The organism is Mariprofundus sp. NF (genome assembly GCF_013387455.1).
Taxonomy (GTDB): domain Bacteria; phylum Pseudomonadota; class Zetaproteobacteria; order Mariprofundales; family Mariprofundaceae; genus Mariprofundus.
The window spans coordinates 57,435-113,931 of sequence record NZ_VWNC01000004.1; the positions used below are offsets into that span (position 1 = coordinate 57,435).

Here is a 56,497-nt window from a genome sequence, read left to right on the forward strand (position 1 = left end):
GCCTCTTTCACTGTTGCTGCCACAGCTGTCACACCCAGCACACGGCCGCCGGCATTAACAATCGCACCATCTTTTTCTGCCGTGCCGGCATGGAACACCGCAGCACCGGCTGCCTCAACAGCATCCAATCCGCCGATCACCTGCCCCTTTTCAAAGCTTGCCGGGTAACCGTCAGAGGTGACTACTACGCAGAGGGCCGTGCCCGCTTCCCATTCAAGTGTTACACCATCAAGCTTCTTGTTGGCAGCCGCCAGCAGCACATCGCCAAGATCGGATTTCAGACGGCTCATCAGTGGCTGGCACTCCGGATCACCAAAGCGGACATTAAACTCCAGCGTTTTTGCGCCCTCATCAGTGAGCATCACACCTGCATAGAGGATGCCGATAAACTCTGCACCGCGCTTTTTCAGTGCCGCCACAATCGGGCGGGCAATCGTTTCAAGGACTGTCTCTTCAACCTCTGCCGTCACACATGGCGCCGGAGAATATGCTCCCATGCCGCCGGTGTTCGGTCCTTTGTCGCCATCAAGCAGTGCCTTATGATCCTGGGAAGAGGCCAGTGGAAGAATGGTGTCACCGGAAACAATGAACAGACAACTCGCCTCTTCACCAACCAGACACTCCTCAATCACCACCTGTGAACCAGCATCACCGAAGCTGTTACCCGCCAACATATCGCGTACCGCATCGATCGCCTCTTTCTCACTCTGGGCGACAATCACACCCTTTCCTGCGGCAAGACCCGAGGCCTTAACCACAATCGGGGCACCCCATGAACGGATCGTATCGACCGCCTCTTCCACATCAACATGCACTTCAAAACGTGCCGTTGGCACACCTGCTTCATACATCAAACGTTTGGAGAACGATTTGCTGCCCTCAAGATTGGCTGCCGCTTTATCAGGACCGAAAACCGGGAACCCCTCTTCACGCAGCTGGTTGCCCAGCCCCAAAACCAGAGGCACTTCAGGACCGATCACCACCAGATCCGGCTTCTCCTGCTGAGCAAGCTTCATCAACCCCTCAATATCCTCAGCACCCACATTCACACAGCGGGCTTCACGGCTAATGCCCGGATTTCCCGGTGCACAGACCACCTCAGTTACACTGGGGGAGCGTTTCAACTTCCAGCAAAGCGCATGTTCGCGACCGCCACCACCGACAACCAGTACTTTCATGATTTCAATCCTCTTGTTTGACGCAGATTAACGCAGATCAACACGGAAAACAGATTTTCTTCTCTCTGCTTTCATCTGTGTGCATCTGTGTCAGTTATTATTTAATGGCGGAAATGGCGGATGCCGGTGAATATCATCGCCAGACCATGCTCATTGGCCGCAGCAATCACCTCTTCATCACGCATCGAACCACCCGGCTGAATCACAGCTTTGGCACCTGCATCAGCCAGCGCATCAACACCATCACGGAACGGGAAGAAGGCATCGGATGCCACAGCCGAACCCTTAATCGCCTCACCACCATGGAAGGCGGCAATGCGGGTTGAATTCACACGATTCATCTGCCCTGCACCGACACCGAGTGTGGTGCCGTTCTTGGCAAACACAATGGCGTTGGATTTCACATGTTTGGCGACCGACCAGGCAAAGAGCATATCATTCCACTCAGTCTCAGTCGGAGCGCGCTCAGTCACAACTTTGCACGCATCACGATTAAGAATATGGGCATCACGCTCCTGCACCAGCAGGCCACCATTGACACGTTTGAACTCCCAGCCACCGGCTACCGCATCCACCGATGGTGCCAGTAGCAGGCGCAGATTCTTCTTGGCAGCCAGTGCCTCACGCGCCGCATCGGAGAAGCCCGGTGCAATCACCACTTCCATAAATGTTTCAGCAATCAATTGTGCCGTCTCACCATCAAGCGGGCGGTTAAAGGCAGCAATACCACCGAATGCAGAGGTGGCATCAGCTGCGCGGGCGCGCTCATAAACCTCAGCCTGTGAACCACCTACGGCCACACCGCACGGGTTGGCATGTTTGACAATCACCGCAGCATTGTCTGTGAAATCGCGCACACAGGAGAAGGCAGCATCAGCATCGGCAATATTGTTATAAGAGAGTGCTTTACCCTGCAGTACTTCGCAATCAGCCAGCGAGAGCCCCTCATCTTCGATATCCGCATAAAATGCGCCATCCTGATGCGGATTCTCGCCATAACGCAGCTCATCGGCAGTTTTGATGAACTGACGGGTAAAGATATCAGGGAATTTACGTTTGGAGCCGTCACCATTGAGTGCTGAGAAGTGGTTGGCAATGGCGCCATCATAGGCGGCGGTGTGGGCATACGCCTTGGTAGCCAGCCCGCGACGCACATCTTCACTCAGCAGGTCGCTATCGATGGCAGCAATAATCATTTCGTAATCGGACGGATCAACAACAATGGTAACAAACTTATGATTCTTGGCCGAGGCGCGCACCATGCACGGGCCGCCGATATCGATGTTTTCAATTGCATCATCAATCGTGCACCCCTCTTTGGCGACCGCTTCGCGGAACGGATAGAGGTTTACACAGACCAGATCAATCTGCTCGATACCGTGCTCGGCCATCGATGCCAGATCACCCTCGTTATCACGACGGGCAAGGATGCCGCCATGAACTTTGGGGTTGAGGGTTTTCACACGACCATCCATCATCTCAGGGAAGCCGGTGTAATCCGATACATCACGGCACTCAATGCCGACTTCACGCAGCAGTTTGGCAGTGCCGCCGGTGGAGAGGATTTTAACGCCGCGATCAGCCAGCGCTCTGGCAAAAACCTCCACGCCTGTTTTGTCTGAGACACTGATCAGCGCCTGTTTGATAGAAGCCATGTGAGCCACTCCGGAAATGGGGAATAAGAAGGACCCGGAAATCTACCTGTTGGCACTCCAATCGCAACCATCGTCATGCAACAGGTATGTAACAGCACATTCAGCATCGATCTTTGCTGCCTGACCTTGCTGCTCAAATCCATCAGTTGCTTGCGCCAAGACTACGGTCAAGCGCTCAATCAGAGGGCCTCTCTGCACAAGCCATCCCCTGCAGATCTGTTGTGATCATAGGCACCGCCATAACACCTTTGCAGCATTAGTAACGCTGCAGTAAGGTTTGAAATCTCATTTTCTGCTTCGCATTATTAGATAAGCGAAGCGACAACCCAAAGGATGGATATATGAGCAGTTTTCATTATGAAGCGGAGTGTGCCGCCACGCCCATTTTCGGTGCCCGCTGGCAGGATGACCCGTATACAGCAGTCATCAACTTTCAGAATGAAAAAGCGATCTCTCGTTATGGCGATCAACGCGGACGTAAACTGCTCGATCTGTTCAGTGAAATCCTTGAACACAGCTCGAACAAACACAACACCGGCAAACAGCTATTAAAACAGCTGTTTGATGAAGGTGTGCTGAAATCGATTGCCGGCTCCCTCGCCTCTATGCGCGTCGAGCTGTTTGCATCGATTCAACAGGAGCGAGAGAACTCCATTCAAATGAGCCTGTTTGATGTAACTGACCGTTTCCTGGATCACCTGAGCCAGATCCCGGGTCGGGAGCTCTTTTTTGATCTGCTCGATATGGAGCTACATCGCGCCACACGTGATAAAACCGAGCTGCATGTCTGCTTCCTCGATCTCGACGGTTTTAAACAGACCAACGATCTCTACGGCCATAAAGCCGGTGATGATGTCATTGTTGAGGTGGCCCGTCGCCTGAAAGGCTGCCTGCGCAAACATGAGACAGTTGCCCGCTTCGGCGGTGATGAGTTTGTTATGCTCTTATCTGGCAAAACGATTGATTCAGTACATCTGGCAGAGAAGAAGATTATCCCGCTGATCAATGAGCCCTACCACTCTGATGGCCATGTCATCGATTTTATCGGCGCCAGTATCGGCGTCTCCTATGCCCCTGCCCATACCAGCAATGCCGATGAATTGATCAACCACGCCGATGATGCGATGTATGTCGCCAAAGATCGCGGCAAAAACCAGATTGTTGTCTTTGAGCCGGGTATGGAGGGGATGAAAAAGCACTAACTCCAGCCCTGACCCTCTACCGCTCTATAATCACAACTGTTTTAGCCAATTTATCATGCCACCCCTGTTTGCGCGGATCATAGGCCACCCAGAGCAGCCCTCCGCCAAGCGGGATCGATGAGACAAAATAACCGAGATAACGGATCACCAGCTGTCGCATATTTGCAGGCCCAAGTGTTTCAGCATCTACAATGCGCAGCCTGAAGATCATTTTACCCGGTGAGGCACCTTTGAAATACCAGAAGATAATGACCGCCACGGCTGGTAGCAGCCATGAAATCAGCACATCCCAGAAACCGGCAGCAATCTGGTTGGGATTAAAATATTGATCACCGTAAATGCTGTAGAGCAGCGGCGTGGTGAGCAACACAATCAGCAGTGAATCAATCAGCGTAGCACCAACACGCAGCCAGAAACCACCGTATTGCACGGCATGCTCCGCCGCATCTTCCCGAACCATCTCCGTCTCACTCATCAATCAATCCTGACATAATCGCCAGTGTAACGATTTCGCCACCGATGCAAACATCGCGATTTGCGCAGACCCCCGCTTTGAATCATGATCGCCACCCTGACAAAACCCTCTCTGGAGAGCCCATGACCAAGTTACTACTGACATTTTTTCTACTCATAAGTTTGATGCCTGCTGTGCACGCCGCAGAACTTAAAGAGAGCATTTACAAAAACGGTGTCAAACTGATCGTTGAAGAGGATCACTCCGCCCCCGTTGCCATGGTACAGATCTGGCTGCGCGTCGGTGGCCGTGATGAGCTGCCGGGCAAAACCGGCCTGGCACATGTATTTGAGCACATGATGTTCAAAGGCTCCGACAAGCTTGAACCGGGTGAATACAGCAAACGCATCTCTGCCATGGGCGGCAATGACAACGCTTTTACATCAACCGATTTCACCGCCTATTTCGAGACGGTTCCGGCCAAACGGGTTAATGAGGTTCTGGCGATGGAGGCCGAACGCTTTGCCAACCTGAAACTGCGCGATGAGGATTTTCAGAAAGAGATAAAAGTGATCATGGAGGAGCGCCGCATGCGCACCGAGGATGATCCCAACAGCCGTATGTTTGAGGAGCTCTCCGCCGCCTCCCTGCGCCTGCACCCCTACCGTAACCCGGTGATCGGCTGGATGCAGGATCTCGAACAACTGACCATCGCGGATGTGAAAGCCTTTTATAAGAAACACTATGTGGCAGGTAATGTGGTTGTGGTTGTGGTCGGCGATGTCGATTTTGATCAGATGAAGAAGGCCGTAGCCAAAACCTTTGGTCGCCTTAAAACAGGCCCTGTTCCGGCCCGTTTTAATCCGGTTGAGCCCAAATCCTTCGGCCCTAAACGTATTGAAGTCAGTCTGCCTGCCCAGCTGCCGATGCTGGCGATTACCGTGCCTGTACCTGTCTGGAAACCGGGCGAAAATGACCGTGAGGCTGCGGCACTATCACTGGCAACCCAGATTCTGGCTGGCGGCAGAGCGGCACGTATGCAGCGTGAACTGGTAGATGAGCAGCGCGCAGCCTTTGCTGCCAGTGCAGGCTACGATGCCCACGGCATGGGGCTGGATCTCTGGTACGCCTACGGCATGCTCGGCCCCGGTCAGAGCCCTGAGGCATTCGAAAAGAGCCTCTGGCAACTGCTGGGTGATATGGCAGTTAATAAGGTCGATGAAAACCGGCTCAATGCAGCCAAACGCAACATTATTGCCGCCAATGTCTTTGCTCAGGATTCGCTCTACCTGCGTGCCAAGGAGATCGGCCGCATGGAGGTTGTCGGTCTGGGAGCTGCCAACCGTGACCGCTGGATTGAAGCGATCAAAAGTGTCACGGCAGAGGATATTAAAACGGTCATGGGACGCTGGCTGAAACAGGAGCGCTCCACCACGGGCACGCTGCTACCGGAGGTGAAATCATGAGATATCGCCTGATTACAGCTCTTCTGCTACTACTCTCTTTCTCATCCACAGCCTCTGCCGTACCGCCTATTCAGCAGGCTCAACTCAACAATGGCCTGCGAATACTGCTGATGGAGGCACACAATGTGCCCATGGTCTCGATGAATCTTGCCATGGTGGCTGGCTCCCGTTTCGACACTGCCGATAAAGGCGGTACTGCCAGCATCCTTGCATCGATGCTCTCTGATCATACTGCCAAACATGGACATGAGGTTTGGGCTGATCTGCTTGATGGTGATGCCATCCAGTTGGGAGGCGGCGTTGGCCGTGATGAGATGAATCTATCTCTGACCGTGCTTAAGGATGTGCTGGAGCCGGGGCTGGATGCCTTTGCCGAAGCGCTGCTACAGCCGGGCTGGAACAAAAAGCGCTTTGCCATCATGAAACAGAATGCATTGGCATCGGCACAGAAAGAGCAGGAGGAGCCGGGCGTACAGGCAGGTGAGGCAGCAGCCACACTTCTCTTTGCAGGCCACCCTTACGGTCACCGCTCCGGCGGTTCACTGGCTTCGCTGAAAAAGATCGAAATTGCTGATCTCAAACAGCTCTATAAAACCCAGATCAAACCGCAGGGGGCAGTGCTTGCCGTCAGTGGTGACATCACCATGGCAGAACTTAAACCGCTGTTGGAGAAGAAGCTGGCCACATGGATCGGCTCTCCGGCAAACGGGCTGGCCGATATCACGGCCCCACAGGGTGTGCGTGGCAAAAATGTGGATGTGTCACTGCCAACCAGCCAGACACAGCTGCAGCTGCTGCGCCTTGGCCCAACACGCGGTGATGCGGACTTCTTCCCGGTCTTTGTTCTCAATCATATTCTCGGGGGTGGCGGCTTCGGCTCACGTCTGATGGAAGAGGTGCGCGAAAAGCGTGGGCTGACTTACGGGGTTTACTCCTACTTCTCACCGCTGGCGACCAACGGCCCGTTCGTGATCAGTCTGCGCACGCGCGCTGATCAGGCCACTGAGGCTGAAGCCGTAGTGCGCAACGTTCTTGCCGAAATGGCTGCTGGCAAGATCACAAAAAAACAGCTTACCGAAAGCAAAGAGAATCTGACCGGTAGTTTCGCCCAGCGCATGGACTCCAACCGTGAACGCGTCTCCCTCATCTCCATGATCGGGCTGTATAACCTGCCTCTGGATTATCTAACCGTCTGGAGTGATCGCATTGATGCCGTGACCCTGCAACAGCTGCGTGATCAGGCTGCTGTTTACCTGAATCCCGACCACTGGAACCGTGTCCGGGTCGGATCAAACCTGAAGTGAGGATCACTGCCGGAAGCTTGCGCGGGCGGGTGCTCAATGTGCCGGATGAGCCGGGCCTGCGCCCGACACCTGCCAAGGTGCGGCAGGCACTGTTTAATATCCTCGGCCCAATCGATGATATGCGACTTCTCGATCTCTTTTCAGGTTCAGGTGTAATGGCGCTGGAAGCGATCTCAAGAGGAGCTTCGGCACTCTCTATCGAGCAAAACCGCAGATTAACCCGTGACATGGAGCAGATTCGCCAGCAGTGGGATTTGGCTGCGGGCTGGCAGATCAAAACAAGTCTGGTGGAGAAAGGGCTGCCTGCTTTGGCGGGCCAGAGCTTTGATCTTATTTTTGCCGATCCACCCTACCATAAGGGTTTTGCTGAAAAGCTGCCGCAGTGGCTGGACAGAGATGATATCGGTTGTGGCTTGTTGGTCATTGAGGAGTCGACTCGAGTCAATCCGACCTGGCCTGAGGGGTGGCAATGTGAGCAGAGTCGCCGCTATGGTGACTCCACCCTCCACTTCCTCTCCAGAGATTGCTAATCCCACCGGAATAAATCCGCGATTCCCTAACAAAGGCTTCAACGCTACGGTTCGCCTCCTGATCTGGAGGTTATTGTGACTCACATCCGTATTGCAACGCGTCGTTCCCCGCTGGCCCTGTGGCAGGCTGAATATGTATCGGCTGAACTCAAAAGGCTTGATCCATCGGTGACCACCGAGCTGGTCAAGATTGTCACCAAGGGCGACAAAATTCTCGATGTGCCACTGGCACAGGTGGGTGGTAAAGGGCTATTCACCAAAGAGATTGATGAAGCACTGCTTGATGGCCGAGCCGATATCGCTGTGCACTCGATGAAGGATGTACCGACTCAGCTGCCTGAGGGGACCAGTATTCGCGCCCATCCCAAGCGCGAAGATCCGCGTGATGCTATCGCAACAATTACTGGCGGCGGTCTGGATTCGCTGCCTGAAGGCTCAACAATCGGAACCTCAAGCCTGCGTCGAATCGCCCAGCTTCAGTCTAAATACCCTTCATTCATCTTCACCTCGATTCGCGGCAACATCCAGACTCGCCTCTCCAAGCTTGGCACAGAGGTCGATGCAGTGATTCTGGCCGCAGCAGGCGTATGCCGCATGGGCATGGAAGCAGAGATGCACGAATTTATCGGTACCGATGTGATGCTACCTGCCGTTGCACAGGGCACACTCGGCATTCAGACCCGTGATGCTGATGATGGCATCAATACACTGGTCGATCAGATGAATGATCCGGAAACAGTTGTTCGCACCAAAGCTGAACGTGCTTTTCTGGCTACCCTTGAGGGTGGCTGTCAGGTGCCGATTGCGGCCTATGCCACACTCGATGGTGATTCACTGCATCTGAAAGGGCTGGTGGGTTCAGTTGATGGTAAAATCGTCATCGCACGCGAAGCAACAGGCGCCCAGAGCGATGCCGAAGCTATCGGCACTGCACTGGCCAATGAAGTACTGGATGCCGGTGCCCGTCCGATCCTCGAGGCGCTCTACGCCGAATCAAACAAGTAATTAACCAGCACAGCCTATCTTGTTCGTGTTAATTCGTGTGCATTCGTGGCTAGCGGTTCTATTCTTTACGGGTTTTGACTTCGATCCAGCGGGACATGAACTCTGTGCTGCGCTGATGATGATGACGCAGCATGGCACCTGTAAAATTGTTCAGTCGATGCTGCTCTAAATTGCCCTGCAGCGCTTTGATGCGCGCAATCAATGCGTGGCCGTTCGTCTCAGCACTGAACAGTGCTCGCACAATATCAAAGCCGCGCTTCCTTGCAGCACTCCAGGCTTGCTCATCACGGTAAAGGGCCACGGCAGCCTGGGCAAAACTCTCTGCATCATCTGCAATGCTGCCGCTCCACGGCAGATCACCAAACATGCCCTCTGCTCCTATAGTGGTGGTAACATTCGGTGTGCCACTGAGCATCGCATCGGCCAGCTTGGTCTTGATACCCGCCCCGAAACGCAGTGGCGCCAGACAGACTCGGGCCTGCGACATAACAGCATGTAGATCCTCGGCCCGTCCCAGCACACGGAAACCCTCTCTCTTGTTATCCAGAGCAGTTGCTTTGGGCGGTGTATAAGCGCCGTAGATATGCATTTCGGCTTCAGGCAGTTCAGCTCTTATCTTCGGCCAGATCTCCTCTTTCAACCACAATACGGCATCCCAGTTGGGTGCATGGCGGAAATTGCCGATGGCCACAAAATGAGAGCGCTGTTCGAATTCGGGCCCATCGGTACAAATCTGTGTCTCATTGAACATAAATGGGCAGTAGTGCAGCAGCGAAGCATCAAGGTTGAACTGCTCGATAAGCAATTCCATCTCATTATTGGATACCATAATCGAGAGATCTGAACGCAGTATCGCAGCGACCTCACGCTTGGCCACCTCACTGATCAGCTCATTTTTTGCAAGCTGACCAACAACCTGCCGCTGCTGTTTAAACTGCTTATGGCGTGCTTCGCGCAGCAGATGCAGGTCTACCGTTTCAATGATGCGCATCGCATCAGGGCAGGTCTTTTCCACCCGCCAGCCGAACTGCTCCTCCATTGCAAAACGATCAAAAAGAACGATATCCGGCCTTAAATCGGCCAAAAACAGATCAAAACTGCTCTCATTAACCATAATATCAGCTGTCTCTATACCAAGCTGCCTGAGATCCGCCGAATGTTCATTTGCCGCAGCCGTAGAGCCATAGGTCACCCGCCACCCCTGCTGCACAAACAGCCGGCTTAACTCCAGCATGCGCAGACCGGCACCGGATGAGGCCGGCTCAGGCCAGAGGCCTCCAACCATCAATACATTCATCTCTTTCTCTGCTGACATAAGCGCCATCTCAACAGCGCCGGGTCCACGGGTCAATAGACCTACTCGCTATACGTTGAAATTGAGCGATTCAGGATCAGAATGGCGATATATTCTACCTACGGAGCTCTCATGCCGATCATCACCTATCAGGGTAACAGTTACGAATGCAGTTCTGATCAAACGCTGCTGGATGGTGTTAACAGCCAGGGTGCGAATCTACCTTATGGGTGTCGTAGTGGTCTCTGTCAGGGCTGTCTGGTCAAAGCGGTGAAAGGCACGCCTCCTGCATCTGCACAGATGGGCATCAAACCAACCTTGAAAGAGAAGGGCTACTTTCTCTCCTGCCTCTGCAAACCTGAATCCGATTTTGAAATCAGCCGTCCTGATCGCAGAGATGAATTTTCTTCGGCGACCGTCACTGAACTTGAATATCTCAATCAGACAGTCATCAAAGTGGTGACAAGTTGTCCTGACACATTCAGCTACAAACCCGGCCAATTTGTAAATATTATCCGATTAGCCGATGGTTTGGCTCGCAGTTACTCTCTGGCCTGCATTCCAAGCGATGGCCATCTTGAGTTTCATATCCGACTGCTAGCCGACGGTAAAATGAGCAGCTGGATTGCCGATGATCTGAAGTGTGGTGATGAGGTGTTGTTAAGTGAGGCGATGGGCGACTGCTGTTATCGCGATGCCTATGCTGACCGGCCACTACTGCTGGCAGGCACCGGCACCGGCTTAGCCCCTCTCTACGGCATCCTTCGTGACGCATTGTCATCAGGGCACAGGCGTCAAATTCGCCTCTTACATGGTGGCCTGAGCAGTGATGACCTCTATTTCGATCCGGTTTTGTCTCAACTGGCTGCTGAACACGATAACCTGAGCTACATCCCCTGTGTATTGCACGGCGAAACACCAGAGGGCGGCTTAAGTGGTTCGATTGATACTCTGATTGCCGCTCAACTTGAATCTGAGCGCGACTGGGCAGCTTTCCTATGTGGTGATTCAGCCATCGTCAGTGCGATGCGCAGGAGCTGTTTTAGCCAGGGTGTGGACGAGAACTCGATCCACAGCGACGCTTTCGGCTAAGGCTATTTATGAAACAGAAGCGGCCACCCCATAGGGTAGCCGCCATTGAATCTCATAATCTTCAGGTATTACTGCTTATCGTGACCTGAACCCTCTTCCTGACTCTTTTTGAGGTCCGACAGCCTGAGCTCCCAGAAGGTAACCAGCTCTTCGCGGGTAATGATATGATCCAGATTGCGATCAATCCTCATAAATTCATTGCGTACAGACTCCAGCTTCTCATCCCTGCTGATCTGCTTGTCCTTATTGCTGTCCCAGCGTTTCATGATGCTGTTGATCATCTGCGCTTTAACTTTCGGTGATTTAATATTCAACTCTGAGCGGCCAGCATAACGCTTGGCAAACATCTCATCAGCGCTGATGACACCATCACTATTGGTATCGATTTTATTGAACTGGTGGTCAGCTACCTGTTCAAATTCCGCAGCTTCAATCTTACCATCATGGTTGTAATCCTTCACAGCCATCACCTTGTCCGCTGTCTCCTGCGGATCATAGGAGGGCAGAAAAGATGCCTGAGCAGGCGCGGCCAACATCATAAATCCCGCAAACAGTAGTAACTTTTTCATCACTTATTCCCCTTTCTACAGCAGATGCCGGATAAACTCCGAACATTGCAAATCATAACGCATGCACCGGCGTTCACCAACTGTGGTCACCCGGCAACAAACTTTGCGGCAGCCTATAGCTGCACGCTTATTAGTAAATTAACATGTAATTAAAGAGCTCCTAATGTTGGCGCTGCCATCAACAGGTTTGGCTACTGCGTAAACTGTTGTGGAAGTGGGGCGATCCATAGGCCATAGCCGACTGCAGCATACAAAAGCATATAGGAGCGCCAGCTCTGACTGCTGAACAGAGTAAGTGCTGTCCCGAAAGAGGTTTTGATCGAAGCACCGATAAAATTAACGCTATAGAGCTCATCAAGCAGCAGGTGCAACAGATACCCACCGGTTACAAACGCTGCCGCCAGCCATGCAAAAGAGACCTGCCAACCGAGCAGGTAGTGGCCGGCAAAGAGCGAGCCTATCCCGAACAGCAGTGCCATCGGCACAGAATGGAATAGCCCCCTGTGCTCAGTAGTCGCAGCAAATAGCGGCAGCAGCACCAGGCGAACAAAGAGGGCGGCCAGTAGAGATGAAACAAGCAGAGGCAGCAGGTTTAACGATGTATAATAGTGAAAGATCACCGCAATGGCTGTGGCAAAACTGAGTATCGTAAAAAGTATTCGGGCCGGAATAGAGTGATCAGAATCGACATCAGGCAGTAGCCCGGCATGCAGAGCCAGTAGAAAAAGAAGCAACGCCTGCATCTGGCTGATTGGCACTGTTTGCATAACCAGTGCCGTAGCACTCAAAGCTCCAGCTGCGGCAACCGTCAAATGGGTTCTGAAATTAGCCATATCATCCCCCCTGTTCGGTCATAAGGAGAAGCTGACGTTATAGTTTGTCTCTCGCCGTGAGCCTGCTCACCGTGATTTAGGGAACCCTAAAAAACTACGTCCATGTAGATTTTTAGCACGTAAAGACAAAAGCGTGGTTTTGCCTTTACTCACAAAATCAAGCACTTACCGTGCATTATTTTGGCAGTCCATCCATGGACTGCACGGAAGCCTCGTTAAAATTCCATCCGCTCCGGCTCTTCCTCGACAAGAAAGGGTTGCAACAGATTTTCAAACCAGCGCTCCAGCTTCTCAACGCCCTCACGCACATCATCGAAATCTTTATCAGAGATCACGCCATCGCTGTTTCTATCCATCGAATCGAATGTTGGCCTGGCGGCCTTCTCCAATCGCTGCATCACCTCGGCAAAGGTGATCTGGCCATCGCCATTGGCATCAAATGCTCCCACACTCTTTTCACCCGCCAGTGCAGGAGTGGCCGATAGCATCAAAGTTATTAGCAGTGCCACTGCAGTTGTTTGTAATGATCTCATCCGGACACCTCCTGATTTAGACAACCCTGACTCTGCGGCCAGGTTGCTATAGATGCAGTCGCTATAACAGCACTGCAAATCGCATAAATTCCCCGCATCACTGTTTCAGTGCCAGTGTCATACCATCAGCTACCGGCAGCATGACAAGTTCAATGCGCTGATCCTCCTTCAGTTTGCGATTGAATGCGCGGATCGCCTCTGTTGCACTGTCATGCTTCGCATCATCAATCACACTGCCGCCCCACAGCACATTATCGATCACAATCACTCCGCCCGCTCTGATAAGCTGCAGGCAGCGCTCATAGTAGAGCTCATAATTCTCCTTATCCGCATCAATAAAAGCGAAATCAAAGGAGGCCGCTTCATCGAACTCAAGCAGCTCATCAAGTGTCTGCAGGGCCGGACGAAGATACAGTGAGACCTTATCCTGAACACCGGCCTGCTCCCAGAAGCGGCGGGCAACAAAACTCCAGCGCTCAGAGATATCACAGGTGATAATCTGTCCATCTTCAGGCAGCGCCAGAGCCATCCAGAGCGTGGCATAACCGGTGTAGGTGCCAACCTCGATCACCCGTCTGGCGCCAGTGAGGCGAATCAGCATTGCCATAAACTGCCCCTGTTCAGGCGCTGAACGCATCACCGAGAGCTCTTCAGCCTCGGTCGCCTCTCTCAAGCGAGCCAGCACCTCCGGTTCACGAAGCCCCATATCCAGTAGATAGCTGTATAGCTTTTCATCCATATTGATCGTTCGATTTGCCATATTAGTAACCTACAAAAAAGTGGAGAAGAAGAGTGAATAGACGAGGCTCGCAACAATCAGACTGAAAAACATGGTTGGGATGCCCACCTTCATCCACGCCATTGGTGTAATTGCAGCGCCTCTGATACCGCAACGCTCCGACTCTGCAATAGCGATCAGATTGGCCGTAGCCCCGATATGGGTGCCGTTACCACCCAGGCCAACGCCGATGGCCAGCGCCCACCACAGAGGCGTGATATTGATACCCATCGACTCCAGCCCCAGCACAATCGGTATAATCGTTACCGTAAAGGGGATGTTATCAACGATGGCGCTGAGCAGTGCTGCGCACCACATCACCGCAAGGCCGGTTATCAACAACCCTTCAGGGTTGCGGGCGATATCGACAAGCTGCAGACCCACCCAGTGCAGCAATCCGGACTTCTCTACGCCTCCGACGATAATGAACAGCCCGACAAAGAAGGCGAGTACCGACCAGTTCACCTGGCCAAACAGCGCCCCCGGTTCAGGATGCTCAAGCAGCAGTACGATGCAGAGCCCGACAAACGCCGCATAAGCCGGATAGATACCCAGAATGTGATGCACAAAAAAGAGCCCGATAATCACAGCCAGCGCAAAGAGTGAACGCTTTAATCCGGCGCTGTCATGAATTGCTTTACTCTCATCCAGGTCAACAGGCCGATCCACTTTGGGAAGATGCTTACGAAACAGAAACAGAATAAGCAGCACTGTGCAGAACCAGACCAGCAGGATTGTCGGCCCCATATGGACAATAAAACGGGTGAAATCGATGCCGCCCGCTGTACCGATCATGATATTGGGTGGATCACCAACCAGCGTGGCAGCGCCACCGATATTCGAGAGCATCGCTTCGGCCATCAGAAAAGGCAGCGGATTGACTTCAAGAATACGAGCGATCAGCACGGTAATCGGTGCAAAGATAATCACCGTTGTCACATTATCGAGAAACATACTGATGATGCTCACAGCCAGAGAGAGATAGATCAGCAGCAGTCGAGAGTCACCACGGGAAGCTTTGGAGAGTATGACCGCCACATACTCAAAAGCGCCGGTTGGCCTGAGCATGGCGACCACCATCATCATCGCCGTGAGCAGTAGGATGGTATTGCCATCAATGGCCTGGATCGCCATATCCTGTGAATAGAAACCGACAGCTGTTCCGACACCGATCATCACCACAGCACCAATAATCGCTGCGCTGGTGCGGTGCAGAACTTCACTGAAGATCAGCACATAAGCTCCCAGCATCACGGCCAGGGCGATATACATATCAAACGTCAATTCAGTAGCGTATTCAGCCATATTCAGAACTGATGATATTTGAGCAGAAGTCGGGCAATCGCCATGCGCGTAATCACCCCGATATATTGATCGCCATCCACGAGAAATACATAACTGGAGTTGTACTTTTCCATAATCGACAGAGCTTTAATCACCGGAGAGTGAGGGGTGATCGTGGCAATATGGCCGGTGACATAGGGGTCAACGTTGAGCTTGAGGATATCACCGTTGATCACTTCCGGTGCGCTTTCACTGCATATTTGGTCGCCGAGAAGATGCGCATGATGGGAAATGTCCTGAGGCAGGCAGAGACTTTTAAAGGTATGGCGTAGTGAAAAGCGCCCCACCACTTTACCTTCTGCATTACAGAACGGTAGACCACCCACGTTGTGGCTAACGCATTCACGAAAAGCATCACCAATCACCGTGCCGGAATAGACAACACCTGTGGGTATTACAACATCCATCAGCTTCATAAGGACTCCTGTTTCATCCCCGTCAACCCTAGTTTAGCCTGAAATCAGTCTGATTGCTGCATAAACTCAATCATTCAGAAGCAGGGCAAGCTGCTCAACCTCCTGTTCAGAGAACACATCTATACCGTGCCTCCTCAACAAACAGGCGGCCACCCCCTCACCGTCGATCTTGATACCGGAGAATCTGCCATCATTCACACTGTTTACACCACATGAGGGGCTGCCCTCTTTTAAGATGGCAAATCCAATCTGATGTTTCATACAGAGGGCCAGTGCCCGCTCCGCGCCATCAACAAAGGCATCGGTAACATCTTCACCGTTCTGCCGTTGCACACTGCCCCTGCCGCGCAAAACGGCATCTGCAGAACCTGAAACAATCTCAGCCGGAGGCCTCGGTATCGGCAGTCCGCCAGCCACCTCAGGACAGATCGAAATCAGTCGTCCTTCGCTCTGCCACTGCGCAATCAAACCGGACTGACGGGAGTCACCACCATCATAACGAACCTTCTCACCCAGCAGGCAGGCGCTTACCAGAATCTTCTGCATGATAGCATGGTTATACAAAAGCAGGGCTCACACAAGCTGCGACAGGGGAGAGCGCCATCACTCATGAGCTGCCTCTCCATGGCTGACCCGTATCAGGCCATCGACATTAAAGCCGAGCCCCTTCGCTTGAACCACGAATCGAGTCATCACTGCAGGGGGTGCCTCCGGGGTTCTCGACAATAGCCACAGGTATGATCTGTCTGGGCCGGTAACGAAAGCGTAGCGATACTCCGGATCCAGTTCGAAAACAACATATGATGCGTAAAATGGCCCGAAGAACGACACCTTAAGATAACCCTCATCTGGCTGATCAACAAAATATGCTTTGCCTTCGGCCAGTTTCCATGAGTTGTCATCAACCGAGTAGCCCCTGTTGATCACCTTCACACCACCATCATCACGCAACACATATTCGGCACTCACCTGAGTCAGCCCGCGCTCAAATGAGTGGTCCAGTCGAGCAATTTCATACCATTTCCCAAGATAACGGTTGAGTTCAAACCCGCTCACCGGCTGCACGCCTTCGGGAACACCAGTACACCCATTCAAGAGCAGCAAAACCACGGAGATCAGACAGAGGCCGGCACGCCTTATTTCCAACACACCGGGGTATGCTTGCACCTCAACGACCGGAATCTGAGAGTTCAAACAGGGCTCTGGGATATGGCTCAAGAAAGTGCTGCGAACCAAGGTAGTCATGATCAAAGCGGATCACATATGATTTCAGCAGATGTTGCAGTGTCGCCAGCGTCACCCGCTCATCGCGGTACTCCTCAAGCGCATCAAGAAACAGTTTTTTCTCTGCACTATTCAGCCCCTCAGAGATCCAACCGAAACCATGAAAGAGGGCGTTGATAATGTTGCTCTGGCGGGGCATCTGCATCAGCGCCTCGCGGAAGGCTGTTGCGTAGGCCTGCACCAGATCCTGCAGTGGAAGCTTCTCATGATTGGCTGCGATGCGGCCACAGACGCGCATCTGCTCCTGATGGTAGCACATCAACAACAGCTTGTGGCTGGCGTGAAAGGTTGAGATAGCAGATGCTGAAGAGGCGCGCTCAAGTCCACGCAGGCGCGCCAGCGCAAACAGGCGCATCAGATAGGCCTCTCGAATCTGGAAGTTTTTCAGCCGCCCTTCATCCTCAACTGCGGCGTAGGGGAATGCCTTGATCGCCGCATGGGCGAACATGCCCATCCCCTTAATCGCTGAACTCCCCTTCAGATCGCTACTGTAAATTTTGACCACCGACGGACCACAGGAGGGAGAGCGCCCCTTAAAAAGGAAACCGTCGATCTCTGTCAGCTCAGCTCTCTGCCTGTCGATATATGCATGCATCGCGCCAGTAACATCGGCACCGCTTGAAGGCTGCACCATACGCACCTGATCTCCCTGCTGCACCAGCCGTACCGGCTGACGCGGGGTGCCTAAGCCAATATCAGCCTCCGGACAAATCGTGATGATCTCAACAAATGGCTTCAAACTTTCAACCAGATCATCGGTGATTGTCTGGCCGTTGTAACGGCATGGCTCAAAGCCGAGGCAGCGGCTGACAACCAGACGCGGTTTACAGGCATTCTCTAGATCATTCATATGCTCTCCTTAAACCCAAAGCGCCAACTCGGAAAGTGCTGTGGAGTGCAGCAGATACTCCACCCTTCTCTCCACGACTGCAGCGCGGATTGCATCCAGCAGTACAACAGGCTGCTGTGGCGGTGGTGTGTCCCCTTTGACATAACCCCACATATGCTGAAGTGCATTATACAGTCGTCCCGCATCAACTGGTGCTCTGAGCGTTTCAACCAACAGGCTGGCCAGCCCCTCCATATCATCGCGATAGCGGCCATGTGCAACTTCCGGGCCAATTACTTTATAGAGATTGGGATCATGCGCCATCACTGAATATTTATGCTGTGCCCAGAGTTGCTGGCTGTTTACGGGTAGCGGAATACGCCCGGACCTCTGATCAGCAGCATATTTACCTGCTAAGAGTCTAAGCTGCTGCGCGGGCGGATCGATATAAATATCTGGCCAGACAACTTCGCCCAGCTGTTCTGCCAGTGGTGAATGATGGTTATAACCACGCAACAGCATTTCAGAGACCAGTAGCTCATGGCGCCGTTTCAACGCTTCTATGCAACCCACCCAGCGCAAGGTTTCAGGATGGTTGGCATAACCCTTTTTACCCTGATCGAGGATATTAAACATGCCGTGCAGTTCCCTGTGTTCGCCAAGCAGTTGCTGGCGAGCCAGATAACCCGGATAGATATCCCATATACGCATGTGTGCCAGCGTAACGTATATAGCACATATCGGAAACAGCTTTGCAGTAGCAACCGCATCGCTAGAGTCCGGCAGCATGAGACAACTGACGATTGCCCTGCTTGTTCTGTTTTGCGCATCCACCGCCTGGGCTGAGGAGCAGGCTGATGCACCGCCACTGTTGGAGTTGGGCATTGCTGTGGGAGGCGCATCCCTGCCACACTATATGGGCAGTGATGAGCGCTATCTCGTTGGTGCGCCTATTCCGTACGTCATCTATCGTGGTCAGCGTATGCGCATTGATCGCTCCGGTATCACACGCAAACTCTTCGGCTTTAACAGCATCAATATCGATGCATCACTGGGTGTGGGGCTACCGGTTCGCAATACCAATCGCGCCCGTGCCGGCATGCCTGAACTTAAATTCAGTTTTGAGATCGGCCCACGCCTGAACTGGCAGATCATCGAAGAGGAAAACCGTAAACTTACGCTGCGCCTACCATGGCGTGGTGTGATTGATACATCCGGCAGCTGGTTGGGTTGGGTCGTTGAACCCGAATTAAGGTTTGAGCAGCAGCTAAGTGAGAAGCTACAACTCAACCTTGCTACAGGTGCCCTCTATGGTTCTACCGCCTATCATAAACACTACTACGATGTGGCCCCACCCTATGCCACGCCTACAAGGCCTGGTTATCAAGCCGGCAGAGGCCTGCACTCCTTCTCAGCTACGGTCAGCATGCGTTATAACATCAGTGAAACAGTGAACCTGTTCAGCGCCGTCCGTTATCGCAATCTCTCTGCCGGTGTAATTACCGACAGTCCACTGGTAAAAGATAAAAACTACGTGGCAGTTGCAGCCGGTCTGGCCTGGAGCTTCTGGAGCTCTGAACGGCGCGGTTCAGCTGATTAGAGAGGCAATCTCTAAAGCATTTGGCAGTGCAGGACGTGCTCCCAGTTTAGTGCAGGTCAGCGCACCGGCTGCAGAGGCGTAACGCAGCAGCTCCTGCCACGTCAGATTAAGTGTAAGTCCGTAAGCGAAAGCACCATGAAAAGCATCTCCCGCTCCGGTGGAGTCGACTGCTTCAATATTAAAGGCGGGTAGGGAACCCTGTTCTCTCGATTTGGCCCAGATCAATCCCTTTTCGCCAAGTGTGATCACCACGTTTTCGGACACTGCTGCCAGTTCATCCAGCGCCAGCCCCATATCCTCACTCTGGCACCACTGGCGTGCGAACTTCTCCGAGGCCACGAGATAATCAACACGCCCGGCCAGCTCCTGCGTTCCCTGGTGCAGTGATCCTGCATCAATCACGGTTATTATATCATTGGCCTTAGCCCAACTGCACAGCGCCACAGAGAGCAGCGGTTCATGGCCATCAAACAGCATCACTTTAGGCCTGTTCTCTATGCTAACTGCATCCGCAGCAAGCCAGGAGGTATCACCCTTGTAGTTAACCAGTGAACGACTGCCATCGGCTTTGGCGAGAATCTGTGAGACAGGCGAAGGGTACGAGCCACGTTGAATCAGCGAGGTATCAACACCCTCTGATTCCAACTCACCAAGATGGATATCACCGAAGAGATCGTTGCCGAGGTAACCACAGAATCCAGATGCAGCACCCAGTCGCGCCGCACACACTGCCGCATTGGCAGCAGGTCCACCGCCAGCCAGCTGCATGGCATCAGCAAATATCTTCTCATCCGCTCCGGGATGGGTAGCGGAGGACATGGTAATATCGTAGGAGGCGTGGCCGACACAGAGCAGATCAAGCATGCAGCAAGCTTACCTTAAACGAGTGATGGCGGAATAGTTGTATGAAACGGAGAAAGAGGGGGTGCCATTAAGTTGCCCGGTTTGTTTGCATAAAGGCCTAACGCGAAAGAGGCGAGTAACATTAAGTTACTCAGGTTTATGATATTAAAGGCCTAACGCGAAAGAGGCGAGTAACATTAAGTTACTCGGGTTTTTGATATTAAAGGCCTAACGCGAAAGAGGCGAGTAACATTAAGTTACTCGGGTTTTTGATATTAAAGGCCTAACGCGAAAGGGGCGAGTAACATTAAGTTACTCGGGTTTTTGATATTAAAGGCCTAACGCGAAAGGGGCGAGTAACATTAAGTTACTCGCCCCTTTCTTGTTGGTACCGGGGACTGGACTCGAACCAGCACGGATTTTACTCCACAGCGACCTCAACGCTGCGTGTCTACCAATTTCACCACCCCGGCATTACATCAGGGTCAATAAATGACCCCGAAAAACTAGTTATTCTGCTGTTGGAAGTCCATCTGCTGGTGCAGTTGAATTGCTCTTCAGTTTGGATGGATCAAAGCCACCTGTCAGCGGCTGTGACTGGGCAGGAGCCTCAACCGGAATTTCATCGATAATCGTCTGTTCGACAACAGAACCTACCTGCTGCTGGGAGAAGAAGGCCAGTGTCAGACTGGTCACCATAAATGCTGCCGCCAGACCGCCTGTCATCTTACCCAAGAATGAGCCGGAACCACGACTTCCGAACAGGGTCTGTGCTCCGCCGCCACCAAAAGAGGCACCGATATCTGCACCCTGACCGCGCTGAACCAGGATCGTTCCGATCAGCAGCAGTGCAATCAGCACATGAATAATAATAAGAACTGTTGTCATCTGTTCTTTGTCTCCTTAGCTCGATGCTTTCGCAGCGGCCTGTACAATCGCCATAAACGAGTCCGCCTTCAGACTCGCGCCACCCACCAGCGCACCTTCCACGCCCGGGCAACCCATCAACTCTTCCGCGTTACCCGGATTCACACTGCCACCGTAAAGCACGCGGCAATCATGACCCAGACGCTGCAACTCTGCATGCACAAATGCATGCGTTTCAGTCACCTGTTCAACCGATGCAGTCAAACCTGTGCCAATCGCCCATACCGGCTCATAGGCTACTGTCAGCGGTGCACTCTTAGGTGCGCCCTTGAGCACAGCCAGCTGCTCAGCCAGAACAGTGTTGGTAACACCCTTCTCGCGCTGCTCCAGTGTTTCACCGATGCAGAGGATCGGCTCAAGGCCATGCAACCAGGATGCGTTCATCTTCGAACGAATCTGGGCATTGCTCTCGCCAATAATGCTGCGACGCTCTGAGTGACCGATAATCACATAGTGACAACCGGCATCACGCAACATCATCGGACAGATAGAACCGGTAAAAGCACCCTTGTCTTCATAATAAACGTTCTGCGCGCCCAGTGCGATGCCCATCTCTGCCAGACGATCTGACATCGAATGCAATAGCGTGAATGGCGGCATCAGTCCCACTTCAATATGATCCGGTGCAGGGTTGCTGCCAAAATCATCCATAAAATCTTTCGCTTCCTGCAGTAGTCCGTTCATCTTCCAGTTGCCTGCTATCAACTTGCGCTTTTCATTGCTCATGTTAAGACCTCCCAGAATAGAACCAACGGCTCGAAAACGGTCGCGGATTCTAGGAAGCTTACCATATAAGGCAAGGGAAAATCGGAAGTACTATGAAAGCCCGCAATATTGGCTACGCTTGCCCCATGACAGAGAGCTCTTCACAACATGCCAAAAAGTCGCTCGGCCAACACTTCCTGCGCGACCATAATGCCATACGCCGTATCACTGATGCCATCCCGGAAGGGGCCAATGCCATTGAGATCGGCCCGGGACCTGGTGCCATCACCGAGTCACTGCTGGCGCGAGTCAGCAAACTGACTGTCATCGAGATGGATAACCGTTTTGCCGCCCACTGGCAGGATGTGGCTGAGAGTAATCCGGCGCTATCAGTGATTCACGGTGATGTCATGAAAGAGCTGGAAGGGGTAGTGGCTGCGGTTCAACCTGAATGGATTGCCGGCAATTTGCCCTACAATCTTAGTGGCCCGCTGACCGCCAAGCTGGCTGGTTTCAATCTCTCCGGTGGCATGGTGTTGATGTACCAGCGCGAGGTAGCTGAACGCATCGCATCAGGACCCGGCAGCAAGGTGTATGGCGGACTCTCTGTACTGGTGCGTCACTTTTATGATGTAAAACGGCTACTGACACTACCGCCCGGTGCATTTGTGCCGCCGCCCAAAGTGCATTCGGCAGTGATCCTGCTGACCCCGCATGGCAAAACACCCGCCTGTAGTTATGAACTTCTTCAGAAAACAGTACGGCAGGGTTTTGCCCATCGCCGTAAGACCATCAATAATAATTTCAGGGGCGAGTTAAGTGCTGAAGAGTTTGAGGCCATTGCGATTGATCCGCGCAAACGCCCTGAACAGCTCGATTACGATGCCTGGGTCAGCATTGCGATAGCCCTGTCAAACAAGGGATAGATCAACCAGCCACGTCATAGAGCAGCTGTTTGCATCAATAAACTTCAGTTTGCAGGGATAATTTATTAACTGGAAACAGGCCAGGAGCTGAGTTTGGTTCCCGTCACACGATAGAGCGGCGACACATCTTCAGGTGTACTTTTAGTCACATTAAGATCATGCAGCAGGCCATCTTTGACGCTATAGATCCAGCCATGCACAGAGAGGGGATCGCCGCGCTCCCAGGCATTCTGAACGATTCGGGTATGACAGATATTCTCCACCTGCCGGATCACATTCAGTTCGCAGAGCCTGTCCATACACTCTGATTCACTCATCTTCGACATCTCTTTTTGATTCACCATGTAGGTGTCACGAATGCTACGAATCCAGTTGTCGACAATGCCGTGATGCTGGCCCGCCATGGCAGCACGCACACCGCCACAATCGTAGTGGCCGGTGATAACAATATGTTTAACACCCAGCACATCCACTGCATATTGCGCGCAAGAGAGACAGTTCAGATCGGTGTGATGCACCTGATTGGCCACATTACGGTGCACAAACACCTGCCCAGGCTCAAGGCCGGTAATCTCATTGGCGGGAACACGACTATCTGAACAGCCAATCCAGAAAAAGTCCGGATTCTGAAAAGAGGCAAGGCGATCAAAATAGGCAGGGTTTTCCTGCAAGCATCTGTCAGACCAGTCGCGGTTATTTTGTAAAAGCTTTTCAGGACCACACATCTAAACCTACCTTAACCGGCCAGCATGGGATCCAGTTCACCCCGGCTATCCAGAGCATAGAGGTCATCGCAACCACCGATATGCTTTCCATTGATAAAAATCTGGGGAATGCTGCGGGCTCCACCGGAGCGCTCCACCATCGCAGCCTGACGCGCCAGATCGCTCTGCACATCGTATTCGGTGAACTCCACACCTTTATTTTTCAAAAGGTTTTTAGCTCGTACACAGTAGGGGCAGTAGTCGCCCGAATAAATTTCAATATTAGCCATGGGGAAAACCTATCCTCTGTTTAAAGTTCGCGCCAGCGACAACACCTTCACCTCTTTTTGCAATGGCCTTGTCGCTCTGGCCGCAAAGTGCAATGTTGAACCTGTGGTCAGTATATCATCAACAATCCAGATCGTGGAAGCATCCGCCAGACGCGCCCGGTAGTCGCCAGCCAGTGCAAAAGCCTTACGAAGATTTTTTCTACGCGCTGAACCGGAAAGTGCGGATTGGCGTGGCTGTTCACCAACTCTGCGCAACAACTGCCAATCCCAGCTGCAACCGCTGCCAGCAGCCAGCCAGCGACAGAGATCAGCGCTATGATGCACACCGCTTTTACGCATACGTGAAAGCGGCATCGGCACAGGCAGCAGAAGATCATCTGACTTAATCAACTCGTTGATGCGGGGCATGGCCGCAGCAAGCAACCAGCGCACACCACCGTCCTGCCCCTGCAATTTCCAGTTCAAAATCGCATCGCGAACCGGCCCCTTATAGGCGTAGATACTCAGGGTCTCTGCCTGCGCAGGTGGTTGAGTCAGACATTGTCCACACGGCCCCGGCGCCATAGCTTCGGGTAATTCTGATCCGCAACGACTGCAGGCTGAACGGGGCCAGATCACGGTTTTTTCAAAGCAGGACTTACAACAGGCACGGCTGAGCACTTCGCCTTCACTCAACGGCTGCTGGCAAAACAGACATGCTGGCGGAAACAGTAATCCACGCGCCCCGTTAACCAGATCAAAGCCTTTGGTTGACAGTCTCTTCATGCCTACCAGCATGCCGCACATGCCCGATTCGCGCAATTGGTTTCCCGAGACCCCCGCCACTCGCCGTCGACGCCTAACCGCGTCGCGTCGTCAGGGCATGTTGATCCACCTCGATGGAGAGCAGCTCATCAACTTCGCCAGCAACGATTATCTCGGCCTGAGCTTTCATCCTGCCGTCTGTATGGGTGCCAAAGGTGCGCTTGATGACGCGGTTGGTAGCGGTGCCTCACGCCTTATTTCAGGCGATGATCCGATGCTGCATCGCCTTGAAGAGAAGCTGGCTGCCTGGAAAGGTTATGAATCCTGCCTGATTGTAGGCTCCGGTATGCTGGCCAATATCGGCCTTATTCAAGCGCTGGCTGATCGTCACAGCCACCTGTTTGCCGATAAACTCAATCACGCATCACTGGTGGATGGTGCACGCCTCGCCGGTGGCCAATCGCATCGCTTCAAACATCTGGATAGCAAACAGTTATCACAGCTTCTTGAAAAACATCCGGCAGAAAAACGCATCATCGTCTCTGACGGTATCTTCAGCATGGATGGCGATTGTGCTGATGCAGCCGCGCTGCTGGGGCTCGCCGAAGCTAACGATACACTGCTGCTGATTGATGATGCCCACGGCATCGGCTGCATGGGGCCTGAGGGCAGAGGTATCACAGCCCGGGATAACATATCCGGCCACCCGCGCCTGATCGAGGTTGGCACCTTTGGTAAGGCATTTGGTTCATACGGAGCATTTATTCTCGGCACAGATGAATTGATTGAAGGATTGCGGCAGCGGCAACGCACCCTGATCTACTCAACCGCCCTGCCGGTTGCCATGATTGCAGCTGCAGAGACTGCACTGCTCCTGATCCAGCGTGGTCAGCAGCTACAGCAGCTCAGAGAGAATCTGGCACTGTTCAAAGAGAAAACGGCGGGGCTCGGCTTTATGGCCTCAAGCAGTCCGATCCAGCCACTGATTATCGGCTCAGATGAGAAGGCGCTGCAGTTGGCAGCAGCACTGCGAGAAAACGGTTTCTTTGTACCGGCCATTCGCCCGCCCACCGTTCCCGAAGGTACAGCCCGTCTGCGTTTTACCATCACAGCAGCCCACAGCAGAGAACAGATCGAGAAACTGACCGCATGCCTGCGGGAGCTTCTATGAGCCAGAAACCATTGGCCTTCCTGCATGGCTGGGCGCAATCGCGTCAGATCTGGTGTAATCAGTTTGACTCTTTCAGCGATGCACTGTTTCTCAATCTGCCGGGTCACGGCGGCGCAGCCGATCTTCCTGCCGATGCGTGGGTTGAAGCTATTGTAGCACAACTACCCGATGAACCGTGTCATCTGGTCGGCTGGTCACTTGGTGGCATGCTGGCCATGCAGATCGCTGCGACACACCCTGAACGGGTGGCTGGCCTTATCCTTGTATCAACGACACCGCGTTTCAGAGCATCAGAAAGCTGGCCGCACGGTAGCAGCAGTGAGGTGTTCAACGGTTTTAAGCAGGCGGTTGAATCGGGTTCTCCAAAAGCACTAAGCCGCTTTTTTGCATTGATGCTGCACGGCGATGGTTTAAGCCGAAGTGATTATAACCGACTGGCCAAAATAGCTGTCGATCGCAGTAACCCGGTCAGTGCCACAGGCATGCAGGGTGGCCTTGAGCTGCTGCAACAACTGGATCTGTGTCCGCTCACTAATGCGATCAAGCAGCCCACGCTGATTGTGCACGGAGAAAGCGATGCCGTTGTACCGGTGGCCGCTGGCCGCTGGCTGGCAGAACAGATCAGTCACAGTGAATCACACATTTTCCCGGATTGCGGTCATGCGCCCTTTCTTACCCGGCCCGACACATTTAACGAACTCGTTCAAACATGGTGGTCAGAACAGTGAAAAATAGCCATATCCACAGTAATCAGGTCAAACGCTCCTTCTCCGCAGCTTCAGATAGTTATGACGAACATGCCGTGCTGCAGCGTGAGATCGGCGACCGACTGCTTGGACACCTTAACTTCACCAAAATTGATCCCAAACGCATTCTCGATATCGGTTGCGGCACCGGTTATTTCACGCGCCTGCTACGCGGCAAATACAAGAAGGCTGAGATCACCGCCTTTGATCTCTCTGAATCGATGGTTGCCACCACCCGCAAAGCACACGCGCGCAGGCTGCCGTGGCATGGCCGTCATCTGCACGCCTCAGGTAACGCAGCATCACTGCCATTTAAAAGCGGATCATTTGATCTGGTCTGCTCCAATCTGGCCATGCAGTGGGTGCCTGAACCTGATCAGATGCTGGCCGAGATGCGCCGCGTTCTGGCTCCGGGTGGCCTGATCCTCTTCTCTACCTTTGGCCGTCGCACCCTCTCCGAGTTGCGCCAATCACTGGCCGAGATCGATCCGGGTAATGCCGGACTGGTTCTGCCATTCCCCGATGTCATGAGTCTGGGTGATGCGATCTCAAAACTTGCCGTTGAGATGCCGGTTACCGATGCAGACCTCTTCACGCTCACCTATCCCGATACCATCAGCCTTGTTCGCGAGCTCAAAGGTTTAGGCGCCTCGGCATCCGCCATTCGCGGTCGCAAGAGCGGTCTGTATGGTCGTTCGCTGATCAGAAAACTGGAAGCCCAGTACTCTGAGCGATACCGCGACGAAGATGGCCGCATCCGCGCCACCTTCGAAGCACTTTATGCGCAGGCGTGGTACAAAGAGGAAGGATATGAGCACCGCGACGGCACTATTCCGATCAAGGTGGAAGGGGATCTAAGAATCGATGGCCTCTAAAACCAATTTCACCGCAAAGAACGCAAAGTTACGCGAAGGGACAAACAAAAACGGAACGTTACTCAAAAGCGATGTTTATGGCAGAAACTACCAGTATGCTTATTCCCTGATTTGCCTTTCCTTTGCGTTTCTTCGCGCCCTTTGCGGTGAAGAACTGTCTGTCGCATGCTGATCTTTATTACTGCCACCGACACAGAAGCCGGAAAAACCTGGGTAACCGCCTCAGTTGTGCGTGCACTTTTACATGAGGGAAGAAGTGCCAAAGCACTGAAACCCATCGCCTGCGGTCTGGATGAGGCGGGTCGCAACGAGGATATCGATCTCCTGCTAGCCGCCCAACAAGTGGACGATGCAGATCAGATCAGCCTCTTTCGCTACGCGCTTCCTGCTGCGCCCTCACAGGCTTCCGCAGCAGAGGATCAGATTGTTGATACAGAAAAACTGGTGCAGTGGTGTGAAGAACAATCATCCGAAGTAGAAACCTGCCTGATAGAAGGGGTCGGTGGCCTGATGGTACCGATCACCGACGATTGGTTAGTAAGTGACTGGATCAATGCATTGCCCGATGCCGAGGTGTGGCTGGTTGTCGGCTGCAGACTCGGAGCCATCAACCAGACCCTGCTTACCTTGGAAAAGCTCAAACAGATGGGTCGAACGCCTGCCCGTATCTTCTTCAATGCCACCAAGCCTGAATTCAACACCTGGCTCGAACCAACCCGCAAAGCAGTCGAACCATTCCTGAATCAGAGTTGCGCCATTCACGCCCTGAAATTTGGAAAAGCGCCGAACGTGATCCGTTAAACCTCTTTTATTTCAACATTCAAGCCTGGCCCTTATCACTCTGAGTGTTCTGGGTTTCGTCCGTGTCACGCCCTTCAACCGGCTCATAAATAATCAGATGGCGCAGGTCTTCGCATGCATCCACGGTTTTCTCACGACACCAGCGCCTGATGAACAGGTAGACAATGACAAAAACAGAAGCAGTGACAAACAGATAGGGCTTCTGAACTACGGCAAGTTCGATCAGGCCAGCAAAAAAATCGGGCAGGATATAATCAAGGATATCCGCCAGATCGCCCCATAGGCCGACATGCTCCGGCTTTGGTAGTGGCGGATTCACCCATAGGCTGTAGGCAGCCGCAACCATGGCCAGCGAAAAGGTGAGCATCACACCGTAGAGCCGTTTTCTCCACAGTATCCAGCGCTCAATCGTTGCTCGAACCTTCGCCCAGCTCGGGGCTCGGCCCGGATACCTGGCTACTGGTGCAACATCCAATTTACTTTCAACCAGATCAAATTTTGCAGGAATCTGTCCCGGTGCATAGTTGTCTGTTCGCTCATTCAGCCGCTCGATCACACTCTGATGAAGCTGGATATTCCCCTCCATCCTGCCCTGACACAGCTGTTCAATCTCACGGGGATGATAGCGGTAGAAGGAACCGAATCCGGATCTGGAGTCATACATGCGGCCATGAGCATTACTGTCATCAAATGCCATCTGAAGTGCATCCTGTTCAAAGACCAGCCCATCTTTTTCGGCCCGTAACATCATCCAGTAGAGTGGTACACTGGCCATACCTGAGCGCGGATAGCCTCCACCGACATTAGAGTGCATACCGGAAAACCAGACCTGCTCCACACTCTCCTTTTCTCGCCCTGCCTCACGCCAGACATAGGGCCAGAAAGCTGTGCGTTCATCATCAATGGCCAGCGCCTGATAGGCATGTTTCACATTTTTGGTCAGCCTGTAATAGTAAAAGTTGTGTGGCCAGATCATATCGAGCACTTTCTCGGCCACCCAGAAAATCGCATTAAGCATAGCAACCACAGGGCCGGTGACATCCGTCCGTTTGGGAAAACCCAACGCAACCACGGTATCCCAGATACCCATGAAATGGATCGGAACTACGCCGTGTGATTTAGTTGCGTCTTGTTTCAGGTTTTCAGCAAGCCCGGGATTGGTGTTAAACTTTTTATAGGCCTCAAACGCCTCATCGACGAGTCCATCAAGTTCAGCGTGGCGAAGCCCCTCGCCTTTTGCCAGGCCACAACGATAGATAAAACCGTTGCAGGCTCTGACAGTTGAAGCGCCTCGACTAAATCCAAAGAAGTAGATCCTGTCACCGGGCCGATAGTTGCGCGCCAGAAACCGGTAGAGGTCGCAGACATTATCTTCAAAACCAAACCCAAAGGCGCCGCCAAGTGCCTTAAGGTATTTATTCTTCTCAGTGCCCACACCATTATCGTAGAAGAGAATCTGTTCATTGATCTCAACGTCATCATCAACTTGACCGCTAAAATGTTTATCCACTGTTTTGTAAATCTTGTAGACGTTGCTATCTGGCGTGGTGCCGCCTTTATTACCCGTGCCATCGGCACATACAATGAGATTTCTGGCCATGCTCTCCCCCTTAAGGATGATGCAATGGGTTGGAAACTCTCTGTTGTTGTGAATGCGCTATCCTTAGCGCCCCGCCCTGATCAATCTAACTTCTCTTGCAAAGCCGAGCGTACACCCTTCCATTTTTCCTGTCTCTCCCCCAAACAGGGGACAAGCAGTTACGACTCTTCCGAATCAGAAACTACACCTTTACAGCCGAAGGCGAGAAGCAGGGCAAGCATCGGGGCACCTGATGCGATCTTTCCTTCATCAAGCATGGCCAGTGCCTCATCCCGTTTGACCCAGAAGCTACGGATATCCTCATGCTCAGCATCGCAACCGCCGCCACTGCTGGTCGGGCTGTTTTTATCGACCAGCCCAAGAAAGAGATCAATACGCTCAGAGCAGGCTCCGGGTGTGGTGTAATAACGGCCAAGGAATCGGGTCTTATAGGGGATAAAGCCGGCCTCCTCCTCCGATTCTCGGATTACGGCCTGTTCAGCGTTTTCACCTTCATCAACCATGCCTGCGACTATTTCGACCAGCCACGGATTATCACTGCGTGCTGCAGGGCCGATGCGGAACTGCTCAAGCAGCAGCACTTCATCGAGTTTCGGATCATAAAGCAGCATCGCCGCAGCATCACCGCGCTCCATGTTTTCCCGTACAATCTCAAGGCTGCCACCATCAAAACGGTCATGCTCTACGGTATATCGATCCATGGCAAAAAAGCCCTGATAGGGACGCTCTTTATGTTTTATTTTATAATCCATGGCACAACTCCGTTTCAAGACTTCACGCATCATACAATTAAATGCTACAGTAAGCCGCATGAAGATTCTGGTAGTTGAAGACGAAGAGCGCGTTGCCCACTTCATTCAGAAAGGTCTGAAGGAGGAGGGGCACGCCGTAGATGTTTCCTATGACGGTGAGGATGGTGAATTCCTTGCTGAAGTGAACGATTATGACCTGATCATTCTTGATCTGATGCTGCCCAAGAAAAACGGTATCGTGGTCTGTCGTGAACTGCGTGCCAGCGGCGTAGCCACTCCGGTGTTGATGTTGACCGCCCGAGACTCGGTTGAAGATAAAGTGCGCGGTCTGGATGCCGGTGCTGATGATTACCTGCCTAAACCGTTCGCCTTTGAAGAGCTTCTGGCTCGTGTACGTGCACTGCTGCGCAGGCAATCCGACAGCAAATCGCCTGTACTCAAGATGGCCGATCTGGAGCTTGATCCGATCAGCCGTCGTGTCTCCCGTAGCGGCAAGGCGATTCGTCTTACCACCAAAGAGTATGCACTGCTTGAATACCTGATGCGTAATCCGGACAAGGTGCTGTCGCGCACCCTGATCGGTGAACATGTCTGGGATATGAACTTTGACCCGGAGAGCAATGTGATTGACGTGTATGTCAGCCATCTGCGCGCCAAGATCGATAAAGGTTTTGAACCGGCACTGCTGCACACCCTGCGCGGCCAGGGCTACCTGCTCAGCGACGACTCTCCACCCGTTTAAGCGGAGTCTGTCCTGACTCTTAACCCTCTGGCATTGATTAACTGGATTCGCTCCAACCTGTTCCGCACCTTTCGCGGCAGGCTGGCGCTGCTCTATATCACGCTGGAGCTCGGCATTCTTATCTTTGCCGCTGCCGTGCTCTATGCTGCACTCTCCAACCGCGTCTATTATGAGGTGGACGAGCAGCTGACCAGTCAGGCCACCTCACTCTCCAATGAACTGGAGAGCTCGCCCTTCTACTTCTGGTCAGGTCACCTGAGCAGCTTTGCCAACCATTACCCCGGTGCTATCCAGCTTATCGGTGCCAACGGACTGATTCTTTTCCGCTCTGATCGCTCACTGATCGATAAAGGTGGTAACGATGTCAGCCGCGCCCTCGGCCACTCATTCCGTGCTGGTGCTCCCGCCTTTGCCTCAACCGAATCGCTTCTGGATAAGGGTAATATCCGTGTGATCGCCTTCCCCATTCACAGGGACGGCCGCGTAGTTGCCACGCTGATGCTGGGACACAGCACCAATGATATTCGCTCCGTGTTTAACCTGCTCTACCTGCTCGGTGGTATTCTTGGCGCGATCTCCATTGTGATCAGTGCTGCAGCCGGTTACTACATGGCCAAGCGGGCGCTGGAACCGATTCAGGAGATCACATCCACGGCGCGTGGTGTTGCCGCCGGTGACCTCTCCCGCCGCCTGAAATCCGAATCTCAGGATAAAGAGATTCGCGTTCTGGTGCGTGTGCTTAATAAGATGTTCACCGATCTGGAGGCGAGCTTTCAGGGCCAGAAACGGTTTACCGCCGATGCCTCGCATGAGTTACGCCTGCCCCTGACCATTCTTAAAGGTGAAATCGAAGTGGCGCTACGTCACCCACGCTCTGAAGAGGAGTATCAGCAGATTCTTCGCCAACAGCTTGGCACCATCGATCGCATCCAGCGTATTGTGAATGACCTGCTCACGCTGGCCCGCTCTGATGCCGGTCAGCTGGAGCTGGTGCAGACTCCTGTGGATCTCTCACTGCTGCTGCAGGAGGTGGGTCAACAGCACCTGATCCTCTTTGATGGTCAGAATGTTACCCTCGATATGGATATCGAAGATGATATGGAGATCACCGGTGAAGCAGGCCAGCTTGAGCGAACCATGATGAATCTGCTCTCCAACGCCTTCAAACATGCGCCAGAGCATTCGGCCATCCACCTGAGCGCCAAGACAGCCAATGGCTCTGCGATCATCACAGTGCGCGATGAGGGGCCCGGCATTGCTGAAGAGCAGCAGGATCGCCTGTTTGACCGATTCTTCCGCGCTGATGATGCCCGCTGCCGTAAAGATGGCGAAGGTGCAGGCCTTGGTCTGGCGATCTGTAAACGCATCGTTGAAGCCCATGCCGGTAAAATCAAGGTACAGAGCACGCCCGGTGAGGGTGCAAGTTTCATTATCCGCCTACCTCTGGCCGGTGTTGATCACGGCCACCTCAAACGCCTCGATAATATCCTCATCGATCCCGACACCGATAAAGCGTGATTTTTAGCCCGGTCTGTTAAATCAGGTTTCTAATAAGTACAGAGATTGTCTGGAAGAAGTCAGAAGAACTATTTAGACCAGATGACGCGACGGCCCTTGATGGTAAACCCCTCTTCAACCATCCGTTTCAGGGTTGCCGGATAGATAATATGCTCTTCGCGCTGGATGCGGGCATGCAGAGAGTCACGCGTATCATCATCGAGAACCGGCACAATCGCCTGAGCCAGAATCGGGCCACCATCCAACACCTCATCAACAAGGTGAACGGTACAACCGGAAGCCTTAACACCATATTCCAGTGCATCTTCAACAGCTTTGGCACCGGCAAATGCGGGAAGGATGGAGGGGTGAATATTGATAATGCGGCCACGAAAGCGACGTACAAATGCGGAGGAGAGGATGCGCATGTAGCCGGCCAGGACAATCCACTGGCAACCGTGTTTGTCTAACAGGTCTGCACATTCTGCGTCATACTGTTCACGATTCTCATAATCTTTCGGGTTAACATGGATAACATGCGGCACACCCGCCTGGCGGGCAATATCCAGTGCCTTGGCATCAGCCTTGTCACAAATAACCAGCCGCACATCAACAGGGCAGTGCCCCGCCGCCTCAGCATCGAGGATGATTTTCAGGTTGGAGCCACGGCCGGAAGCCATCACCGCAATAGATTTGGAACTCATACACCACCCATCTCAGAGATTGATGCAGCACGAACACTGCATGGCAAACTCTTAATCATCGCCATCATAAAGCAAGCAAAGGCTTATAAGGGCAAAAGCTCTGCTGGTCTGTTAGCTGTGATCAATGAATGGCGGCACATATCTGGAGAGCACAAATCCGGCTGTTTTTGCATACACGAAGCTGCGAATCTTGTACCAGTATGTGCCAAAGAAAATAATGAATGCGCCAAATGCGGCAAAGATCAACAGGGTCAGATTTTCAATCGCAAAGGCATTGCTTTTGGAGAGCGCGATCACCGCATAGATCGCGTACGACAAACTTGAGACCAGCAGTGCCCGGCGATCCACGTATAGCGCCACCAGAAAGAAAGCGATAAAGAAAGCGATAATCAAAACCTCTTTAAAGGGTAGCGGGCCGGTTGATGCGAGCAGGGTTACCATCACCCCGTGCACAACCAGCGGAGCAGCCAGCAGATGTAGCCAGAATGCAGCATCGCTGAATCTTGTCTTCCTGTTGATATCGCGGGCATCAAACCACATCGCTGCAGCAAATACGCTCAAGCCATAGATGATGAAAACATACTGCGCATGAAACAGATCGATTTCGATGATTACGCTGATCATGGCAATGCATCCGAGTGCAATAGGCAGCAGCGTGAACGGGATTTTATAACGCCAGTAAAACAGCCCTGCCAAAGCCGTGAGAAAGAGTAAGTTGAGCAATCCGTAATCTGCCATGGAGAGTTCAATCAGTTGGGATGCAAAATAGAGACTCGAAATCAGCAGTGCGATGCCTGGAAGCACCAGGCGACGACCACGAACCAGCCACTCGGTCGTGGCAATTAACAGTACAAGAGGAATGATGTTAAGCAGTGAGATCATGTTGATCTGTGCAGATGCTACAGCCACAAAAACAATGCCCAGTGTAATAAACACATCACCGAAACCACGTACAAACTTCATATGATCTTCTGAGTGATCATCATCTGAAACACTCTTTTCAGAGTCCAGAAAATTCAGCAATGCCTCAACCTGCTCTCTGCTGATGATGCCCTGCTTTGCAGCTGCTTCCAGTCTGTTTCGATTCATGGGTTTCCTTGTGTGGTATGCATTCAAAAAACAAAGGGTGCCATAAGGCACCCCATGTCATTCTGTTTCTATAAATCGAATAGCGATTAACCGACCAGTGTTACAGCTTCACCACTGCGCTTGTGAACTGTGCCGATACGGAAGGTCGTTTCACCGGCTTCTTTAAGTACCGCTTCAGCTTTCTCAGCTTCGCTCTCAGAGAGGATCACGGCAAAACCGATGCCCATATTAAAGGTGCGATATCGCTCATCACGTTCTACATCGGCAAAGTTCAGAAGATATTCAAATGCCGGTGGCACAGGCCATGCACCGACATCAATGGTGACTGCCAGATCATCTGTTAACAGACGCTCGAAGTTATCAAACATGCCGCCACCAGTGATGTGAGAGAAACCGTGAATGTCGGTATCACTCTTCATCAATGCATTCACTGCAGGAACGTAAAGACGTGTTGGTGAAAGAACACCCTCAACTGCTTTACGACCATCAGAGAGCACATCGTTGTTCAGATCAGCTTCGCCCAACTCAAGCAGTTTGCGCACCATGGAGAAACCGTTGGAGTGGGGGCCGTTGGAGGCAACGCCGATAATGATATCACCGGCACTGATTTTGCTGCCATCCACCATCTTAGGCCGATCGACTACACCGACACAGAAACCACCGATATCGTAGTGACCCGGTGCATACATGCCCGGCATCTCGGCAGTTTCACCACCGACTAACGAGCAGTCACAGGTGCGGCAGGCATCAGCAATGCCTTCAACCACGCCGGCCAGCGTTTCTCCAGCCAATTTTCCGGTTGCCAGATAATCGAGGAAGAAGAGCGGGGTTGCACCAAGTGCAGCCAGGTCATTCACACACATGGCAACAGCATCAATGCCTGCCACATGCGGTCGATCAAACTCCTGCAACAGCAGCAGTTTAGTGCCTACGCCATCAGTACCTGACACCAGTACCGGCTCTTCCATATTGGAGAAATCCGGTTTGAACAGGCCACCAAAACCGCCGAGCCCAGATAGAACTTCCGGACGCATGGTACTGTTCACCGCTTTTTTGATGCGACCAACAAAGGCGTTGCCTGCATCGATATCTACACCACAGTCGGCATAGCTAAGTTTACTCTTCTCTGTAGCACTCACTTTTCAGCTTCCCTTAAACGTCCAGATTTTTCACTTTCAGCGCGTTGTCCTGAATGAATTTACGACGTGGTTCAACCGCATCACCCATAAGTGTGGAGAAGGTTTCGTCTGCATTGACGACATCTTCCAGCGTTACCCGTTTGAATACACGATTTTTCGGATCCATGGTGGTCTCCCACAGCTGCTCAGGATCCATCTCACCCAACCCTTTATAGCGCTGGATGTTCAGGCCCTTACGCCCTTCAGACTCAACCGTTGCGGCGAGATCATCAAAGTGGGGAACATCCCAACGCTTATCGCCATGGGTGATATAGGCACCATCATCCACCAGATTCTGAACTGATGCGCACAACTTCTGTGCTTCAGCGAATTCAGCAGTAGCCACCAGATCTTTATCCAGTCTGGAGATCATGACGCGGCCATGATCACGACGCTGGAACTGAACCCAGAAACTACCATCGAGTTCATCTTCATGAATCTTGTAGCTCAGTGTCTCATCCACACGTGAGGCCTGCTTGAATGCCCAATCCAGTGCATCCATACGCTCTTTGAGCTGGTCACTGTGACGCATCATCTTGACGGTTGTTTTGCCGCTTTCGATCAGGAACTTCAGCACTTTCGGATCAATGCGCTGAGAAAGCCTGGCCTGCAACCCCTGCAGACGATGGATGCTACGCACTGCTGTCTGCAGGCGCTCTCCACTCATCGCTTTGGCTTTCGCACTGCTAAAGTACGCTTTGCCATCAGAGCCATGCTCAAGCAGGAATTCGAACAGTTCATTGTCATTGGCGATATAACGCGCTTTTTTACCACGGGTTACACGGTAGAGCGGTGGCTGGGCAATATAGAGGTAACCGCGCTCGATCACTTCCGGCATCTGACGATAGAAGAAGGTGAGCAGCAGAGTAAGAATGTGCGCACCATCCACGTCCGCATCGGTCATGATCACAACTTTGTGGTAACGCAGCTTGGAGATATCAAAATCATCCTTGCCGATGCCGGTACCGAGTGCGGTGATCATCGTGCCGATCTCCTGAGAAGAGAGCATCTTATCAAAACGCGCCTTCTCCACATTCAGGATTTTACCCTTTAGCGGAAGAATCGCCTGCGCCTTACGATCACGGCCCTGCTTGGCAGAACCTCCTGCAGAGTCTCCCTCCACCAGGTAAATTTCGGAGAGTGCCGGATCTTTCTCCTGACAATCAGCCAGTTTTCCGGGAAGGGATGAGATATCCAAGGCGCCTTTACGGCGAGTAAGATCACGTGCTTTACGTGCTGCATCGCGTGCAGTGGCTGCTTCGGTTACCTTGCCGACAATGCGCTTGGCCTCTTGCGGATTCTCTTCAAACCACTCAGCCAGCTTCTCATTCACCACACTCTCAACAATCGGCTTCACTTCTGATGAGACCAGTTTGTCTTTGGTCTGCGATGAGAATTTCGGATCAGGAACCTTCACGGAGAGCACTGCGGTCAATCCTTCGCGGCAATCTTCACCGGTCAGGCTCACTTTCAACTTCTTGGCCAAACCACTCGCGGTTGCATAGTTGTTGATGGTTCGGGTCAATGCACCGCGCAGACCTGCCAGATGGCTGCCGCCGTCACGCTGCGGAATATTATTGGTAAAACAGAAGACGTGCTCCTGATAGGAGTCGGTCCACTGCATGGAGAGTTCGACAGTTACATCATCCTTCTCAATGCACATGCCAACGCAGTCGCTATGAAGTGGCGCACGGGTACGATTGAGATGATGAACAAATGCTGAGATACCGCCCTCATACTCAAACACCACTTTGTTATCGCTGCGCTCATCGATTACCTCAATGTGCACACCACTATTGAGGAAGGAGAGTTCACGCAGACGGGAGGAGAGGATATCAAAGGACATATTGCGATGAGAGAAGATATCAAGGCTGGGCAGAAAGCGAACTTCTGTACCGGTTCCCTTGGCATCACCAATCACCTTTAGCGGCTCTACCGGTACACCCATCTCATATTTCTGATAGTGCACATGGCCTTGCCTGCGAACCACCAGTTCCAGTGTTTCAGAGAGTGCATTCACCACCGAGATACCCACACCGTGCAGACCACCGGAAACCTTGTAGGAGTTAGAGTCGAATTTACCACCGGCATGCAAGACAGTCATAATCACTTCAGCAGCGGAAATCTGCTCTTCCTCATGCATAGCAACCGGAATACCACGTCCGTTATCACGAACAGTTACCGAATCATCAGAGTGAATAATGACTTCGATCTTGTCGCAGTAACCTGCCAGTGCTTCATCGATGGAGTTATCCACTGCCTCGAACACCATATGATGCAGGCCGGTACCATCATCGGTATCACCGATATACATGCCCGGACGTTTACGTACCGCATCAAGTCCCTTAAGGACCTTAATACTATCCGCACCATATTCTTCCTGTTCCTGAGAAGCAGTCATGCAGCTTCCTCCATTACTTCTGTTGTATCATCAAGCATCGAAACCATCGAGCTGGTAGCAAAATCACACAATCCCTGTGCATTTAATACCTGAATTCTAATATCCAGACCGGGCGTGATAGTCACACCCTCAGGGGCGGTCATCAATACCTGAGCTGAACTGGCTTGCAGACGTTTAAGCAGACGCAGTTGCCGTGTACGATCCAGAGCTTCCAGACAATCATCGAGCAATAAAACCGGAATCAATTTACGATATCGGGTCCAGAGTCCGCATTCTGCCATCTTTATAGCGATGGCCGCCAGTTTTTGCTGGCCTCGGGAACCGGCACTGCGTATTTCACGCTGCTGAAAGTGGATATTTACCACATCACAATGTGGGCCAAAACGCAGACCGCCACCACGCAGATCTTCACTTCGCTTCTCTTTCAAGCGCGACAGCCAGGCCTGCTGATCATAATCGGGCATGGTAACAGAGATGATCAGCGGATCTTCTGTGAGTGGACTCTCCTGCTCAAGAAGTTCATTCAACATCGTAACCATCTTCTCTCTGGCCTGCACAATCGGTTGCCCGTACTTCACAATCTGCGCTTCCCAGATATCAAGTTCATCCGATGAAACCCGGCGCCTTAAAAGCCGACCGCGTTGCATTACTGCCCGCAGATAACGCTCATAATAGATGCCCATATTCTGAAAACAGGCGATGATCAGACCATCAAACCAGCGCCTTCTCTCACCCGGTGCACCATCAACAATCTTTCTTCCCTGTGGTGCATCCACCAGAACCGGGAAACTTTCGCTGACATCCTTACGTCGCTGCACATCACGGCCCTGCAGACGAAGGGTGGTCTGACCACGGCGACCGGCAACTGATAGATTCATCGGTCCGTAACGATGCCACTGCCCATGAATAAAAAATCGATCTGCATCCCTTTTCACCAGAACCGGATCACGGGCTTGCCGAAAAGAGCGGCCGAAGGCCATCAGGTAAACTGCTTCAAGCAGGGTGGTTTTACCACTGCCGTTGGCACCTATTATCAGGTTAAGACCCGGATCACAGTGCCAGGTAATATCATCATGACAGCGCAGCTGCCTGACTTTCACTTCGCGTATGGAGAGGGGCGTTGCAGACAACTGTCGTTTAGATCCTCATCGGCATAATAACATAGCGCGATCCTTCATCATCTTCACCACGTACCAGTACCGGAGAGAGTTCATCTTTAAGCTCAATGCGTACTGCTGAAGAGCGAATAGCACTCAGTGTATCCCTGAGATAACGACCATTAAAACCGATAGCGACCTCCTGACCATTGTAGTCCGTGGCGATATGTTCTTCGGCCTCTTCCTGCTCGGTATTATGCGCAGATATATCAATACCCTTCTCTTTGAAGGTGAGTCGAACATCGTGAGTAAACTCATTGGCTACAATCATACTTCGGCGCAGTACCTGATCAAATTCACCCTTGGCCACAATCGCCTGAGCCGGGTTATTGACTGGAATGACATCCTGATAAACCGGGAAACGGGCATCGATCAATTTAGAGGTAAGAATATTGGAGTCAGCTACCAGACGAATCTGACGCTCACCCAAAAAGAGTTCAATCTGACCCTGACACTCATCACAGAGCTTTCTGATCTCCAGCACTGCCTTGCGTGGCACAATGCATTTCACAGCCTCTGTCTCCTGCTGAAGACGAACTTCAGAGAGAGCCAGCCTGTGACCGTCAGTGGTAACCAGTCTGAGCATATGCTGATCATCCACCTCAAACAGACTACCGGTCAGATATTTACGGGTCTCATCTGTAGACATGGCAAAGGCAGTGGCTGCAACCATATCGGAAAGTGTTGAGCCGGATAGTGTGATCGAGCTGCCACCCTGCTCCTCTGTTAACGCCGGATATTCACCAGCTGCGAGTGAGGCAAGACGGAACCGGGAACGGCCACTGCGAATCGATACAAATGTTTCACCACTCTCAAGGGTGACATCCTGATCAGCATCGAGCTCTTTGATGATATCAAACAGTTTTCTGGCTGATACAGTGATCGAACCCTCTTTTGTTACTGTAGCAGGTGCCTGAGAACGAATACCAACCTCAAGATCAGTGGCAGTAACATGCAACGTGTCGTTTTCTGCCTGCAGTAAAATATTGGCAAGAATCGGGATGGTGTGGCGTTTTTCTACAATGCTCTGACAACGCTGCACTGCCTGCAACAAAGATGCTCTGGACAATGTGATGTTCATATCTACTACCTAATCCCCTTTATATTTATAAAAACTCATAGTCATCATAGGTGCTGTGAGTATTGTGAATAAACCCCATTTATCCATTGTTCACATGGCTTTTTAGCATCTCCGGTCTGTGTGTGAATCCAGGAGAGAGAGTGAACAGGATGTGGATAATTAATCATGCTCAGTCGCATCAGTTCGGTCAATCACTTTATGCTCAAACTATCCACAACATATGCGCGGACAGACTCACACCTTATTAGCCAAAAGAGAAGTGTTGTTCCTTTCTTCTACCGGATGGGGGTACAACAATTGAAGCTGGATAAACCCTCAATGGCTGTTTCCAGACAGAGAGTAGATCAAACAAAGAACCAATATGCTAAAAGTCGTTAAGATGATTACTTCATTCTACTCTATTTATTCGTCACCAACATGAATACTTAATGTGGAATACCTTTCGATCATGTGAATGAACCTTAGCTAAGTTTTGAATATCTACTTGAGTTGAGAACAGTTATTGAGATTCTATTCACTGTTTTCCTATAACTGAAAAACAGATGATTGCATGATCTGAATAATGAAATTAAGAGATGCTGTTACAAAGATATGTTGGAATATTCTGTAAGGTTGTTGCCTTTATTACTTGTTACCCTTTTATTTTAATAAAGATTCATAGTCATCATAGGGGCTGTGAGTATTGTGAGTAAGGGTGGAATAGCCATTCATGCACTGGCTTTAAGTGCTTTTTGAACTGTGTGTGAATGATGGAGAGCTTGTGAACAGGATGTGGATAAACTCCGATTGGTAACAGGATGGTGGTCAGATATCGGGTTATGCTCAATCTATCCACAGGCTGTGCGGGGATAGGCTAACACCTTCTTAGAGAGGCGAACGGTTCAGCTGTAGTGTTAATTTATAATATATAAAGTTATTTAATAACAGTTAGTTACAAGTATTAATAAGGTAGACATGAGTGTTCATGAGAAATAGAGCCCATATCAAATATTAACCGGTTTTTTGATTGTTATATCGTGATTTAAAAAGCTCTTATGACAGAGCCCGGGTAGAATTATTTACTGTTTAAGCAGGGACATAATACGACCCATCTCTTCATCAAAATCATCAGACTCTTTACGTTTTGCATTAATTTTACGTACCGCATAGAGAACAGTTGTATGATCTTTTCCACCAAATCGACTACCAATCTCGGGCAGGGATAGTGTAGTAAGCTCTTTAGTAGCATACATCGCTATCTGGCGTGGGAATGCAATGGTGCGACTGCGTTTACTTGAAGACATCTCACGTATATTAATATTAAAGTAGGAGGCGACCTTCTTCTGAATATCCTCTACAGAGACAGCACGAACCTCCTCATGCAGGAGATCACGCAGTACATGCCGGGCAAATGCGATATCAATGGTGCGACCGGTCAGTGTTGCATGGGCAGTAAGACGGGTCAGTGCACCTTCAAGTTCACGCACATTATTTTTAATACGCGATGCCAAGAGGTGGCCAACATCTTTATCAAGATGAACACCTGCCAACTCCGCTTTACTGGATAGAATGGCTAAACGTGTCTCAAGATCAGGTGGCTGAATATCTGCAACCAGTCCCCAGTTAAAGCGGGAGCGCAGACGCTCCATCAGATTAGTAAGATCGCGCGGGCTACGGTCAGAGGTAAGAATAATCTGTTTCTTCACCTCGTAAAGGGCATTGAAGGTATGAAAAAACTCCTCCTGCGTACGATCTTTACCGGCAATAAACTGGATATCATCAATAATCAGTACATCCACCTGACGATACTGATTGCGAAAGGCATCGGTTGAACCATTACGAATCGCCTGGATCAACTCATTGGTGAAACGCTCACCCGTACGGTAGGCGATGCGGGTGTGATCCTTACTCAACAGCTCATTGGCAACTGCATTGATCAGATGTGTTTTACCAAGGCCTACACCACCATAGAGGTAGAGCGGGTTATAGATAGCACCGGGTTTATCAGCGACTGCACGGCAAGCTGCATTGCAGAACTCATTACCGGAACCGACGACAAAATTTTCAAAGGTAAAACGCGGGTCGATATAACCATCAACATTGGATTGCCTGCTTTCAACGGCCACCTCTTCTTTTTTCACTTCTGCAGCAGCAGCGAGCTTGGCATCCACCTCATAGAGGATATTAATATGATCGCCGATCATAATATGGGCCAGTTCAGTAAGACGTTTTCCGTAGCTGGCTTTCAGGCCATCAAGAAAAAAGCGATTGGCAACCTTGATGGTTAAATCACCATCATTGTAGTGGGCGGTTAACGGTCGAATCCACGCATCAAAACGGGATGCAGGGATCTCATCCATCAGTGCATCTTTGATACGGTGCCAGTAAGATTCGTCAAAGGTGGTTGTCATTGGCAGAATAGTACATGCTTGCCCAGCTTCATCCACTCTATAGATGAGTCGCGATCATTCCTTGACACCATTGCGATGCTATTTATCATGCGCGACCCTTTTTAAGCGACTGCTTATCAAGTTGATAAGGTATCAGGAGATTTACCATGAGCTTTACATATAAGCCAAGCCGTATCCGCCGCGCACGCCGTCATGGCTTCCGTGCACGCATGGCAACCAAAGCAGGACGTGTGATTATGAATCGTCGCCGCGCTAAAGGTCGTAAGGACCTGACAGTATAAATCGGTCTGAACCAGCACTTCCCTAAATCAGGGCGTTTACGCTCAAAATCTGATTTCGCCGCCATGCGAAAAGGCAGGCGAATCAGTGTAGGGGGAGTACGGCTGGTCTATCGTTTTAACGGTTCCGAGCACTCTCGTCTGGGGCTTGCTGTTTCAAGAAAATATGGCAATGCCGTTGCAAGGAATCGTCTGAAACGCCAGCTGCGCGATCATTTTCGTTGTGGCAGTTATGATTCACTGGGTATTGATGTTCTGGTGATACCGATTGTGAATGTAGACAGAATGGTGGATCCAGTACATGACTTTTCTCAAGCTCTGCTCAAGATTCGTCAGCCGCATCAGGGATAGGTTTTGATCGATGCGTAAACTTTTTCTGTTACCTGTCCGTTTTTATCAGTTGTTCATTTCGCCTGTTATGCCATCGCATTGCCGGCATTATCCCACCTGTTCATATTACACAATCGAGGCCGTGCAACGCCATGGCGTGTTGCGCGGTATTTGGCTTGGTACGAAACGTCTGTTACGTTGCCATCCGTTTTCAAAAGGTGGGTTCGATCCGGTACCGGAAGTTGAGGCAACCAGATCTCTAAAAGTTTTGAGGGAGAAATAATCATGGAACAACGCAATATGATTCTGGCATTTGCACTGTCGATGCTGGTTCTACTGGGGTGGGGAGCACTATTCCCAGAGCAGGAGCCATCCGCTTCACAGCAGGTTCAGACAGAATCAACCCAAAAACTGATGCCTCCCTCCGACAAAATGGCTGCTATCCCTGATGCCGGCGTTGTAGCTGAAGTCAGCGATGTGACTCCGGCTGTTGCCAAACCTATGGCTGTGCCTACATCTGTTCCGATCACCCCGGCTGCTTTTGAGATCAGTAATGATCTGTTGAAACTCTCTGTGAATGAGAAGGGGTGGTTTACCCGTGCGGTTCTGACTAATTACAGAGAGTCTCTGGAGAAAGATTCTGCTCCGGTTGCTGTACTGCACATGGATGAAGGTCATTCTGTCTATGTGAATACCGGTGTGATGGGTCGCCAGTTGGCTCAGCAGTTTGCAGCGGTAAAACAGAGTGGAGACGCAGCTGTTCTGCGTGCTGTGCTTGATGACGGACGCATCTGGGAGCGTCAGATAAGTCTCACGCAGGGATCCTATGTTGTTGATGTTAAAGATAGAATTATAGAGGGCGGTGGCTTGAAGCTTTATCGTCAGGTGGTTGAGCGTCATCCTGATAAAGAGTCGAGCACTTTCTATGAACACATGGGTCCAACTGGCTTGTTTGATGGCAAGTTGCAGGAGCCGGATTATGATGAGCTGGATGAGAAAGGCTCCATTCGCTCAGCCTCTATGGGTGGCTGGACTGCGATTATGAACCGCTACTTTATTGCTGCGCTTATCTCCAATCCTGACCAGGACTATCCTTATTACTATAAAGGCGATGGTCGCTCTTATCAGGCTGGCCTGATTGATGATGGTAAACTTGAGGGCAGAGATGCTCTGTTCAACACCCGCATCTATCTTGGCCCTAAATCTATTCCTGTACTTGAAAGTGTGAATGCCGAGCTGGAACGCGCTGTAGATTTCGGCTGGTTTTCTCCGATTTCCAAGCCGATGCACAGCTTCCTTGAGTGGCTCTATCAGTATCTGGGCAACTTCGGCTTCTGTATTATTGTTCTGGTGATCTGCATCAAAATCCTCTTCTTCTATCCTACCCAGAAGTCGTATGAGTCGATGGCATCAATGCGTAAATTGCAGCCGGAGATGACCCGCTTGAAAGAGCAGTATGGCGATGATCGTCAGAAAATGGGCCAGGAGGTGATGGGCCTTTATAAGAAACATAAGGTGAATCCACTGGGTGGATGCCTGCCTATCATTATTCAGATCCCTGTTTTCTTTGCCCTTTATAAGGTACTGCTGATGTCGATTGAGATGCGGCAGGCGCCATTCATCGGCTGGATTACAGATATGTCAGTGCAGGATCCATTCTTTGTACTGCCTGTACTGATGGGTATCTCCATGTTTATTCAGCAGAAACTTAATCCTCAGCCGCCTGATCCAGTGCAGGCTAAAGTGATGCAGTTTTTGCCATTCCTGTTTACTGCCATGTTCCTTTTCTTCCCGGCAGGTCTCGTACTCTACTGGGTAGTTAATAACGTACTCTCTATTGTCCAGCAGCGTATGGTAATGAAGAGGATGAACGTCGATTAATCAGGTCACTGATAAAACAACCATTGCCGCTATTGCCACCCCGCCAGGCCGGGGTGGCGTAGGGGTGATTCGCATTTCAGGCATAGATGCCCTGAATGTTCTGCAACAACTTACAAATTCTAAGCGGGATTTCCCTGCCAGAGTTGCAATCCTCTCATCATGGTTGGACGCTGCAGGCGATGTGCTGGATCAGGGCTTATCACTCTATTTTCCGGCACCTCACTCCTATACGGGCGAGCACACGGTTGAACTGCAGGGGCATGGTGGCCCTGTGCTGCTGCGCGCTCTGCTGGAGCGCTTGTTTGAGCTGGGTTGCAAACCAGCCGAGCCGGGTGAGTTCACCCGCCGGGCGGTTGAGAATGGAAAAATGGATTTGGCCCAGGCAGAGGCCGTAGCCTCCTGTATTGATGCTGCCACCATACGCGCAGGAAAACAGGCTCAGCGGCAGCTACAGGGTGCTTTCGGGCGACATATAGAGCATCTGATGCAGCAGCTGACCTCTCTGGTAGCGCATGTTGAGGCCAGTCTCGATTTTCCTGAAGAAGAGATTCCCGAACTGTTCTTCAGTCGACTGGATGAAGATATGCAACAGCAGTTGATTCAGCCGATCCGAGCCATGCTTGATTCCGCACCACTTGGCGAGCGTCTGTTTGATGGTGCTACTGTGACTATAATCGGTGCTCCTAATGTTGGTAAATCAAGCCTTCTGAATGCACTGGCAGGGCGTGACAGGGCTATTGTCAGTGATATTCCGGGCACAACGCGAGATGTGCTTGAGATCGATTTTGAGGTGCATGGTATTCCTGTGCGCCTCTCTGATACCGCAGGCATCAGGGAGAGTGAAGACCGGATCGAGCAGGAGGGGGTGCGTCGTGCCCATCAATCTGCTGAGCAGGCTGATGCGACACTGTTTGTTGCCGATGCTATGCGTCCGGATACCTGGCACTGCAAGGTTAATGCGGATATTTTCCTGATGAATAAATGCGATGTTGGGCAAGGGGCATATCCAGATCACTTTATCTCAGCCAGTGCGACAAACGGTTCAGGCTTGAACGATTTAAGAGATCGTCTGGCTGCTAGCTTGGGTGATATTGATATCGCGGACGAGTCGATGCTTGTAACCCGAGAGCGGCATTGTCAGAGCCTTAGCGAAGCGCTGCACTGTATTGAGACAGGTATGCAGACGCTGCACGATGAGGAGAAACTCGAGATTACCGCCATGCAGTGGCGAGCTGCCTGGGCAGCATTGGGTGGCATTCTGGGCATTGGCGATGTTGAACATATTCTTGATCAGGTCTTTTCAGAGTTCTGCATTGGTAAGTAAAAACGTCTTCTATTTGGACTTCAGGTTTCAGTAGTCGCGGCTTTTCCTTGAATGTTAGGGGTAGTTTGCGGCATAATGGCCAACCTTTTGGCGTTATTTAATCCAGAGGGACAGGGGACAAAAGAGGCTAGGGACTCCGTAAGCCCTTGATTCAAAAAGTTTTTTTGGGAGATACCATGTCAGCAAATCATCCAGTGATTTCCGTAACGGGTTCATCAGGAGCCGGTACCAGCACAGCAAAAGTAGCACTCGAGCATATTTTCAGGCGCGAGAAAGTTACACCAGCAATTGTCGAAGGCGACTGCTTTCACCGTTTTGACCGTCTCACATTCCGTGAGAAATCTGCAGAGTTCGAAGCTCAAGGCAAGCGCCTGAGCCACTTCTCTGATGAGGCTAACCTGTTTGATAATATTGCCGACCTGTTCAAGTCCTATGGCGAAGTCGGTAAGGGTCTTGCCCGCACCTACATCCATGATGATGAAGAGGCTAAGATTTATGGCGTTGAACCGGGTAAGTTTACCGATTGGCGCGAAGTTGGAGAGGGTTCTGATCTGCTGTTCTACGAGGGCCTTCATGGCGGCGTAGAAGAGGTGCTTCCATATGCCGACCTGCTGTTAGGTATTGTTCCAGTTGTAAATCTGGAGTGGATTCAGAAAATCCACCGTGATACCGAAATGCGTGGTTACTCATCTGAAGCCGTGGTTGAAAACATTCTTAGCCGAATGCATGACTATGTGCACTTCATTACTCCACAGTTCAGCAATTCGGATATCAACTTCCAGCGTGTTCCTCTGGTTGATACCTCTAACCCGTTTATTGCGCGTGATGTGCCCACTCCGGATGAGAGTGTTGTTGTGATTCGTATTCGCAAGCCGGAAAAATGGGGTATCGATTTCCCTTGGCTGACCTCTATGTTGAATGGTTCATTTATGTCTCGTCGCAACACCATGGTTGTTCCGGCTGGCAAGATGATGTTTGCTATGGAGCTAATCCTCTCCCCGATTATTCATGATATGATGGAGAAGAGGCGCAAGGGTTAAATCCTGCGCCATTTCGAAAAAGGGGGGCTTTAGGCCCCCTTTTTTTATTGCTTTGAAAAGATTTACCCCTACGCTTCCTCCCCCTTTGAGAAAAATTATGGAGAATGGTTTCACGTGAAACATCCGCAAGACATTGATGTAATAGTTATTGGTGCCGGACATGCTGGTTGTGAGGCGGCATGGGCTGCTGCCAGTCGGGGTGCGCGCGTGCGTCTGATTACACAGAATCTGGATACCATTGCCAAGATGTCCTGTAATCCGGCCATTGGTGGTATCGGCAAAGGGCACCTTGTTCATGAGGTTGATGCCCTTGGTGGCTTGATGGGGATGGCGGCTGATCGTTCTGCTCTGCAGTACCGCGTCTTAAATCGACGCAAGGGGCCAGCGGTACAGGCGACACGAGCCCAGTGTGATCGGCGCATTTACCATATGGTAATCAGAGCGATGCTGGACTCTCATCCGCGTGTAAGCCTGCATCAGGGCACAGTTTCAGAGCTTCTATTCGAAGGTGATTCTGTAGTCGGCGCGGTAGACGAGTTAGGTGTGCAGCACATGGCCCGGGCTGTTGTGCTGACAACGGGAACCTTTCTATCAGGATTAATCCACGTGGGCGAGAAGAGTATGCCTGCAGGTCGTGCGGGCGATGCGGCAGTGCATGGCCTGACTGACGAGCTCTACCGTAGAGACTTTAAGCTGGGGCGTTTGAAGACCGGCACGCCACCACGCCTTGATAAGAAAACAATTGATTGGGCTTCATTGGATTTACAGTCTGGCGAAACAGATGTTCAGCCCTTTTCGGCGCTGCATGAGCAGGTGACTCAGGATCAGATACCATGTGCCATCACCCGAACAACAGAAAAGTCGCATGAGATTATTCGTGAAAACATGAGTCGGTCACCGATGTTTTCAGGAAAGATTGAAGGGACAGGGCCACGCTACTGTCCAAGTATTGAAGATAAGGTGGTCCGCTTTGCAGATAAAACAAGCCATCAGATCTTTCTTGAACCTGAAGGAAAGGATCACAACGAGGTCTATCCAAACGGCATATCCACCTCACTACCCATTGATGTACAGTGGGCTTTTATTCATTCTATTCCCGGCCTGGAGCAGGCTGTCATCATTCGTCCGGGTTACGCGATTGAATATGACTATGTCGATCCAACTGAGCTAAAACCCTCTTTTGAGAGCAAGAAAGTGGCGGGTCTGTTCCATGCTGGCCAGATTAATGGCACAACAGGTTATGAGGAGGCTGCAGCCCAGGGCCTGTTGGCTGGCATTAATGCTGCAGCAAGGTCGATTGATGTAGAGTTCTGGGTTCCGGACAGATCCGAAGCTTACCTTGGTGTTATGGCTGATGATCTGGTTACCAAAGGCGTGACCGAACCTTATCGTATGTTTACCTCCAGAGCAGAGTTTCGCCTGCAACTTCGGGAAGATAATGCTGACATGCGATTGGGTGATTGGGCGATTCGGCTTGGCCTCTACGATGAAGCGCGTTCTCACCGTTTTATTACAAGAAGGGAGCGGGTAACGGTTGGACTGGCTGAATCGCGTGAGATGGTTGTTGGCACAGGCGCAGCATGGCGAGATCGCTTGGTGGCATTAAATCTTCCCATGCCATCGCAATCAATGAGTCTCGCCTCCTACTGTCATAGATCTGATGTGCAGCCCGCTGAGGCATTGAAGTTATTGTCTCTCTATCCTGAGTTTAGTGTCAGAGACTTGAAGAGTCTGACTGCGCTCGTGCACTACGAGGGTTATCTCGATAAGCAGCAGCTTGAGGTTGACCGTTTCAAGCAGATGGAGGGCTTTAGGATTCCAGAGGGATTTGATTACGCTTCTGTTAAGGGGTTAAGTATCGAGTGTTGTCAGCGTTTGATCACGGCACAGCCAGCAACGATTGGACAGGCATCGCGCCTGTCAGGCATCACGCCTGCAGCGATTACATCTCTGATGCTCTATCTGAGGGTGAAGCATGAGTTGTGATCTCTATGTTCAGGAGGTGATGAAGTTTCGTCGGGCGTTGAATCTCACCTCAATATCAGATCCACAGCTGTTTCATGAGCGTTTTATTGCGCCTTCGCTGGCGCTTGCCAGGTGGATGCCCGATGAGGGGCGCATGCTTGATGTCGGTAGTGGCATGGGGGTTCCCGGTATTCCACTGTTGATTGCAAAGCCAGGGTTGGTTGGGGTTTTAGTGGAGAGAAGGAAGAAGAGGGCTGAGTTTTTGCGCCATATTGTTCGCAAGTTGAAGTTGAATGCAGAGGTATATGATGCCGATGTGAATGATCTCCCATCCCTGCATGTCGACCTGTGTGTTGCCAGGGCAGTAACAGATGAGGCGATGCTACTGCGTATGTGTACGCCTCATGCCAATGTTAATGCGTTGGCTGTGCTTCCTGTACCGCTTGCACATAAACCGCAAGCTTCAGAGGGATGGAGGCTGAGCGGTGAACATGATCTAAATATCTCGAATGAAGAAGGGGATGGCATCCAGCGAGTCCGGTGTTATCGTTATTGCGACGATTCAGAGGGAGGTTTCACGTGAAACATCAGGGATTCGGCCCGGTCACTGCAGTGGCCAATCAGAAAGGCGGTGTGGGTAAAACAACAACCAGCATTAATCTGGCAGCCTCTTTGGCAGCGCTTGATCTGCGAGTTCTATTGATTGATCTGGATCCTCAAGGGAATTCGACATCAGGGCTGGGCGTGGACCAGCAGCATGTAGAGTCAGGCACCTATGATGTCTTGCTGGGCGACAGCTCGATTGCCGATGCTGTGGTGAAAACAGAGTGTGAAAACCTCTATCTTCTGCCCGCAACGATGGATCTTGCCGGTGCCGAGATTGAATTGGTTAATGAGCAGGGGCGTGAGCAGCGCATGAAAAATGCCTTTGCAGCGTATCAGGGTGAAGCTTTTGACCACATCTTTATCGATTGCCCGCCGGCTTTGAGTATTTTAACGGTCAATGCACTTACGGCTGCTGACTACATTATGGTGACATTGCAAACTGAGTTTTATGCCATGGAGGGTTTAACTCAGCTAATGGACACGATCCGGCGCATTCGCCAAGGCTTGAATCCAGGCCTGAACATGGAGGGCATCCTGCTTACCATGGTGGACCGCCGAAATAACCTTTCTACTCAGGTGGAGCAGGATGTTCGTGCCTACTTCGGCGCGCAAGTCTATGAGAGCGTTGTGCCCCGCAATGTACGGCTATCTGAAGCGCCAAGTTTTGGGGTGCCAGTGATGTATCATGATCTGAAGTCCAAGGGTGCACAGGCGTATCTTGATGTGGCGCAGGAACTGTTGCATCGCAGGTCAATCTGATCATTAAATAGCTACCGGTATTACTTTGGGAGAAGCGTTATGGCTACATTGAAAAACAGAGGATTAGGGCGGGGTTTAAGTGCACTATTGGCAGACACGCCTACACCGGAAGTGATGCGGCAGGCTTCTCAAGTACCTATCTCCAAGATAAAACCGAACTCCTACCAGCCGAGAACCCACTTTGCCCATGATGAGCTGGATTCTTTGACAGAGTCCATCCGTCGTGAGGGTGTGCTCATGCCTATCCTTCTGCGACCGCAGGGTGATGGATATGAGTTGATTGCCGGAGAGCGCCGCTGGCGAGCCTCTCAGGCAGCGGGCTTGCAAGAGATTCCGGCTGTGATTCGTGATGTAGATGATATGCAGGCACTGGAGCTTGCCATTATTGAAAATGAGCAGCGTGATGATTTGACAGCGATTGAGTCAGCCAGGGCTTATCGTCGTATGATCGATGAGTTTGGTTGTACGCAACAGCAGGTGGCGGAAAAGATTGGTGTTTCTCGTGTTCAGGTTAGTAATCTGATTCGCCTGCTTCAGCTCTCTCCGATAATCAAAGAGATGATTGAAAAACGGCAGCTTAGCATGGGCCAGGCGCGACCGCTTGTGGGCTTGCCGACACATGTCGCCGAGTCACTTGCACGTCAATGTATTAGTAAGGTCTGGAGTGCCAGGCAGATGGAGCAGGAGGCCAAGCGTGCGGCAAAAAACCCGGTTGATAAAACAAAACCTGAGCCGGATGCCGATGTGGTTGCGCTGCAGGATGAGTTAACGCGAAAGTTGGGGCTCCCTGTTGAGATTGTCTGCAGGAAAGGCGGTTCCGGTGAGTTAAAGATTGCATATACCCGCCCGGTGGAGCTCGATGGCGTATTGAGAAAGCTGCGCTATTAAGATGAAATGTTATTATAAATCAATAGGTTATGTGGGGTTCGTGTTGTGAGAGTGGGTGCTTCTGTATGTCGGGCTGTAAATTGGCATGCCCAATCCGGCGGTGTTCAGTGGGTAGAGCAGCGTCTTCTCCCACATCGTTTTGAGCAGGTGGTAAGTCTCAATCCTGAGGATGTCGCGGTTGCTATTGAGTCGATGCAGGTGCGTGGTGCACCTACGATTGGGGCGACGGCAGCTTATGGTTTAGCGCTGGCGTGGAAAGAAGATCGGGATCGTTTCTTTGATTTCTGGCTGCCCCGGTTTCGTGCCACGCGGCCAACAGCAGTTAATCTGTTTCATGCTTGTGATGCGATGCAGCGTTGCGGTGAGGGTGACCCATCATCGGCTGAGATGATTGAGGCTGCAGAGGCTTATGCGGATGCTGAGGTGTCGGCTAATCGTGCCATAGGGGCATGCCTTGCCGAGTCTCTTGCTGTTGGTCAGAGGCGTATTCTAACCCACTGTAATGCAGGCTGGTTGGCTGCAGTCGATTGGGGAACAGCAACCTCGGGCATCTATCATCTGGCACATGCAGGCGAGAAGCCGTTTGTCTGGGTGGATGAAACAAGACCACGCCTGCAGGGGGCGCGCTTAACCGCCTGGGAGCTGAACCAGGAGGGTATTGATTGCCGTATTCAGGCTGATGGTGCATCTGCCTGGATGATGGCTCAGGGCAAGGTGGATGCCATTGTCGTAGGCGCTGACCGCATTGCTGCCAACGGCGATGTGGCCAATAAAATTGGTACCTATGCACTATCCCTGGCTGCCAGAGAACATGGCGTGCCGATGTATGTGGCTGCCCCCTCTTCTACATTTGATCCCGCTTGTCCCAGTGGCTCTGATATTCCCATTGAAGAGCGGGACGATGGTGAGGTTCTGGAGATGGACGGCCTGGATCAGGATGGCCTCTTTCGCCATATTCGCATCGCCGCGGCAGGTGTTAGCGCCAATAATCCGGCCTTTGATGTGACGCCCTTTGCTAATATCACGGCGATTGTTAATGAATCCGGGGTGTGGAAACCTTAAGGAAGCAGCTGTTTTTGGCAGGAGCCAATAAATCAGTGGCTTCATAAGGTTGTATTCGGCACCTGCTTTGCTTAACTACAGGTATGGCGAATATTTACCGATTTGTAATTTTGATGTTTGGCATGCTTGCGTTTGCTGGTGGTCTTTATGCAGATACGGGCAAAATCGTAAGCAGTATCAATATTGATGGGTTGAAGCGAACAGAAGAGGCGACGGTTCTACGGGAGTTGCCATTTTATATTGGCTCTGTCTGGCAGGATGAGTTCGCTAGCATTTCAGAGCGAAGAGTGCGAAATCTCGGCATATTCAGTGAAGTGGTGGTTTTGCCACCGGACGAGTCAGGGCAGGTTAATCTGCGCGTGAAAGAGCGCTGGACGCTATGGGTGCTTCCTCAGGCATCACGCAAGGATAACGGCGCATCATCTGCATCCGTTGTGGTGGATGAACATAATCTCTGGGGACTGAATCACCATATCCGTCTGGCCTACAAGCGGGATACCGGAAAAAACTTCTCCACCTTAAAAGGCACCTCATATGAGACTTCATACAACTGGCGCAGGATTGCCGATTCGAAGCTGAGCATGGTCATGAGTGGTACATGGGGACGCTCGCTGTTCGATGCCTATAACAACGGCATTCATGCCGCCCAGTATCTGCAGCGAGCCAAAAGTGGCAGCGTACTATTTAATTATGCTCTGGATGAGGTACCTGAAGAGGGGTGGAATGTAGCGTTTGGTTTCTCCGGCTCTAATGCCTCATACCGGTTTCTCTCTGGGACACCGCAGGTTGATCTGGTTGGTAATCGTATTCGTGCCCTGCTGGCCGGGGTGAGCTTCAGAGCGATAGATGATCAGATCACCTGGCTCTCCGGCAGGGCTTTTGACTACGCTGTCTCAGCTGCCCACAGGGGACTCGGTTCAACAGTGAACAGCTACAGCCATGTTGCCTCAATACGGGATTATTATGCCTTTTCAGGAGAGAACACGTTCAACATTCGTCTCAATGGCGCCCTGATGAGTGGTGATGTGCAGCGCAGTGGCATCTTTGATATCGGTAACCGCAACGGATTGCGTGGCTATTATCCGGGAGAGCTGCAGGGAACTCACTATCTCTATGGCACCTTTGAGGGGCGCTTTCCGATCCGGGAGGGCTCAAACTTCCAGCTCGTAGCCTTTACTGATATGGGCAAGATCGGCGGCAGGGTAGGGACTTCGGTTACCCGTGGCTTGGCAGTGGGTGCCGGAGGCGGCTTCCGTTGGACCATGCGCTGGCTGGCCAAAGGTACGTTGCGGGGCGATATGGCCTATGGTGTTGCCACCAAGCGCTGGCGCTTTTACCTGGGCACCGGGCAGGCCTTCTGATGAGAAACGTACAAAAACAGCTCTGAATCCATTACTGTTCATCTCTTGATGGGGGAAATGTGAAAAAGACAGCTATTTATCCCGGTACCTTTGATCCGATCACACTCGGCCATGTTGATGTGGTTAAACGTGGACTGAAGACGTTTGATCGCGTTGTGATCGGTGTTGCAGACAATCCCGGAAAAGGGCCCATGTTTGATGTTGAAACACGTTTAAGCATGGTTCGCGAGACATTTAAGGATGAGCCGAATGTAGAGGCGGTTTGCTTTTCAGGCCTGCTGGTTGATCTCGCCCATGCTCATCAGGCGGCCGCGATTCTGCGAGGTTTGCGCGCTGCATCCGATTTCGAGTATGAGTTCCAGATGGCAACCATGAATCGCAGGCTTGATGAGCGCATTGAAACCGTGTTTGTCATGGCTCGCGAGGACTACACCTTTGTCTCATCCCGTTTTATCCGGGAGATCTCCAGCATGGGAGGCGATGTCTCCGAGTTGGTTCCCCCTGTAGTTATCCCATATCTGGCTGCTAAGTAAAACATCACGTAGCGTTTTAAGATTCGGTCACGCGCTTGTCGCAAAGTGCAGTTGTTTACCTAATATTTTATAGATAAACAGCAGCGAATTGAGCTCTTGTTCTCTCTTAAAAAGAAGCGCTATCTGACGGAATAAACAACTCTTTTCAAATAGTGCTTGAGTTCAGAATTTTGATCGTTATGATGCGCCACCCTTGCCGGCATAGCTCAGATGGTAGAGCAGCTGATTTGTAATCAGCAGGCCACGGGTTCGATTCCTGTTGCCGGCTCCAGTTTAACCGTATTTTTGTTGCGCTCATTGACAGTGCGCGGCAAAGGTGCATAATCGCGCGCCCTTTTGGGTTGGCCTGCTTGCGGGACAAGGGCGTGACATGGAGAGATTCCCGAGTGGCTAAAGGGGGCAGACTGTAAATCTGCTGGCTCAGCCTACGTTGGTTCGAATCCAGCTCTCTCCACCAGTTTCTGAAGAGGTTCCCCTGAGCTTCTTCGGGTGTGCGGGCGTGGTACAATGGTAGCACCTCAGCCTTCCAAGCTGATGACGCGGGTTCGATTCCCGCCGCCCGCTCCATTTGTCTTTAATAGGACAATGGATCTGGCCCAGGTAGCTCAGGGGTAGAGCACATCCTTGGTAAGGATGAGGTCGCGAGTTCAATTCTCGCTCTGGGCTCCAGTTTAGATGGTTATCTGCTTGCAGGTCTCCATCGTAGTTTAAAAACATGTATGGAGAATAACTATGGCAAAGGAAAAGTTTGAGCGTAATAAACCGCATGTAAACATTGGTACCATTGGTCACGTCGACCATGGCAAGACCACGTTGACCGCTGCAATCACGAAGGTTCTGTCTCTGACAGGCGGCGCTGTGTTCAAGGACTACGGCGACATTGATGGTGCTCCGGAAGAGCGCGAGCGCGGTATTACTATTGCAACTGCACACGTTGAGTATGAGACAGAAGCACGTCACTACGCACACGTTGACTGCCCGGGCCATGCTGACTATGTGAAAAACATGATCACTGGTGCTGCTCAGATGGATGGCGGTATTCTGGTTGTTTCCGCAGCTGATGGCCCAATGCCACAGACTCGTGAGCATGTACTGCTTGCCCGTCAGGTAAACGTACCTCACCTGGTAGTCTACCTGAACAAGGCAGACCAGGTTGATGACGAAGAGCTGCTTGAACTTGTAGAGATGGAAGTTCGTGAGCTTCTCGACTCTTACGATTTCCCGGGTGACGATACGCCAATCATCATCGGTTCTGCACTGAAGGCACTGGAAGGCGATGCATCTGATATCGGCGCTCCATCTATCCTGCGTCTGATGGCTGCAGTAGATGAGTTCATTCCTACCCCTGCACGTGATGTAGACAAGCCATTCCTGATGCCTGTTGAGGATGTATTCTCAATCTCAGGTCGTGGTACAGTTGCTACCGGTCGTATTGAGGCTGGTATCATCAAAGTTGGTGAAGAGATCGAGATCGTTGGTATTAAAGACACCGTTAAGACTACCTGTACCGGTGTTGAGATGTTCCGCAAGCTGCTGGATAGTGGTGAAGCTGGCGACAACGTAGGTCTTCTTCTTCGTGGTACCAAGCGTGAAGACATCGAGCGTGGTCAGGTTCTGGCTAAGCCGGGTTCAATCACACCACACACCACATTCAAAGCTGAAGCATATATCCTGAATAAAGAAGAGGGCGGTCGTCACACCCCATTCTTTAACGGTTACCGTCCACAGTTCTACTTCCGTACAACTGACGTAACCGGTTCAGTTACCCTCCCGGAGGGAAC

57 protein-coding genes and 5 tRNA genes (2 of these 62 only partly in view) are annotated in these 56,497 nt (G+C 51.6%); 32 read left to right on the top strand and 30 right to left on the bottom strand.

Features of this window, described 5'->3' with window-relative positions:
• A protein-coding gene (gene purD, locus F3F96_RS07135) for a phosphoribosylamine--glycine ligase (RefSeq protein WP_176962571.1) crosses the window boundary here: on the bottom strand, nucleotides 1-1,178 show its 5' portion. Its footprint begins 103 nt before the window's first position; the window shows 1,178 of its 1,281 coding nt (coding positions 1-1,178); it begins with the start codon at nucleotides 1,176-1,178; the stop codon falls past the left edge of the window.
• A 101-nt stretch (nucleotides 1,179-1,279) separates the two neighbouring features.
• Nucleotides 1,280-2,833, bottom strand: a complete 1,554-nt coding sequence (purH, locus tag F3F96_RS07140) for a bifunctional phosphoribosylaminoimidazolecarboxamide formyltransferase/IMP cyclohydrolase (RefSeq protein WP_176962572.1) — start codon at nucleotides 2,831-2,833, stop codon at nucleotides 1,280-1,282.
• 341 nt (nucleotides 2,834-3,174) lie between these two features.
• Here purH and F3F96_RS07145 point away from each other — a divergent pair, with 341 nt between their 5' ends.
• Nucleotides 3,175-4,035: a GGDEF domain-containing protein gene (locus F3F96_RS07145; protein ID WP_176962573.1), complete on the top strand. Its 861-nt coding sequence runs from the start codon at nucleotides 3,175-3,177 to the stop codon at nucleotides 4,033-4,035.
• A gap of 16 nt (nucleotides 4,036-4,051) precedes the next feature.
• On the opposite strand, the gene F3F96_RS07150 is transcribed toward F3F96_RS07145, so the two are convergent.
• Complete coding sequence (locus tag F3F96_RS07150; RefSeq protein ID WP_206675290.1) at nucleotides 4,052-4,510, bottom strand: RDD family protein; 459 nt, start codon at nucleotides 4,508-4,510, stop codon at nucleotides 4,052-4,054.
• Between the two features lie 122 nt (nucleotides 4,511-4,632).
• Between F3F96_RS07150 and F3F96_RS07155 the strand changes: the two genes are divergently transcribed.
• The 4 genes from F3F96_RS07155 to hemC all read left to right on the top strand — a co-directional run bounded on the left by F3F96_RS07155 (nucleotide 4,633) and on the right by hemC (nucleotide 8,794).
• Complete coding sequence (locus tag F3F96_RS07155) at nucleotides 4,633-5,955, top strand: pitrilysin family protein (protein WP_176962574.1); 1,323 nt, start codon at nucleotides 4,633-4,635, stop codon at nucleotides 5,953-5,955.
• A complete protein-coding gene (locus tag F3F96_RS07160) occupies nucleotides 5,952-7,259 on the top strand; it encodes a pitrilysin family protein (protein ID WP_176962575.1) in 1,308 nt (435 codons plus the stop codon). The genes F3F96_RS07155 and F3F96_RS07160 overlap by 4 nt, the downstream gene beginning before the upstream one ends.
• A gap of 17 nt (nucleotides 7,260-7,276) precedes the next feature.
• Nucleotides 7,277-7,789, top strand: a complete 513-nt coding sequence (locus F3F96_RS07165; protein WP_241697715.1) for an RsmD family RNA methyltransferase — start codon at nucleotides 7,277-7,279, stop codon at nucleotides 7,787-7,789.
• A 75-nt stretch (nucleotides 7,790-7,864) separates the two neighbouring features.
• Complete coding sequence (gene hemC, locus F3F96_RS07170; RefSeq protein WP_176962577.1) at nucleotides 7,865-8,794, top strand: hydroxymethylbilane synthase; 930 nt, start codon at nucleotides 7,865-7,867, stop codon at nucleotides 8,792-8,794.
• Between the two features lie 58 nt (nucleotides 8,795-8,852).
• Here hemC and F3F96_RS07175 read toward each other — a convergent pair whose 3' ends face one another.
• On the bottom strand, nucleotides 8,853-10,109 hold the full coding sequence (locus tag F3F96_RS07175; protein WP_176962578.1) for a glycosyltransferase: 1,257 nt from the start codon (nucleotides 10,107-10,109) through the stop codon (nucleotides 8,853-8,855).
• Between the two features lie 111 nt (nucleotides 10,110-10,220).
• Here F3F96_RS07175 and F3F96_RS07180 point away from each other — a divergent pair, with 111 nt between their 5' ends.
• The gene (locus F3F96_RS07180) at nucleotides 10,221-11,180 is read left to right on the top strand and encodes a 2Fe-2S iron-sulfur cluster-binding protein (RefSeq protein ID WP_176962579.1); all 960 of its coding nucleotides are present in this window, start codon (nucleotides 10,221-10,223) and stop codon (nucleotides 11,178-11,180) included.
• Nucleotides 11,181-11,248: 68 nt separating this feature from the next.
• Here the strand turns inward: F3F96_RS07180 and F3F96_RS07185 are convergent, their stop codons facing one another.
• From F3F96_RS07185 to F3F96_RS07230, 10 genes are all read right to left on the bottom strand, one after another.
• The gene (locus F3F96_RS07185) at nucleotides 11,249-11,749 is read right to left on the bottom strand and encodes an EF-hand domain-containing protein (protein WP_176962580.1); all 501 of its coding nucleotides are present in this window, start codon (nucleotides 11,747-11,749) and stop codon (nucleotides 11,249-11,251) included.
• Nucleotides 11,750-11,940: 191 nt separating this feature from the next.
• Complete coding sequence (locus F3F96_RS07190) at nucleotides 11,941-12,582, bottom strand: metal-dependent hydrolase (RefSeq protein ID WP_176962581.1); 642 nt, start codon at nucleotides 12,580-12,582, stop codon at nucleotides 11,941-11,943.
• 215 nt (nucleotides 12,583-12,797) lie between these two features.
• Complete coding sequence (locus tag F3F96_RS07195; RefSeq protein ID WP_176962582.1) at nucleotides 12,798-13,115, bottom strand: hypothetical protein; 318 nt, start codon at nucleotides 13,113-13,115, stop codon at nucleotides 12,798-12,800.
• 97 nt (nucleotides 13,116-13,212) lie between these two features.
• On the bottom strand, nucleotides 13,213-13,875 hold the full coding sequence (locus tag F3F96_RS07200) for a class I SAM-dependent methyltransferase (protein ID WP_176962583.1): 663 nt from the start codon (nucleotides 13,873-13,875) through the stop codon (nucleotides 13,213-13,215).
• Nucleotides 13,876-13,884: 9 nt separating this feature from the next.
• Entirely contained in the window at nucleotides 13,885-15,198 is a 1,314-nt protein-coding gene (locus F3F96_RS07205; protein ID WP_176962584.1) for an SLC13 family permease, read from the bottom strand.
• A gap of 2 nt (nucleotides 15,199-15,200) precedes the next feature.
• Nucleotides 15,201-15,653: a CBS domain-containing protein gene (locus tag F3F96_RS07210; RefSeq protein ID WP_176962585.1), complete on the bottom strand. Its 453-nt coding sequence runs from the start codon at nucleotides 15,651-15,653 to the stop codon at nucleotides 15,201-15,203.
• Nucleotides 15,654-15,719: 66 nt separating this feature from the next.
• The gene (locus tag F3F96_RS07215; protein WP_176962586.1) at nucleotides 15,720-16,199 is read right to left on the bottom strand and encodes a DUF523 domain-containing protein; all 480 of its coding nucleotides are present in this window, start codon (nucleotides 16,197-16,199) and stop codon (nucleotides 15,720-15,722) included.
• A 57-nt stretch (nucleotides 16,200-16,256) separates the two neighbouring features.
• A complete protein-coding gene (locus F3F96_RS07220; protein WP_370465523.1) occupies nucleotides 16,257-16,793 on the bottom strand; it encodes a lipocalin family protein in 537 nt (178 codons plus the stop codon).
• A gap of 28 nt (nucleotides 16,794-16,821) precedes the next feature.
• Nucleotides 16,822-17,787, bottom strand: coding sequence for a DUF523 and DUF1722 domain-containing protein (locus F3F96_RS07225; protein WP_176962588.1), 966 nt, complete (start codon nucleotides 17,785-17,787; stop codon nucleotides 16,822-16,824).
• A gap of 9 nt (nucleotides 17,788-17,796) precedes the next feature.
• Complete coding sequence (locus F3F96_RS07230) at nucleotides 17,797-18,477, bottom strand: DUF1722 domain-containing protein (protein WP_176962589.1); 681 nt, start codon at nucleotides 18,475-18,477, stop codon at nucleotides 17,797-17,799.
• A gap of 76 nt (nucleotides 18,478-18,553) precedes the next feature.
• On the opposite strand from F3F96_RS07230, the gene F3F96_RS07235 reads away from it, so the two are divergent.
• Nucleotides 18,554-19,366, top strand: coding sequence for a MipA/OmpV family protein (locus tag F3F96_RS07235; protein WP_176962590.1), 813 nt, complete (start codon nucleotides 18,554-18,556; stop codon nucleotides 19,364-19,366).
• Here F3F96_RS07235 and F3F96_RS07240 read toward each other — a convergent pair.
• From F3F96_RS07240 to tpiA, 4 genes are all read right to left on the bottom strand, one after another.
• Nucleotides 19,355-20,230, bottom strand: coding sequence for a carbohydrate kinase family protein (locus F3F96_RS07240; RefSeq protein ID WP_176962591.1), 876 nt, complete (start codon nucleotides 20,228-20,230; stop codon nucleotides 19,355-19,357). The genes F3F96_RS07235 and F3F96_RS07240 overlap by 12 nt on opposite strands.
• Nucleotides 20,231-20,595: 365 nt before the next feature.
• Nucleotides 20,596-20,682: transfer RNA gene (locus F3F96_RS07245), tRNA-Leu, on the bottom strand.
• A 37-nt stretch (nucleotides 20,683-20,719) separates the two neighbouring features.
• Complete coding sequence (gene secG / locus F3F96_RS07250) at nucleotides 20,720-21,097, bottom strand: preprotein translocase subunit SecG (protein ID WP_176962592.1); 378 nt, start codon at nucleotides 21,095-21,097, stop codon at nucleotides 20,720-20,722.
• A 15-nt stretch (nucleotides 21,098-21,112) separates the two neighbouring features.
• Complete coding sequence (gene tpiA, locus F3F96_RS07255) at nucleotides 21,113-21,862, bottom strand: triose-phosphate isomerase (protein WP_176962593.1); 750 nt, start codon at nucleotides 21,860-21,862, stop codon at nucleotides 21,113-21,115.
• A 125-nt stretch (nucleotides 21,863-21,987) separates the two neighbouring features.
• Between tpiA and rsmA the strand changes: the two genes are divergently transcribed.
• The gene (gene rsmA, locus F3F96_RS07260; RefSeq protein ID WP_176962594.1) at nucleotides 21,988-22,767 is read left to right on the top strand and encodes a 16S rRNA (adenine(1518)-N(6)/adenine(1519)-N(6))-dimethyltransferase RsmA; all 780 of its coding nucleotides are present in this window, start codon (nucleotides 21,988-21,990) and stop codon (nucleotides 22,765-22,767) included.
• Nucleotides 22,768-22,832: 65 nt separating this feature from the next.
• Here rsmA and can read toward each other — a convergent pair whose 3' ends face one another.
• From can to F3F96_RS07275, 3 genes are read right to left on the bottom strand one after another with little or no spacing between them, the layout of a single operon-like run.
• Entirely contained in the window at nucleotides 22,833-23,492 is a 660-nt protein-coding gene (gene can / locus F3F96_RS07265; RefSeq protein ID WP_176962595.1) for a carbonate dehydratase, read from the bottom strand.
• 11 nt (nucleotides 23,493-23,503) lie between these two features.
• Complete coding sequence (gene grxC, locus F3F96_RS07270) at nucleotides 23,504-23,761, bottom strand: glutaredoxin 3 (protein ID WP_176962596.1); 258 nt, start codon at nucleotides 23,759-23,761, stop codon at nucleotides 23,504-23,506.
• A 9-nt stretch (nucleotides 23,762-23,770) separates the two neighbouring features.
• A complete protein-coding gene (locus tag F3F96_RS07275) occupies nucleotides 23,771-24,526 on the bottom strand; it encodes a ComF family protein (protein WP_241697717.1) in 756 nt (251 codons plus the stop codon).
• Between the two features lie 19 nt (nucleotides 24,527-24,545).
• On the opposite strand from F3F96_RS07275, the gene F3F96_RS07280 reads away from it, so the two are divergent.
• From F3F96_RS07280 to bioD, 4 genes are all read left to right on the top strand, one after another.
• Nucleotides 24,546-25,676 (top strand): 8-amino-7-oxononanoate synthase, encoded by a 1,131-nt coding sequence (locus F3F96_RS07280; RefSeq protein WP_176962597.1) that lies wholly within the window; start codon nucleotides 24,546-24,548, stop codon nucleotides 25,674-25,676.
• Nucleotides 25,673-26,404, top strand: coding sequence for an alpha/beta fold hydrolase (locus tag F3F96_RS07285; RefSeq protein ID WP_176962598.1), 732 nt, complete (start codon nucleotides 25,673-25,675; stop codon nucleotides 26,402-26,404). Before F3F96_RS07280 ends, F3F96_RS07285 begins: the two co-directional genes overlap by 4 nt.
• Nucleotides 26,386-27,297: a malonyl-ACP O-methyltransferase BioC gene (gene bioC, locus F3F96_RS07290; RefSeq protein WP_186338925.1), complete on the top strand. Its 912-nt coding sequence runs from the start codon at nucleotides 26,386-26,388 to the stop codon at nucleotides 27,295-27,297. The genes F3F96_RS07285 and bioC overlap by 19 nt, the downstream gene beginning before the upstream one ends.
• Before the next feature lie 165 nt (nucleotides 27,298-27,462).
• Nucleotides 27,463-28,098 (top strand): dethiobiotin synthase, encoded by a 636-nt coding sequence (bioD, locus tag F3F96_RS07295; RefSeq protein ID WP_176962599.1) that lies wholly within the window; start codon nucleotides 27,463-27,465, stop codon nucleotides 28,096-28,098.
• 19 nt (nucleotides 28,099-28,117) lie between these two features.
• On the opposite strand, the gene F3F96_RS07300 is transcribed toward bioD, so the two are convergent.
• Together F3F96_RS07300 and F3F96_RS07305 are read right to left on the bottom strand one after the other, a co-directional pair.
• On the bottom strand, nucleotides 28,118-29,698 hold the full coding sequence (locus F3F96_RS07300; RefSeq protein WP_176962600.1) for a DUF2235 domain-containing protein: 1,581 nt from the start codon (nucleotides 29,696-29,698) through the stop codon (nucleotides 28,118-28,120).
• Between the two features lie 158 nt (nucleotides 29,699-29,856).
• A complete protein-coding gene (locus tag F3F96_RS07305) occupies nucleotides 29,857-30,450 on the bottom strand; it encodes an NUDIX domain-containing protein (RefSeq protein ID WP_176962601.1) in 594 nt (197 codons plus the stop codon).
• 58 nt (nucleotides 30,451-30,508) lie between these two features.
• Here F3F96_RS07305 and F3F96_RS07310 point away from each other — a divergent pair, with 58 nt between their 5' ends.
• Both F3F96_RS07310 and F3F96_RS07315 read left to right on the top strand, forming a co-directional pair.
• The gene (locus tag F3F96_RS07310) at nucleotides 30,509-31,192 is read left to right on the top strand and encodes a heavy metal response regulator transcription factor (protein ID WP_176958953.1); all 684 of its coding nucleotides are present in this window, start codon (nucleotides 30,509-30,511) and stop codon (nucleotides 31,190-31,192) included.
• A 33-nt stretch (nucleotides 31,193-31,225) separates the two neighbouring features.
• Nucleotides 31,226-32,710: a cell wall metabolism sensor histidine kinase WalK gene (locus tag F3F96_RS07315; protein WP_241697718.1), complete on the top strand. Its 1,485-nt coding sequence runs from the start codon at nucleotides 31,226-31,228 to the stop codon at nucleotides 32,708-32,710.
• A gap of 68 nt (nucleotides 32,711-32,778) precedes the next feature.
• Here the strand turns inward: F3F96_RS07315 and purN are convergent, their stop codons facing one another.
• The 7 genes from purN to dnaA all read right to left on the bottom strand — a co-directional run bounded on the left by purN (nucleotide 32,779) and on the right by dnaA (nucleotide 42,689).
• Nucleotides 32,779-33,393 carry a phosphoribosylglycinamide formyltransferase gene (gene purN, locus F3F96_RS07320; RefSeq protein ID WP_241697719.1) on the bottom strand — a complete coding sequence of 205 codons (615 nt, stop codon included), beginning with the start codon at nucleotides 33,391-33,393 and terminating at the stop codon, nucleotides 32,779-32,781.
• 111 nt (nucleotides 33,394-33,504) lie between these two features.
• Nucleotides 33,505-34,482 (bottom strand): hypothetical protein, encoded by a 978-nt coding sequence (locus F3F96_RS07325; RefSeq protein ID WP_176962602.1) that lies wholly within the window; start codon nucleotides 34,480-34,482, stop codon nucleotides 33,505-33,507.
• Nucleotides 34,483-34,568: 86 nt separating this feature from the next.
• Nucleotides 34,569-35,621, bottom strand: a complete 1,053-nt coding sequence (gene purM / locus F3F96_RS07330; RefSeq protein ID WP_176962603.1) for a phosphoribosylformylglycinamidine cyclo-ligase — start codon at nucleotides 35,619-35,621, stop codon at nucleotides 34,569-34,571.
• 13 nt (nucleotides 35,622-35,634) lie between these two features.
• Nucleotides 35,635-38,061 carry a DNA topoisomerase (ATP-hydrolyzing) subunit B gene (gene gyrB, locus F3F96_RS07335; protein WP_176962604.1) on the bottom strand — a complete coding sequence of 809 codons (2,427 nt, stop codon included), beginning with the start codon at nucleotides 38,059-38,061 and terminating at the stop codon, nucleotides 35,635-35,637.
• A complete protein-coding gene (locus tag F3F96_RS07340) occupies nucleotides 38,058-39,191 on the bottom strand; it encodes a DNA replication/repair protein RecF (RefSeq protein WP_176962605.1) in 1,134 nt (377 codons plus the stop codon). Before F3F96_RS07340 ends, gyrB begins: the two co-directional genes overlap by 4 nt.
• Before the next feature lie 7 nt (nucleotides 39,192-39,198).
• Complete coding sequence (gene dnaN / locus F3F96_RS07345; RefSeq protein ID WP_176962606.1) at nucleotides 39,199-40,299, bottom strand: DNA polymerase III subunit beta; 1,101 nt, start codon at nucleotides 40,297-40,299, stop codon at nucleotides 39,199-39,201.
• A 1,058-nt stretch (nucleotides 40,300-41,357) separates the two neighbouring features.
• A complete protein-coding gene (dnaA, locus tag F3F96_RS07350) occupies nucleotides 41,358-42,689 on the bottom strand; it encodes a chromosomal replication initiator protein DnaA (protein ID WP_176962607.1) in 1,332 nt (443 codons plus the stop codon).
• Nucleotides 42,690-42,835: 146 nt separating this feature from the next.
• Between dnaA and rpmH the strand changes: the two genes are divergently transcribed.
• The 18 genes from rpmH to tuf form a co-directional block, all read left to right on the top strand.
• Entirely contained in the window at nucleotides 42,836-42,970 is a 135-nt protein-coding gene (gene rpmH / locus F3F96_RS07355) for a 50S ribosomal protein L34 (RefSeq protein WP_176962608.1), read from the top strand.
• A gap of 6 nt (nucleotides 42,971-42,976) precedes the next feature.
• Nucleotides 42,977-43,318, top strand: a complete 342-nt coding sequence (gene rnpA / locus F3F96_RS07360) for a ribonuclease P protein component (protein WP_255461275.1) — start codon at nucleotides 42,977-42,979, stop codon at nucleotides 43,316-43,318.
• A 10-nt stretch (nucleotides 43,319-43,328) separates the two neighbouring features.
• The gene (yidD, locus tag F3F96_RS07365) at nucleotides 43,329-43,580 is read left to right on the top strand and encodes a membrane protein insertion efficiency factor YidD (RefSeq protein WP_176962610.1); all 252 of its coding nucleotides are present in this window, start codon (nucleotides 43,329-43,331) and stop codon (nucleotides 43,578-43,580) included.
• 2 nt (nucleotides 43,581-43,582) lie between these two features.
• Nucleotides 43,583-45,178 (top strand): membrane protein insertase YidC, encoded by a 1,596-nt coding sequence (gene yidC, locus F3F96_RS07370; RefSeq protein WP_176962611.1) that lies wholly within the window; start codon nucleotides 43,583-43,585, stop codon nucleotides 45,176-45,178.
• Nucleotides 45,179-45,242: 64 nt separating this feature from the next.
• Nucleotides 45,243-46,502: a tRNA uridine-5-carboxymethylaminomethyl(34) synthesis GTPase MnmE gene (mnmE, locus tag F3F96_RS07375; RefSeq protein ID WP_370465516.1), complete on the top strand. Its 1,260-nt coding sequence runs from the start codon at nucleotides 45,243-45,245 to the stop codon at nucleotides 46,500-46,502.
• Nucleotides 46,503-46,678: 176 nt separating this feature from the next.
• Nucleotides 46,679-47,542: a phosphoribulokinase gene (locus F3F96_RS07380; protein WP_176962612.1), complete on the top strand. Its 864-nt coding sequence runs from the start codon at nucleotides 46,679-46,681 to the stop codon at nucleotides 47,540-47,542.
• A gap of 114 nt (nucleotides 47,543-47,656) precedes the next feature.
• On the top strand, nucleotides 47,657-49,528 hold the full coding sequence (gene mnmG / locus F3F96_RS07385; RefSeq protein WP_176962613.1) for a tRNA uridine-5-carboxymethylaminomethyl(34) synthesis enzyme MnmG: 1,872 nt from the start codon (nucleotides 47,657-47,659) through the stop codon (nucleotides 49,526-49,528).
• Nucleotides 49,518-50,090, top strand: a complete 573-nt coding sequence (locus F3F96_RS07390) for a 16S rRNA (guanine(527)-N(7))-methyltransferase RsmG (protein ID WP_176962614.1) — start codon at nucleotides 49,518-49,520, stop codon at nucleotides 50,088-50,090. Before mnmG ends, F3F96_RS07390 begins: the two co-directional genes overlap by 11 nt.
• Nucleotides 50,087-50,872: an AAA family ATPase gene (locus F3F96_RS07395; protein WP_176962615.1), complete on the top strand. Its 786-nt coding sequence runs from the start codon at nucleotides 50,087-50,089 to the stop codon at nucleotides 50,870-50,872. Before F3F96_RS07390 ends, F3F96_RS07395 begins: the two co-directional genes overlap by 4 nt.
• 39 nt (nucleotides 50,873-50,911) lie before the next feature.
• Entirely contained in the window at nucleotides 50,912-51,760 is an 849-nt protein-coding gene (locus F3F96_RS07400) for a ParB/RepB/Spo0J family partition protein (protein WP_176962616.1), read from the top strand.
• 51 nt (nucleotides 51,761-51,811) lie between these two features.
• On the top strand, nucleotides 51,812-52,822 hold the full coding sequence (gene mtnA / locus F3F96_RS07405) for an S-methyl-5-thioribose-1-phosphate isomerase (protein ID WP_176962617.1): 1,011 nt from the start codon (nucleotides 51,812-51,814) through the stop codon (nucleotides 52,820-52,822).
• 122 nt (nucleotides 52,823-52,944) lie between these two features.
• Nucleotides 52,945-54,183, top strand: coding sequence for a POTRA domain-containing protein (locus tag F3F96_RS07410; RefSeq protein ID WP_176962618.1), 1,239 nt, complete (start codon nucleotides 52,945-52,947; stop codon nucleotides 54,181-54,183).
• Nucleotides 54,184-54,242: 59 nt separating this feature from the next.
• Entirely contained in the window at nucleotides 54,243-54,716 is a 474-nt protein-coding gene (gene coaD / locus F3F96_RS07415) for a pantetheine-phosphate adenylyltransferase (RefSeq protein ID WP_176962619.1), read from the top strand.
• Between the two features lie 195 nt (nucleotides 54,717-54,911).
• Nucleotides 54,912-54,987, top strand: a tRNA-Thr gene (locus tag F3F96_RS07420).
• Between the two features lie 101 nt (nucleotides 54,988-55,088).
• Nucleotides 55,089-55,173 (top strand) — tRNA-Tyr (locus F3F96_RS07425).
• A 36-nt stretch (nucleotides 55,174-55,209) separates the two neighbouring features.
• Nucleotides 55,210-55,283, top strand: a tRNA-Gly gene (locus tag F3F96_RS07430).
• 27 nt (nucleotides 55,284-55,310) lie between these two features.
• Nucleotides 55,311-55,385, top strand: a tRNA-Thr gene (locus tag F3F96_RS07435).
• A gap of 63 nt (nucleotides 55,386-55,448) precedes the next feature.
• Nucleotides 55,449-56,497: the 5' portion of an elongation factor Tu gene (gene tuf / locus F3F96_RS07440; RefSeq protein ID WP_176962620.1), read on the top strand. 142 nt of this gene lie beyond the right edge of the window; the window shows 1,049 of its 1,191 coding nt (coding positions 1-1,049); it begins with the start codon at nucleotides 55,449-55,451; the stop codon falls past the right edge of the window.

Excerpts from the sequence above, each read along its gene's own strand:
- F3F96_RS07380 (WP_176962612.1), top strand. The coding sequence starts at position 46,679 with ATGTCAGCAAATCATCCAGTGATTTCCGTAACGGGTTCATCAGGAGCC.
- F3F96_RS07275 (WP_241697717.1), bottom strand. The coding sequence starts at position 24,526 with ATGAAGAGACTGTCAACCAAAGGCTTTGATCTGGTTAACGGGGCGCGT.
- F3F96_RS07225 (WP_176962588.1), bottom strand. The coding sequence starts at position 17,787 with ATGAATGATCTAGAGAATGCCTGTAAACCGCGTCTGGTTGTCAGCCGC.
- F3F96_RS07160 (WP_176962575.1), top strand. The coding sequence starts at position 5,952 with ATGAGATATCGCCTGATTACAGCTCTTCTGCTACTACTCTCTTTCTCA.
- purH (WP_176962572.1), bottom strand. The coding sequence starts at position 2,833 with ATGGCTTCTATCAAACAGGCGCTGATCAGTGTCTCAGACAAAACAGGC.
- F3F96_RS07150 (WP_206675290.1), bottom strand. The coding sequence starts at position 4,510 with ATGAGTGAGACGGAGATGGTTCGGGAAGATGCGGCGGAGCATGCCGTG.
- F3F96_RS07310 (WP_176958953.1), top strand. The coding sequence starts at position 30,509 with ATGAAGATTCTGGTAGTTGAAGACGAAGAGCGCGTTGCCCACTTCATT.
- dnaN (WP_176962606.1), bottom strand. The coding sequence starts at position 40,299 with ATGAACATCACATTGTCCAGAGCATCTTTGTTGCAGGCAGTGCAGCGT.
- F3F96_RS07285 (WP_176962598.1), top strand. The coding sequence starts at position 25,673 with ATGAGCCAGAAACCATTGGCCTTCCTGCATGGCTGGGCGCAATCGCGT.
- F3F96_RS07195 (WP_176962582.1), bottom strand. The coding sequence starts at position 13,115 with ATGAGATCATTACAAACAACTGCAGTGGCACTGCTAATAACTTTGATG.
- F3F96_RS07215 (WP_176962586.1), bottom strand. The coding sequence starts at position 16,199 with ATGCAGAAGATTCTGGTAAGCGCCTGCCTGCTGGGTGAGAAGGTTCGT.
- F3F96_RS07155 (WP_176962574.1), top strand. The coding sequence starts at position 4,633 with ATGACCAAGTTACTACTGACATTTTTTCTACTCATAAGTTTGATGCCT.
- F3F96_RS07305 (WP_176962601.1), bottom strand. The coding sequence starts at position 30,450 with ATGGATTATAAAATAAAACATAAAGAGCGTCCCTATCAGGGCTTTTTT.
- F3F96_RS07235 (WP_176962590.1), top strand. The coding sequence starts at position 18,554 with ATGAGACAACTGACGATTGCCCTGCTTGTTCTGTTTTGCGCATCCACC.
- F3F96_RS07200 (WP_176962583.1), bottom strand. The coding sequence starts at position 13,875 with ATGGCAAATCGAACGATCAATATGGATGAAAAGCTATACAGCTATCTA.
- F3F96_RS07230 (WP_176962589.1), bottom strand. The coding sequence starts at position 18,477 with ATGCGTATATGGGATATCTATCCGGGTTATCTGGCTCGCCAGCAACTG.
- bioC (WP_186338925.1), top strand. The coding sequence starts at position 26,386 with ATGGTGGTCAGAACAGTGAAAAATAGCCATATCCACAGTAATCAGGTC.
- F3F96_RS07145 (WP_176962573.1), top strand. The coding sequence starts at position 3,175 with ATGAGCAGTTTTCATTATGAAGCGGAGTGTGCCGCCACGCCCATTTTC.
- bioD (WP_176962599.1), top strand. The coding sequence starts at position 27,463 with ATGCTGATCTTTATTACTGCCACCGACACAGAAGCCGGAAAAACCTGG.
- can (WP_176962595.1), bottom strand. The coding sequence starts at position 23,492 with ATGTGTGGTCCTGAAAAGCTTTTACAAAATAACCGCGACTGGTCTGAC.
- grxC (WP_176962596.1), bottom strand. The coding sequence starts at position 23,761 with ATGGCTAATATTGAAATTTATTCGGGCGACTACTGCCCCTACTGTGTA.
- F3F96_RS07180 (WP_176962579.1), top strand. The coding sequence starts at position 10,221 with ATGCCGATCATCACCTATCAGGGTAACAGTTACGAATGCAGTTCTGAT.
- F3F96_RS07390 (WP_176962614.1), top strand. The coding sequence starts at position 49,518 with ATGAGTTGTGATCTCTATGTTCAGGAGGTGATGAAGTTTCGTCGGGCG.
- F3F96_RS07205 (WP_176962584.1), bottom strand. The coding sequence starts at position 15,198 with ATGGCTGAATACGCTACTGAATTGACGTTTGATATGTATATCGCCCTG.
- F3F96_RS07185 (WP_176962580.1), bottom strand. The coding sequence starts at position 11,749 with ATGAAAAAGTTACTACTGTTTGCGGGATTTATGATGTTGGCCGCGCCT.
- yidC (WP_176962611.1), top strand. The coding sequence starts at position 43,583 with ATGGAACAACGCAATATGATTCTGGCATTTGCACTGTCGATGCTGGTT.
- F3F96_RS07325 (WP_176962602.1), bottom strand. The coding sequence starts at position 34,482 with ATGAATCGAAACAGACTGGAAGCAGCTGCAAAGCAGGGCATCATCAGC.
- rpmH (WP_176962608.1), top strand. The coding sequence starts at position 42,836 with ATGAGCTTTACATATAAGCCAAGCCGTATCCGCCGCGCACGCCGTCAT.
- yidD (WP_176962610.1), top strand. The coding sequence starts at position 43,329 with ATGCGTAAACTTTTTCTGTTACCTGTCCGTTTTTATCAGTTGTTCATT.
- F3F96_RS07175 (WP_176962578.1), bottom strand. The coding sequence starts at position 10,109 with ATGTCAGCAGAGAAAGAGATGAATGTATTGATGGTTGGAGGCCTCTGG.
- tpiA (WP_176962593.1), bottom strand. The coding sequence starts at position 21,862 with ATGAGCAATGAAAAGCGCAAGTTGATAGCAGGCAACTGGAAGATGAAC.
- F3F96_RS07190 (WP_176962581.1), bottom strand. The coding sequence starts at position 12,582 with ATGGCTAATTTCAGAACCCATTTGACGGTTGCCGCAGCTGGAGCTTTG.
- secG (WP_176962592.1), bottom strand. The coding sequence starts at position 21,097 with ATGACAACAGTTCTTATTATTATTCATGTGCTGATTGCACTGCTGCTG.
- purN (WP_241697719.1), bottom strand. The coding sequence starts at position 33,393 with ATGAGTTCCAAATCTATTGCGGTGATGGCTTCCGGCCGTGGCTCCAAC.
- F3F96_RS07410 (WP_176962618.1), top strand. The coding sequence starts at position 52,945 with ATGCTTGCGTTTGCTGGTGGTCTTTATGCAGATACGGGCAAAATCGTA.
- dnaA (WP_176962607.1), bottom strand. The coding sequence starts at position 42,689 with ATGACAACCACCTTTGACGAATCTTACTGGCACCGTATCAAAGATGCA.
- rsmA (WP_176962594.1), top strand. The coding sequence starts at position 21,988 with ATGACAGAGAGCTCTTCACAACATGCCAAAAAGTCGCTCGGCCAACAC.
- F3F96_RS07210 (WP_176962585.1), bottom strand. The coding sequence starts at position 15,653 with ATGAAGCTGATGGATGTTGTAATACCCACAGGTGTTGTCTATTCCGGC.
- gyrB (WP_176962604.1), bottom strand. The coding sequence starts at position 38,061 with ATGACTGCTTCTCAGGAACAGGAAGAATATGGTGCGGATAGTATTAAG.
- F3F96_RS07300 (WP_176962600.1), bottom strand. The coding sequence starts at position 29,698 with ATGGCCAGAAATCTCATTGTATGTGCCGATGGCACGGGTAATAAAGGC.
- F3F96_RS07400 (WP_176962616.1), top strand. The coding sequence starts at position 50,912 with ATGGCTACATTGAAAAACAGAGGATTAGGGCGGGGTTTAAGTGCACTA.
- F3F96_RS07280 (WP_176962597.1), top strand. The coding sequence starts at position 24,546 with ATGCCCGATTCGCGCAATTGGTTTCCCGAGACCCCCGCCACTCGCCGT.
- F3F96_RS07240 (WP_176962591.1), bottom strand. The coding sequence starts at position 20,230 with ATGCTTGATCTGCTCTGTGTCGGCCACGCCTCCTACGATATTACCATG.